The organism is Rhizobium sp. SG741 (assembly GCF_012275435.1).
GTDB classification, from domain to species: domain Bacteria; phylum Pseudomonadota; class Alphaproteobacteria; order Rhizobiales; family Rhizobiaceae; genus Rhizobium; species Rhizobium lusitanum.
Map to the genome: position 1 here is coordinate 170713 of NZ_JAAZQP010000003.1, position 53553 is coordinate 224265.

Sequence of the window (53553 nt, forward strand, 5' to 3'; positions counted from 1 at the left end):
CAGGTGGCAAGCACATCCTCTTCGGGATCGCGGCTCCAGAGCGAATATTCACTCTGCACGGCGGCGATCGGATGCACCGCATGGGCGCGGCGGATGGTGGCGGCACTGGCCTCGGAAAGGCCGAGCGCCCGCACCTTGCCTGCTCTCACCAACTCCGCCATGGCGCCGACCGTGTCTTCGATCGGAACGTTCGGATCGACGCGATGCTGGTAGAAGAGATCAATGACATCGGTGCCGAGCCGCTTCAGGGAGGCTTCGGCAACCTCCTTAATATGCTCGGGACGGCTGTCGACGCCGACCATGGCGGTGAGGCCGGATTTCTGAGGGTCGAGCTTGAAGCCGAATTTTGTGGCGATGACCACGCGGTCGCGAACGGGTTTCAACGCACGGCCGAGCAGCTCTTCATTGGTGAAGGGGCCATAGGTTTCGGCGGTATCGAAAAAGGTCACGCCGAGATCGACGGCGCGATGCAGCGTTTTGACGGATTCGTTGTCATCAGTCGCGCCATAGGCGAAGCTCATGCCCATGCAGCCGAGCCCGACGGCGGAAACGGTGAGATCCTTGCCAAGCCTGCGGGTTTTCATAATTGCGTTCCTTTTGAACCTTGTTGGATCGGCGGCGGCCATCAAGGCCGGCCGACGGGTTCAAACTATGTCCCGGCATAGTGAATGAAAATCCATGCAAATTCTCATAGGCTGTTCTATAATTTAGATCAATGAACAGAACCCAGCTCTCCCAACTGGCGGTTTTTGCCGCCGTCGCCGCCCATCGCAGCTTCCGCGCCGCCGGCAAGGAATTGTCGATCGCGCCGTCTGCGGTCAGCCATGCCGTCTCACGCCTCGAGGAAAGCCTCGGCGTGCGGCTGCTGGCGCGCACCACCCGCAGCGTATTGCCGACCGAGGAGGGCGAGGCGCTGCTGCAACGGCTGGCGCCGGCGCTGGAGGAAATCGATATCGCGCTGGAGGATACGCTGGCCACCCGTGGTCGGCCCGCCGGCACTCTCCGCATCACCGCGCCGCGCTTTGCCTCTGACCTGCTGATGGCGCCGCGGCTCGGCGATTTCCTCAATACCTATCCGGATATTACCCTGGAGATCGCCAACGAGGACGGCTTCAGCGACATCGTCAAGGAGGGCTTCGATGCCGGCATTCGGCTGGAGGAGAGCATCGAGGGGGACATGATCGCGGTCAAGGTCTCGCCTGATATCCGGACCGTCATCGCCGGCTCGCCGGCCTATTTCGAGAAGAATCCGAAGCCGCTGCATCCGCGCGATCTCGTCCATCACCGCTGCATCAAGCGGCGTTTCACCGACGGCTCGATCTACCGTTGGGAATTCGAGAAGGACGGGCGAGAGCTGATCGTTGCCGTCGACGGTCCCTTGATCGTGATCGAGGACCGGCTCGCGGTTCTGGCGGCGGTCAATGGCGCGGGCCTCTCCTATCTGTTCGATATACGCGTGAAGCAGGAACTGGCGGACGGCAGCCTTATCCGCGTGCTCGAGGATTGGTGCCCGCCCTATCCCGGCTTCTGCATTTACTATCCGAGCCGCCGCCAGATGCGCCCGGCGCTGAGAGCCTTCATCGATTTCTTCAAATACACCGGATGACGCAGAAGGAAGCGGCCGGATGGTCCGGCCGCTTTTCGGGTGTCGCAATTCAGGCGGCTGCCTTCTGATTAACGCTGCTGTTTGCAAGCTTGGTCAGGGTCTTGTCGGTGTTGGTTTCCTGCTGCAGCGTCTGGTCGAGCAGGCCGACAGCCTCCTTGAGACCCAGCGTTTGCGCCCAGGTCTTCAGTGAGCCGTAGCGGGCCATTTCATAATGTTCCACGGCTTGTGCAGAGGAGATGAGGCCGGCATCGAGGGCGTGTGTTCCCTTGAATTCCTCGATGATCTCTTCGCCTTCGGCAAGTATGCCCTCGATTGCGTCGCAGGTCTTGCCTTTGGCGCGTTTGCCCATCAGCTCGAAAATCTGCTCCAGGCGCTCGACCTGCCCTTCAGTTTCCTCAAGGTGCTTTTCAAAGCCTGCCTTCAATTCGGGGGATTGAGCCGCGCGCGCCATCTTCGGCAGCGCCTTCAGGATCTTCCGTTCGGCGTAGTAGATGTCCTGCAGTGTGTCGTAAAAAAGGTCTTCCAGCGTCTTATCCTTGGACATGGTTTCCATCCTTGTTTTTGGGGTGGGAGTCACTGACGGTGACCCTCTTACAAGGGAGCGGCAGCGCTAATGTTCCGAAGAAATTCGGGTGGCGAAGTTTTAAAAAAGACGGAATGTTGAATCGACGACAGGGAATAGGGGGTGTTGCCGATGAAAAAGCCGGGGTCGATGAAGGGTTTGGAAGAGCTTGGCCGCGTCAGACTGTCAAAGAACTTCTTCTTCCGCGATTTCCTGCATTCGGAGATCGCGGATTTCTATCGCATCCCCAACATCCCCGAGGATCCGAATCTGGCGATCGAGGCGGGTCGAAGGCTGTGCGAGGAATTGCTGGAGCCGCTGGAGACGACCTTCGGCCGTCTGCATATCCGTTCCGGCTATCGTTCGCCTGATGTCAATGCCTTCGGCAACAGGAATGGGCTCAATTGCTCCACCAATGCCCATACCGCCGCACATCATATCTGGGACATGCGCGATCTCGATGGCTGCATGGGTGCGGCCGTCTGCATTGTCGTGCCCTGGCTGATCGACCATCACAGTCACGAGGGCGATTGGCAGAAACTTGCCTGGTGGATCCACGACCACCTGCCTTACGCTTCGCTGTGCTTCTTCCCGAAGCTTTGGGCCTTCAACATCCAGTGGCATGAGCGGCCGATGCGGACCATCCAGAGCTATGTCAGCCCGCGCGGCATGCTCACCAAGCCGGGCATGGCGAACTGGGAGGGTGATCATTCCGCCCTTTACGAGGGCTTTCCGAAGCTCAGATGTTGATGCGGTACCGGATATGCCCGTCGCTCTCGACATAGGTGTCGTAAAGTTTGCGGGCGGTCGCGTTGGTTTCGTCCGTGTGCCAGTAGAGGCGCGCCCAGCCGTTTTTCTTGCAGAGCGCGACGAGGTCGTCCAGCAGTGCCCGGCCGACACCGCGACCCCTGGCGCTTTCATCGACGAACAGATCTTCGAGGTAGCAGTCCGGTGCGCGCACCCATGTGCCCTCATGCGTGATGCAGAGCGTGAAACCCTTTACCTCGCCGTCAACCTCGGCCACGCGCATGAAGATTGCCGACGCCGGATCGAAGACCCGGCGCCATGTCGCATCGGTGATATCAGCAGCAATGGTGACGCCGTAGAAGGCGAGATAGCCATCCCAGAGCGCCCGCCAGCGCGCTTCGTCCTCGGGTCTGGCGTCACGGATCGTCACGGTCATCTGTTGGCCCTTGCTTAGGCGCCGGCTTCGTCGAGCAGGCGCATGGCTTCATCGGAAAGGGAGAGTTTCGCCGAATTGATTAGCGCGTCGAGCTGCCCGAGGCTAGTGGCGCTGGCGATCGGAGCGGTCACGCCGCGCTTGCGCAAGAGCCAGGCAAGCGCGACCTCGGCCGGCTTCGAGCCGGTTTCGGCGGAAACCTTGTCGAGCGCCGCGAGAATGCGAAAACCCTTGTCGTCGAGATAGGCTGCCACGCGATTTTCGCGCGCCCGTCCCTCCGTATCCGCCTTGGTGCGGTATTTGCCGGTCAGGAAGCCGGCTGCGAGGCTGAAATAGGTGATGACGCCGATCTCTTCCTTCACGCAAAGATCCGCCAGCGCCCCCTCGAAGCTGTCGCGTGCATAGAGGTTATATTCCGGCTGCAGCACGTCATAGCGCGGCAGGCCGGCCTTGGCGGCGGCATCGAGCGATGCCTGCAATTGCTTCGCATCGAGGTTGGAGCAGCCGACATGGCGGATCTTGCCCTGCTCCTTTAGCTTGGCATAGGCGGCAAGCGATTCCTCGTGCGGCGTTTCCGGATCCGGCCAGTGCGACAGGTAGAGGTCGATATAGTCGGTCTGCAGCCGCTTCAGCGAGGCATCGACGGCTTCGACGATATAGTCGCCCTTGAGACCCTTCTTGCCCGGACCCATGTCCGAGCCCACCTTGGTGACGATGATGGCCTTGTCGCGGGCGACGCGACCCTGCTTCAGCCATTTGCCGATGATCTCCTCGGAATCGCCGCCCTTGTTGCCGGGAACCCAGCGCGAATAGACATCAGCCGTGTCGATCGTGTTGAAGCCGGCGTTGAAGAAGGCGTCGAGCAGTGCGTAGGAGGTCTTCTCATCGGCTGTCCAGCCAAAGACATTGCCGCCGAAAACGATGGGGGCAACAAAAAGATCGGTTCGTCCAAGCTTGCGCAGGTCCATGATATCTCTCCAAATCACTTGAGCGGGAAGCCGGCGTCAGAGGCGCCGGAGGGGAAGGACAAGGAAGGCTACCGCCGCAAGCCGTGAAATTCCACTAACGATTTCTTTATTCTGGCGTTGAGCGCCGATAGTGGCTGGGCGGCAGCGTGTTGTATTTCGACCAGACACGCCGCATGTGTCTTGGTGAGGCGAAGCCGGACTTCTCCGCCACGCGCTCCATGTCGAGCCGCGAATTGGCGAGCACGTCGCGCGCCAGCGTGACGCGCATCAGGTTGACATAGCCGGTGACCGACAGGCCGGCATGCTCTTGGAACAGCCGGGAAATATGCCGTGCGCTCATCGCGCCGATGCCGGCGAGTTCTGAGAGCGACCAGCTATGGGCGGGATCGGCCATGATTGCATCCTGAACGCGGTGGATGGCGGGATGCACATGGTTTCTGCCGCTGAGCCAAGGCGAAAGCTGCGGTTCGGCACCGGTTCTTCGCATGTAGACGACCATATGACGGGCGATCGTCAAAGCGGTCATCGGCGAGGTCAGCTTGGAGGTGAGGTGCAGCATCAGGTCTGTGCCTGTCGTGATGCCAGCGCTGGAATAACGTTCCCGGTCTTCGACATAGAGTCGGTTGTCGAGAACCCTAGCGGTCGGGGCATATTGTCGGACTTCATCGATACAGCCGGCATGCGTCGTGCATGCGTAGCCGTCCATCAGGCCGGCACGGGCCGCAATGACGGCGCCCGAGCAGATGGTGACGAGGACAATGCCGGGGCGGATTGCAGCTTTCAGCCATGCGGCAAGCGTGTCGATTTCCCGCTCGATGTCTTCGGCATCATCAGCCGGCGTGACGCTGCCGGATATGATGACATAGGCGTCGTCGGGAATGTGATCTGGCAGGAGTTCGAGATCGGCAAGCGTCAACCCGACCGAGGTCGTTTGCGAGGGGCGGGCGGCGATGAAACGATAGTCGAACCGGATATCGTCCTGTTCGATGTTGGCGCGGCGCAGCACCTCCATCGGCCCGGCCACATCCATCAGCAGCGTATAGGGCGGCAGAAGGACGTAGACGGGAATGTTCCGGCGATGGAGGCGTCCGTCGCTATGGCTCATGCAGCGCTCCGGATCGGGGCATCGACAAGTGCTTCTTCGACCGTTGCTATGCGGGCGAAGCGGCCTGACAGCACCAGTTCGCTGCGCTTCTTGATATCGTTGACACTGAAGACCGTGCCCGAAGCATGCGTCATCGGGAAGGTCAGCGTCGCCTCAGTCACGTAGTCGACTTCGTAGCCGAGATCGGATGCATGCCGGGTCGTCGTCTCGCAGCACTGTTCGGTGCGGATGCCCGAGACGATGAGCTTGCGGATACCGTTTTCCACCAGCCAGACATCCAGGCCGGAGCCGACGAGTGCCGAGTGGCGAGGTTTGTGAAATATTGCATCGGCTTCCAGCGAGACCTCATCGAGCGTGCGCACATAGCCGCTTTTCAGGCTGAAATGCGGATCGTCGTCGACATGGAAGATTTGGACGACGGGAATGCCCCTGGCCTTGGCCCCATCGATCAGTGCCTGCAGGCGGCTGGTGAAGGTGGGCAGGTCGTCTGTTTGCCAGTAGGGACGCTGGCGAAACGATTCCTGAACATCGATAACCAGCAATGCGGTGCCGGGATGGGACATTTTCGTATCTCCTATGGTTGAAAGGATAGCCGAAACTAGGCGCCAGTCAAAAGGTCCGAAAGCCACCTTTCTGACAGAAAGAGGACAAATTCGGACATGTCTTTATACAGTTCGGCGAGATGTCTGCGAACAATGATCGTCCCCAAGCCGTTGCGCCATCTGAAACGGCCGAATAAGGTTGCTCTTGGTTTTGCCCAGAGCGGAATGGTCTCGTTTCGCTCTCCACCCGCCGTATTGACAAGGGATCCCGCCGGAAGGCCGTGTTGCGACCATCGCTGCGGCCGTTCGCTTCGGGATGATGCTCCAGGAGGAAGATCATGTTGCGTTTCGGAATTCTATCGACGGCAAAAATTGGCCGCGAACTGGTGGTGCCGGCCATTCAGGATGCGGAAAATTGCGTTGTCACCGCCATCGCCAGCCGCGACCTGGCGCGCGCCCGGCAGATGGCCGACCGCTTCTCCGTGCCGCACGCCTTCGGTTCCTATGAGGAAATGCTCGCCTCCGACACCATCGATGCCGTCTATATTCCCTTGCCGACGTCGCAGCACGTCGAATGGACGATCAAGGCCGCCGATGCCGGCAAGCATGTACTTTGTGAAAAGCCGATCGCGCTCAAGGCGGATGAAATCGACAGCCTCATCGTGGCCCGCGACCGCAACAAGGTGCTGGTGACAGAGGCCTATATGGTCACCTATGCACCGGTATGGCGGAAGGTCCGCTCGCTGCTGGCCGATGGCGCCATCGGCCGCCTGCGCCATATCCAGGGCGCCTTCACCTATTTCAATCGTGATGCCGGCAACATGCGCAATATTCCGTCGCTCGGCGGCGGCGGCCTGCCCGATATCGGCGTCTACCCGACCATCAGCACCCGTTTCGTCACCGGCCGCGAACCCCTGCGCATCCAGGCAGTGACCGAGCGCGACCCGGAATTCGGCACCGACATCTATTCCAGCGTCAAAGCCGATTTCGGCGATTTCGAAATGAGCTTCTACATCTCGACGCAGATGGCCAATCGCCAGGTCATGGTCTTCCACGGCACGGAAGGCTTCATCGAGGTGAAATCGCCCTTCAACGCCGATCGCTACGGCGCCGAAGAGCTGGAGCTGACCAATCGCAGCCACACGGAATCGCAGATATTCCGTTTCCCCGACAGCCGCCAATACAAGCGCGAGGCGGAAGCCTTCGCTTCGGCGGCACTCGGTGAGGGGGCGGAGGTCGTATCGCTGGAAAGCTCGAAGCTCAATCAGAAGGTCATCGATGCCATCTACCGCGCCAGCGAAAAGGATGGCTGGGAGCCGGTCTGAACCGGCTTCTCAGGGATTTTGCCGGTGGCGGAAGACAAAGCGTGAATAGCCGAAGAAGCTGAACGCGGTCGCCGCCGCCGATGCCAGCGTCAACGCGATGATCGGGCGCAAGCTCGGCTCGGCCACCAGCAGCGAGCTGAACAGAGTATAGTTCAGCAATGCCGAGGTCAGGCCGACCGAGCCATAGCGGAAGCCTTCGGCCGCAAGCGAACGGTCGGAGCGGCCGAAGGTGAAATTGCGGTTGAGAAACCACGTGGCAAGCAGCGCGCTCGGTATCGATATCGCCCGGCCGATGAAAGGGCCGAAGGGCGTGAACCAGAGCAGCAGGTGAAGCACGCCCGCATCGACCACAAAGCCGACGCCGCCAGCGATCAGGAAGCGAAAAAGCTTCTTCATGCGGCCTTTGCCCTTTTCTTCCGGCTCACCGGCTTTTCGAGTTCCGCCATGTAGACCGGCCTGTCGTCGCCGATCTGGCGGGATGATGGCTTGGCCAAGCTCATATAGTGGATGCGCAGCTGTTCTGCGCGGGCACGGGCGACGGAATCGAGTATCAGTCCGGCCGTGAACAGCATGAAGGAAATCATCATCAGCGCCACGGAGAGCACCCAGGTCGGCATGCGCGTCACGAAGCCGGTCTCGAAATACTCGACGAGGACCGGGATCGAGAAGCCGATGCTCAGTTCCATGGAAATGACGCCGAGAATGCCGAAGAAGACGAAAGGCCGCGTTTCCTTCATCAGCATCGCGAACATCCAGAGGATCTTCCAGCCGTCGCGGAAGGTGGAGAGTTTCGAGTGCGAGCCTTCCGGCCGCCGACCGTAATCGAGTTCCAGCTCGCTGACGGGCAGCTTCAGCCGCGAGGCATGAACCGACATCTCCGTCTCGATCTCGAAACCGCCCGACACGGCGGGGAAGCTCTTCACGAAACGGCGGGAGAAGGCGCGATAGCCGGAGAAGATGTCGGTGAAATCCGCGCCGAAAATCGTACGGTACAGCCAGTTGAAGATGCGGTTGCCGAAGGCGTGGCCCTGGCGACCGGCGTCGTTGTGAACGTTGCGGCGAGTGCCGACGACCATGTCGGCGCCTTCCGTCAGCAGCGTGCGGATGAGCTCTTCGGCGTCTTCGGGCGCATAGGTGCCGTCGCCGTCGGCCATGACATAGATATCGGCGTCGATGTCGGCGAACATGCGCCGCACGACGTGCCCTTTGCCTTGCCGCCGTTCGCGCACCACGGTCGCGCCAGCGAGCATGGCATGCAGCGCCGTGCCATCGGTCGAGTTGTTGTCGTAGACATAGATGCCGGCGTCCGGCAACGCCCTGCGAAAACCGCGAACGACATCGCCGATCGTGGCGGCTTCGTTGTAGCAGGGCAGAAGAACGGCGATGTTCAACTTCTCATTCCACATGGTCTTGGCCGGTTCCTACGCGTGATTTCAAGTTGAGGCCCGATGGACGATCCGGACGAGAGCTTATCCCGTTGGCTGTTAATAAGACCCTATGGTTGCGAAGGAAAAATGGCGGGAATGCCGCCCTTGCCGGGAACATTGTCGTGATGGATGCCGCCGCGTGCACGCGCTTTACTTTTTCTTGATCCACAGCGATTAGCGTGCAGCCTCGAATATCCTTCAAATACAGGGTTCATCGACATGGCACAGACGCTGGCAATGCCGCCCGAAGCAGCCGCGGTGGCAGAAAGGAAAGCATTGCTGCGCAAGTCGCATCCTGTCCTTGTGCCACTGATCTACGCCATCGTCATCATCCTCGCCCAGCTGGTCATTCATCGCCACCTCACGGACTATGTCGGCCCCGACAATGACGATGTCATGCGTCTTGTCGAAGTGCGAGATTTCCTGGGTGGTCAGGGCTGGTTCGACATGATGCAATACCGCCTCGGTCTCGACGGCGGAACGTTGATGCATTGGTCGCGCTTCATCGATCTGCCGATCGCCAGCCTCATCCTCTTCTTCCGGCTGTTCTTCTCGCCGGAAGGCGCGGAGGCGGCGGCGCTGACCGTCTGGCCGCTCATGCTCGTGCTGCCGCTGATGGCCTTCATGGGCCTCGCGGGCCGCCGCATCGGCGGCGTCGAAGGCATGCATTTTTCGCTGATCCTGACATCGTTGTTTGTTCTGACCTCAGGCCGTTTCGTGCCGGGATCCATCGATCACGACAATGTTCAGCTCGGCCTCGTCGCCCTTGCGGTCGCCATGCTGGCCGACGAAAGCTACAAGCCCCGCAATTTCGCCATCGCTGCTGTCGCCCTTGCCATCCAGCTCGGTATTGGTGCGGAGACGACGCCCTTCGTGGCGGTCGCCTGCGTGGCGGTCGCCTGTTTGTGGGCCTGGGACGGCGCGGTCTTTGCGCCCGCCGCCCGGGCTTTTGCCCTGACGCTGACGATTGCCGTCAGCGGCGCTTTCTTCTCGCTGGTGCCGCCGCGCCTCTATTCGATGGTCACCTGCGACAATCTCTCGCTCGGCTTTTATGGCATCATCAGCGTCGGCTGCGTCGGGCTCCTCCTGTCCGCACTCTTCGCCAGCCGTCTGTCCCGGCCGTGGCGCATGGCCGTGCTGGCGGCCAATGGTGCAGCGGTCTTAGCCACGACCGTCGCGATCGCTCCGCAATGCCTGCGCAATCCGCTTGCCGATCTGGACCCGATGCTGGTGGAACTCTGGCTGAGCAAGGTGACCGAGGCGCAGTCGATCTTCTCGATCGCTCGCACAACACCGGACGGGCTCGGTGCGTTCTACGCGACGGGCTTCCTGGCGATGCTTGTCTGCGCGTTCCGCATTATGCGCGGTGAACGCGCCCGTTTGCATGCGATCCTGATGGCCTTGGTCGCCGTCAATTGGGCGATCACGCTCGTGCAGGTTCGTGGCGCGGAATTTTCCAATCTGCTTGCCATTCCACCGCTGGCATTGCTGCTCGCCGATCTGCGCCGTATCTCGGCGGCCGATACCGAGGATGTCGGCGCTGCCTTCTTCTATGTGGTGACGGCCTTGATTTCTGCGCCGGCCGTATGGGCCGTCGGCGGCGCGCTTGCAGATAAAGGCATCGTCAACAGCTTTACCGTCGCCCCACCCGCCAAGGCCAAAGAGACGTCGAACTGCGCGTCAAAGGAAGCTCTGGCGCCGATTGCCAACCTTCCGCCGGGGGTCATAGCTGCGGCATCCAACATGGGTGCACCGCTGCTGCGCTTCACGCCGCATCGCACCTTGTCCGGCCCATATCATCGTGATCCGGATGGGATGCTGGCCGAACTGCATATCGGCCTTGCGGAGCCGCAGCAGGCGGAAGCGCTTCTGCGCGACGCGCATGTGACGCTGGTCGCATTCTGCAAGGGCGATCCGCAGGTGGAGACGCTGTCCGAACTGAAACCTCGGGGACTCTATGCTCAGCTGGGCGCGGGCCATGTGCCCGCTTATCTCGAGCCCATTCCCACACCGACCAAATCGGATGTGCAGTTCTTCCGGTTCAAGCCGCAGGAGCGATCCTAGGCGCGGCGGCCGTGCTCCATCATATCGGTGGTAATGAGATAGCCGATGAAGCCGAGATTGTAGCCGCCCAGCGCGACGAACAGCGTCGTCAGCGGCGGCACAACGATGGAGACGGCGACGGCTGCCATGAAGGCGATACTCACCAGCGCCACACCCAGCATCGCAGCGATCGTCGAGCGCTGCAGGCCGGCGGCAATTCCGATGATCGTGGCGGTCACGAATATCATCGCTCCATATCCTCTTTACCAAAAATCACTTTGCACAGAATTACGCACGGATGGCTAAGAAAGGCTTTGTCGACAGGGTTAACGTTTGATGAAGCAATAAGCTCCGCGTGTCCTGTGGGACGCGCAAAGGACACAGGAGCACTTTAAATCTGCGCATAATCCTTTCCTTCAATCGATTCCGATTGAAGGCGTTACGCACAAGGCTCCGCATTTTTCGCGACATCGGTTAGAAAAAGCCCATGAGCAGCTTTTTTGAGAGTGATTCGCCGTCGAACCTGACGGAATATTCCGTCTCGGAATTGTCCGGGTCGATCAAGCGCACGGTCGAGAATGCGTTCGACCAGGTGCGCGTGCGCGGGGAAATCTCCGGCTATCGCGGGCCGCATTCCTCGGGCCATGCCTATTTCTCGCTGAAGGATGACAGGTCCCGCATCGACGCGGTAATCTGGAAAGGCACATTCTCGAAGCTGAAATTCCGTCCTGAAGAGGGGATGGAGGTCATCGCGACGGGCAAGGTGACGACTTTTCCCGGTTCGTCGAAATATCAGATCGTTATCGAGACGCTGGAGCCGGCCGGCGCTGGTGCGCTGATGGCGCTGCTGGAGGAGCGCAAGCGCAAGCTTGGCGCCGAAGGCCTTTTCGATCCCGAGCGCAAGCGCCGCCTTCCCTTCATGCCCCGCGTGATCGGTGTCGTCACCTCGCCGACCGGCGCCGTCATCCGCGACATCCTGCATCGCATTTCCGATCGCTTTCCCGTGCATGTGCTGGTCTGGCCGGTGAAGGTGCAGGGCGAGGGGTCCGGCGACGAGGTGGCAAACGCCATTCGCGGCTTCAATGAATTCGCCCCCAATGGCCCGATCCCGCGGCCCGACGTGCTGATCGTCGCGCGCGGCGGCGGCAGTCTGGAGGATCTCTGGAGTTTCAACGACGAGGTTGTCGTTCGCGCCGCCGCCGCCAGCGAGATCCCGCTGATCTCCGCCGTCGGTCACGAGACCGACTGGACGCTGATCGATTATGCCGCCGACGTGCGTGCGCCGACGCCGACGGGAGCGGCGGAAATGGCCGTGCCGGTCAAGGCCGAACTGGAGGCGCAGCTCGCAAGTCTTTCCGCCCGTCTGCAGGGCGGTGTCACCAGGCAGATGGACCAGCGGCGGCAGGCGGTGCGTGCGCTCCTGCGCGCTTTGCCTTCGCTCGACCAGCTTCTCGCCTTGCCGCGTCGCCGCTTCGATGAGGCGGCCGCCGGCCTGGGCCGTGGGCTGGAGCTGAATACTTTGAATAAGCGCCGTTCCTTCGAGCGCATGGCCTCGCAGCTGCGGCCGGATATCCTGTCGAACCGGATTGCCGAGCGCCGCCAGCAGCTCAACGAGCGCATGACCCGCGCCGAACGCACCATCGAGCGAATGATCGACCGTTCTCGCGCTCGTATAGACAGGGCCGATGCCGTCTTCGCCACGTTGCCGTCGCGCCTGGAAGCGCAAACCGGCCGGGCCCGCGATCGCCTCGGCAATCTCGTCCGCCACGCCGACACGGCGATACGGCAGCAGTTGACGCGCGCGCGCAGCGAACTCGTCGCGCAGGAGCGGATTCTGCAGTCGCTGTCCTACAAGAACGTCCTGAAACGCGGCTATGCCGTGGTGCGCGACGAAGACGACCGGCCGGTTTCTCTTGCCGCCGCGCTTACGGCTGGCGCCGCCATCTCGATCGAATTCGCCGATGGCCGCGTCGGCGCGGTCACGAGCGATGGTGAGACAACACCGTCAGCCGGTACGCCGCCATCGAAGAAGCGAAGCACAAAGGCAGCCGATCCCGCCGCTCCGCCGAAGCAGGGAAGTCTTTTTTGATGCGTATCCTGCTGGTCTTGGCCCATCCGCTGGAGGATAGCTTTGCCGCTGCGGTGGCAAGGGTTGCGGAGGAGACGCTTGCCGCCGGAGGGCATCAGGTCGATCTGCTCGATCTCTATCGTGAGGGCTTCGACCCGCGCCTGTCCGAAGCCGAGCGGCGCGGCTATTTCGACCAGCCCTATGATGCATCGGGCGTCGACACCATCGTCGCGCGGCTGCGCGCGGCCGAGGGCCTCATACTGGTCTTCCCGCAATGGTGGTTCAATTTTCCGGCCATTCTCAAGGGCTTCTTCGATCGCGCTTTTGCGCCCGGCATCGCTTTCACGCACGATCCCGCCGGCGGCCGCATCGTGCCGAAGCTCACCAATATCCGCCTGTTCTGGGCGCTGACGACGACCGGTTCGCCCTGGTGGATCGTCCACCTCTACATGGGCAATCCGGTGCGGCGTCTGCTGAAGCGCGGCATTGCCGCCTTCTGTGCCAAGCGGCTGAATTTCCGCATGCTGGCGCTGCACGACATGGACCGTGTCAGCGAAGCCGGACGCAAGGCTCATCTTGCCCGCGTCAGGGCGGCTCTTGCCGCCCTTTAGCTCTGTCCCTGCCTACGCCCACTCGCCCTTGCGCATGACCGGCATGCGCGAACCGTCCGGCTTGATACCGTCGATGTCGACCTTGTCGGAGCCGATCATCCAGTCGATGTGGATGAGGCTGGAATTGCCGCCCTGCGCCTTGATCTGCTCCTGGCTCAGCGACGCTCCGTCGACGAAGCACTTCGAATAGCATTGGCCGAGCGCGATGTGGCACGACGCGTTTTCATCGAAGAGCGTGTTGTAGAACAGGATGCCGCTGGCCGAGATCGGCGAGGAATGCGGCACCAGCGCCACTTCACCGAGCCGGCGGGCACCCTCGTCGGTGTCGAGCACCTTGTTCAGCACTTCTTCCCCACGCGTCGCCTTGGCCTCGACGATGCGACCTTCTTCGAAACGGACCTGGATATTGTCGATCAGTGTGCCCTGGTGCGACAGCGGCTTGGTCGACGAGACATGACCCTCGACGCGCAGCGCATGCGGCGTGGTGAAGACCTCTTCCGTCGGAATGTTCGGGTTGCAGGTGATGCCGTTCTTGGCGGTCGAGGCGCCGCCATGCCATTCATGGCCGTCGGCGAGACCGACCGTCAGGTCGGTGCCCGGACCCTGGAAATGCAGGGCGGCGAAGCGCTGGCCGTTCATCCATTCGGAGCGCTTGCGCAGACTGGCATTGTGCTCTGCCCAGGCGGCGATCGGGTCGGCGACGTCGACGCGCGAGGCGGCGAAGATCGCCTTGGCGAGCTTGGCGACGGCGATCGCTTCCGGGTCGTTGGGGAATACCAGCTTTGCCCATGAGGAGTTCGGGTAGGCGACGATGTTCCAGTTGGTATCGAAATTCGAGATCTTCTCCAGCGCCGGCTTATAGGCAGCCGAATTGGCACGGCTGGCGCGTGCCACCTTCGCCGGATCCTGGTTGGAGAGCAGCATCGGATTGTCGCCGGCAATGGCAAGGCGCGCGGTGTTATTGGAAAAGGCCTTTGCCATACCTTCGTAAAGCCAGTTCGCCGCACGGTCGAAGCTTGCATCCTGGCCGTATTCGTAGCGGGCAAGCGTGGTTTCCTCATCCGAATAGAAGGTGGAGACGAGTCCCGCGCCGGCCTTGTAGGCCTCGCGCGTGATCAGCCGCACCAGCGGCATCGCGGCGACTGGCGCGGTGATCAGCAGATCCTGGCCAGACTGCAGCTGCAACCCGACCTTTACGGCCACTTTCGCAAGCTTCTCCAGCTTGGCGTGATCGACGGGATGGTTGTTGGGGGAGTCGGGCGTCATGGCAAAACCTGCGTGTTTGATCGGAAGGATGGTCCCCAGACTTAGACCGCTTTGCGGCGAAAATGAAGGCGGTTTGTCAGTCCGCGGTGCCGATCAGGCAATCAGCGATGCCGCCTTGGCCTTCAAAACGGCCAATACATCCTGCGGGCTGAGCCGTAATTGCAGGCCGCGTTGGCCGCCGTTGACATAGACATGGGCCTCCGTCATTGCCTGGGCCTCGATGGCGGTCGGCACGAGCTTTTTCTGGCCAAAGGGGCTGATGCCGCCGACGTGGTAACCCGTCAGACGCTCGGCATCCGCAGGCTTCATCATGCTCGCCGATTTGCCGCCGAAGACAGCAGCGAGCTTCTTCATGCTGACTTCGTGGTCTGAGGGCACGACGGCACAGACCGGCTTGCCGTCCACCTCGGCCATCAAGGTCTTCAGCACGCGATGCGGCTCCTCGCCAAGCGCTTCCGCCGCCTGCATGCCGACGCGTTCGGCATTCGGATCGTAGTCGTAGGTATGCACGGTGAAGGCGACCTTCGCCTGGGTCAGCACTTGCGTCGCGCGGGTGGTCTTTGACATGGCCTTGCCTCTAGGCGGTCTTGCCGAAGACAGCCGCATAAATCTCTGGCTTGAATCCAACAAGCAGTTTTCCTTCCGCCTCAAGCACGGGCCGCTTGATCATGGAAGGTTGCGCCAGCATCAGCGAAATGGCCTTGTCCTTCGTCAGGTCCGCGCGGTCTGCGTCCGGCAGAGCCTTGAAGGTCGTGCCGGCGCGATTGAGGACGACTTCCCACCCGGCTTCGCTCGTCCAGCGCTCGAGATGATCCCTGTCTATGCCGATGGCCTTGTAGTCGTGGAAATCATAGGCGATGCCGTGGCTCTCGAGCCATGTCCGCGCCTTCTTCATCGTGTCGCAGTTCTTGATGCCGTAAATGGTGATCGTCATGGCGAATCCGTCTCTTGCTGTCGGATAGCGCATAGCACGCAAGCGAAGGCGGGGAAAAGCCGGCCAGATGGAGCAGCGGTTCGCCTGGCCGTTGCGATCACAGCTGATTTTCCTGTAAATATGCATCATGCATATTTATGGCGGTGGAATAGGGTATGGCGACGGATAGGGAAATATCGCGGCTGGAAAACATCTTCGGCGCCATGAGCCTGGCTCTGGTGGACAAGATGGAAAAGGCCTTCGCCGACGAAACCGGCCTTGGGCCGAGCGCCATCGCGGCCATCGTCCAGATCGGCACCGAGCCGGGCCTGACGATCGAGACGCTGCGCAGGCTGATTGCGCTCTCCCATTCCGCGACCGTTCGCCTTGTCGATCAACTCGTGACATCGGATCTCGTGCTCAGGGCCGGCGGCGTCGAAGGCGACAAGCGCGCCCGATCATTGCAACTGACGGAGAGCGGGCGGACGCTGTTTGACAAGAGCCTCGCCGCCCGCCGCGCCGTCATTCACCGGGCGTTCAAAACGCTGGAGCCTGAGGAGACCGAACAACTCGGTCGCCTGGCGGAAAAACTGCTGCCGGCTTTGGTCGATCTCGGGGACGATCAGGATGTGGTCTGCCGCGTCTGCGACCAGGGAGTCTGCGACCAGGACAGGTGCCCTATCACCGTCATGACGTAACGGTCGAACGGCGACCTTGACATCTTGCTCATATATATGCAGTATGCATGCATATATATGAGGCGGCGTCGTTTTCGACGCTGCCTTCGATGCTCTGAACATCGCCTGCATCAATTCGATCGGAGGCATGATCGTGACAGGAAATCGCACAATCTTCGGCATAGCGGTCCGCGCCGGCCGCGCGGCCATGGCCATCACTCTGGATCAAGTTCGTCGCTTCGGCGCGCTTCTCAGGGAGGCGGCTGCCATCGCCTTCGCCATACGGTGCAAGGTGATCGACGGCCGCTAGTCTTCGAGCGTGCCCGGCTTGCGGGCGACCGCGCTCGGCCTGTCGCAGCCGATCTTCATCAGGTCGCCGCGCCGGCGCACCAGCCGGTCCGAGACGCGGGTGACGATGAGGCCGGCTTGTGGCGCACGGACGTCGATGGTCCCATCCGGCATGCCGGGCGCGGTGATGATCGTCGCCAGCAAATCGCCTTCTTCGACGCGTTCGCCGATGTTGTGATGGAAGAGCACCGTGCCTGCCTGCGGCGCGCGGATCATCTCGATATTGTCGAGCGGCACCGCCGGCCCGGTAAAGGCGGCGAGGTCAACGCTATCGTCGCGCACGGCCCCTCGGGCGGCCAGGAAGCGCCACAACCCTTCGGCATCCTGCTTTGCCATGTCCGGATAGACATCGCGCGTCCCGCGCAATTCGACTGTGACCGAAAGCTTGCCCGGCAACGGTACTTTCTTCTCTCCCGGCACTTCATATTTCCAGGCGAAGCTGACGGCCTCTTCGAAGGCCGAGCTTTCGCCGTCCGATAGCAGCACGGCATCCATATTCAAGGCGGCGGCGAGATCGGCCGCCTCGGGCCAGAAGGCCTCGTCGATATAGGCATATTGCAGCGATTCGTCGTCGCAATGGAGATCGATCACCAGATCGGCCCCGAGCGCCATATGGATCAGCTGGCGCTTCAGCCGGTCGACTGCCGGGTAACGGTCGAGATTGTCGATCAGCAGATCGCGGTCGCGCAACGAAATCAGCGGGAAATCGCGATTGAAGTTGGTGCGCGATCCGAGGTCGAAGCGTCCCTGCATCTCGCCGAAATGCGATTGCGCAGCACCGATCGGATTGGCGTGCGGCACCACGACGATGTCGCTAAGTATCGCCCCTTCCAACCCCGCTCGTCGCAGCCGTTCACAGAGGAAATGCAGGAGCGCCGTCCCAGGCAGCTCGCCGGCGTGGAGCGCGGCCTGGATGTAGATCCTCGGCGCGTCGGCTTTGCTGCCGGCGAAATGCAGGACTGGCAGCCGCCAGGCAATCCCCGGAGTATCGCCCTCGATGACAATTTCGGTGACGTTCATGGGCGGGCCTCCTGCTGGTTATGATCTCAGACCCATACCAAGCCGTTGCCCCGTCCTGCAACCGTTGTTGCTTCGGAGCGTCATTGAGGCGGATTGCCCCGATGCCTGTCAGGAACGGTGATTCCGGCGCAGGCCGAGGCTTAGAAGAAGGCTGAGCAGCACGGCGCCGACACCGAAGGAAAAAGGCGCGGCATAGCCGAGATGGTCGGCGAGCAGGCCTGCGATCGGGCCCGTCGTGCCGAGTGAGACGTCGAGGAAGATGGAATAAAGACCAAGTGCGACACCACGATTTTGTGGTGGAATCCGCTCCATGGCCTCGTTGCCGAGTGCCGGAAAGACCGGTGCGAAGCCGGCGCCGGCAAGGGCCGCGCCGATGATGGCGATGGTGGGCGAGGGCGCAAGGGCGAGTGCTGCGAGGCCGATCATCTCAACGACAAGCGAGATACGCGTAAGCGGCAGGCCGCCAAACCGGGCAACGGCTTGCGCCAGGCCAAGCCGGACGCCCATGAAAGCGAGGCCGAAGGCGCTGAGCGCGAAGGAGGCGCCCTCCCAGCCGCGGCTGTGGAAGAACAGCGCGACGAAGGCCATGACCACGCCGAAGCCGCTGGAGGCCAGCGCCAGCGCCACGCCGAAGGGCGCGATACGGCTCAGCACCTGGCCGGTGCCGATGCCCTTTTCCTTGACGCCGGGTACGGGCGGTCGTGTTTGTGCCAGCATGAACCCGGCAACGGCGAGAACGATCGTCACGATGCCTATGGCGAAGAAGCCATATTGCCCCTGCAGCCAGGCGCCGAAGGGTGCTGCCAGCGCAATGCCGCCATAGGTGGCGATGCCGTTCCAGGAGATGATGCGCACGGTTTCGCGCGATCCCATCAGACCGATCGCCCAGGTGATCGCCGCCGTGCTGACCCAGCTTTCGCCGATGCCGAGCGCCAGGCGTCCCGCGAGCAGGAGGGCGAGGCTCGCCGCCGGAACATGGACGGTCAATGCGGAGGCGAGCGTCAGGATACCGGAAAGCCCATAGGCGAGAAAACCGAGCAGGACCGAACGGCGCGGCCCGTACTGATCGCACAGCCGCCCCACCTGCGCGCGGCTGACGATGGTTGCCACATATTGCGTGCTGATGGCGATGCCGGCCCAGACGACGCCGAAACCGAGGCCGCTATCGACATAGGTCGGGAGTACCGCAAGCGGCAGGCCAATGGCCAGGTAGCCGAAGAATGTCAGCGCGACGATGGAAACGAGAGCCAGGGTCGAGTTGAACCGGATGGTCTGGGAAGCAGTGTTCACGGGATATCGCCTGCGGGCACCGGCAAGCGCGGTGTCCATGCTGTTTGCCACGAAAAATCGGGATTCGTATCGGATAGAGATGGCGGCGATAGCCGACCGGCCATGCGGCGCCAAGAACAATCGGTAGCAGGCGAGGGCCGCCCCGGTCAATGGAATTGCTGCTTTGCAGCAAAAGCCATTGACGGGATGATGCGATTGTGCGTGGGGCTTAGAAGGTTCCTCGCCACGGGAGCGGGGCCGTGGTCAACCCCGCTCGAAAGGGCTCACATCGTCAATACGACGCTCGCCGTCGTGCGTCCGGCCTCAAGGTCCGCATGCGCTCGGGCCGCGTCCTTCAGTTCGTACTCGGCGCCGATCGGATTGATCAGCCCGGCCTGCAGGTATTCCATCAGGGCCTTGGTGCCCTGTCGGTAGAGCTCGGGATCGTTGGCATAGGTCAGCACACTCGGACGCGACAGGCCGATGGCGCGCGGCGCGGTCAATTCCTCTATCTCGATCGGCGGGATGGGTCCGGCAGCCTGGCCGAGGCTCGCAACCATCCCGAAGGGGCGCACGGCGGCAAGCGTCTGCGACAGCATGGCACCGCCTATACCGTCGATAGCGAGATGCACGCCACGACGATCGGCGATGCGGCGGGTCTCCTCCACCCAGTCTTCGGCGGTGTGCAGGAGAACGGTGTCCGCGCCGGCCTCATAGGCAAAACCGGCCTTGGCTTCGGAACCGACCGTGGCGATGACGTTGGCGCCAAGCCGCTTGGCGAGACGCGTAACCAGCTGGCCGACGCCACCGGCCCCCGCATGCACGAGAACCCATTCGCCCGCTTTCAGCGGATAGACCTTCTGCAGCAGCATGTGGGCGGTGAGCCCGCGCAGCATCGTGCTGCCGGCAACCCGCTCGCTGACGCCATCGGGCAGTTTCACCAGCCGCGATGCCGATAGCGTGCGCATCTCGGCATAGCTCCCGAGCGGATGGCCGATATAGGCGACGCGATCCCCAACTTTCAGCTCTTCGACACCGGGGCCGATCGCGTCGACGACGCCCGCGCCCTCGAAGCCGAGGGCGCTCTGGCCGGGTGGCAGCGGATAGAGCCCGGAACGGATGTAGATGTCGACGAAATTGACGCCTGAGATGCTTTGACGGATCCGGGCCTGTCCGGAGCCTGGCTCGGTAATGGGAAGATCAACGGCTTTCATGGTCTCGGGGCCGCCGGGGCCGGTGATGACAATCGCTAGGGGCATTGGGAAGTCTCCTTTCAGGAAATCTTTGACCACAAACATCGGCCTGAATAAATTCGGTATGAGCTCACCATATCTGTGCAATAATGCACCGATGATCGACTGGCAGGACCTTCTTCATTTCGCCGCCCTGGCGCGAACGGGCTCGCTCTCGGCGGCGTCGCGCGAGTTGGGTGTGGATCACGCAACCGTCGGCCGGCGCATTGCCGCACTGGAGCGCTCGCTGGATCTGCGCCTGATCGACCGGCGGCCGCGCACGTCGCCGCTGACGGCCGATGGCCGCGCTATCGCCGAACTGGTGGCCGGCATGGAGGACAATGTCGAGGCGATCAGGCGCTATTCGAAAAGCGCTGTCGCCGGGCTTTCCGCCGCGGTCAAGATCAGTGCGCCGCCATCGATCGCCGCTCATCTTCTGGCCCCGAAAGCAGCCGTCTTTCGTGCCGAGCATCCGGATATTACATTGACCATTGCCGGTGTTACACGCCGCGCCGCCCTCAATTACGGCGAGGCCGATATCGCCGTGCGCATGACGCGGCCGGAGGAGAGCGATCTGCTTGTCCGGCGTATCGGCGTGATGCGATTCGGCCTCTATGCCATCCCGGCTGTGGCGCAAATGCCTGAGGAGGATTGGTCTTTCATCGGCTACGACGCGGCGATGGAGCACCTGACGCAGCAGACCTGGCTGCGCAGCCTGCTGGCCGGCCGCCCGATCGTGTTTCGTGCCACAGATGTTTTCGGTCAGCTCGAGGCTGCCCGTGCCGGTCTAGGTGTCGTGGCGCTCCCTGCGTTTCTGGGGGATGCCGAAGCGGGGCTGATGCGCTTGCCTGTGGCCACTCCTTCACCGACGCGGGATCTCTGGCTCGTGACCTATCCGGATCTGCGTCGCTCGCTGGCCATTCGCGCCGTCATGGATTTTGTCACCGAAGTGATCGGCAGAAGCTGTCCCTTGCGCGATGGCACCGAAGCGGCGGTGTAAGCCGAAGGTTTGCCAGCTTATTTTCCTGTTGCAGCTTGGCGGCGAATCTCTATCCATAAACAGATGAGCCATCCCTATGGTCGGTGATCGATGACGAAGCTGAGCAGCTGGTTCGTGGTGGACAGGGCGGATCTGGTTGCGGGCATATCGGTTGCCGGCCTGATGTTGCCGGAAGCCGTTGCCTACGCCGGCATCGCCGGCCTGCCGCCGCATCGGGCCATTCTTGCCGGCATCGCCGGATGTCTCGTCTATGCCGTGTTCGGCCGCAGCCGCTTCGCCATCGTCTCTCCGACATCCTCCTCCGCCGCCATTCTTGCCGCGACGCTGGCGGTCATGCCGGGTGACGCCACGGTCAAGGCCGGTTTGGCCACGGTCGCCGTCGCGCTCGCCGGCGCTCTGTTTGTCGTCGCTTCGGTCTTGCGCCTCGGCGGCATCACCGGCTTCATTTCCCGACCGGTGCTGCGCGGCTTCGCGCTGGGTCTCGCGATCACCATCATCCTGCACCAGCTGCCCATCCTCGTGGGCGTGCCCGTGCAGGGCTCGAACATCTTTATCTACGCGGCAGCCCTGTTCGGCGCGGTTCTGCAGTGGAATCCGATCAGCGTCGCCGTCGGCATCGTGGCGCTTGCGGCATTGCTGCTGCTCAAGCGATTGCCGGGTGTTCCCGGCGCCTTCCTCGTGCTCGGCGCCGGCATTCTCGCTTCATACCTGTTCGGTCTGGAGGCGCATGGCGTCAAGCTGGTCGGTGCAATCGAGATCCTGCCGCAATGGCCGTCGCTGCCGGATGCCGGCTGGATGGCCTATTCGCGGCTGGTGCAGTTTACAGTGCCCCTCGTGCTCATCCTCTTTGCCGAATCCTGGGGCACCATGCGGGCGCTGGCGCTGCGCTATGGCGAGACGCTGGAGGTCAATCGCGAACTCGGCGCGCTCGGCGCCGCCAATATCGCCAGCGCCCTCGTCCAGGGCATGCCCGTCGGCGCCGGTTTTTCCGCCGGTTTCGCCAGCGAGGCGGCCGGCGCGAAGACACGCGCAACCACTGTTTTCGCCGCCATCGGCCTTGCCATTCTGATTGCCTGCGCCGGGCCGCTGGTGGCGCTTCTGCCCGAGCCGGTGCTGGCGGCAGTGGTGATTGCAGCCCTCACGCATGCGCTCGATCCCAGCCCGATCCTGCATCTGCGGCGGCTGCATCGCGATTTCTACGTCGCGATCGGCGCTGCTGCGGGTGTGCTGATTTTTGGTGTCCTCAACGGCATGCTGCTGGCAATCGCACTCTCGCTTGCCGCGATGATGCATCGACTGGCCTCGCCCTATGTCGCCCGACTGGGGCGCCTCGGCAGCAGTCACAACTTCGTCGATATCAGCCGGCACGGCGATGCGTCCGAGATGCCGGGCATTGTCATCTGGCGACCAGGCGAGACGCTGTTTTTCGGCAATGCCGACACGATCTTCGGCGAGATCCTGTCGCGCAGCCGCAGCGAGGCGGGATTGCGGGCCGTCGTTCTCAGCCTTGAAGAGAGCTTCGATCTGGACAGCACGGGGATGGATGCCTTGATGGAGTTCGATGGCGCCATGCGCCGCGCCGGCATCCGCGTGCAATTCGCTCGTGCGCATGATCGGGTGCGCGATCTCATGGCGGCAGCCGGCATAGCCGATCTTGAGAGCCGCTGCAGCTTCAGCGTCGAGGATGCGGTGGCGGCGGTGATGGCGGATGACAATCAGCCGAAGGTTTGAACGGGCTGTTCAGTCGCGCAAAGTCCAATAGCAAAGATGCTCGTGGATTGATTCACCCTGTAGGCTGTTGATGAGGACGAAGTCTTTGGCTGTCCAGGTCACAGGTTCTTCGAGCACAATGTCGGGAACTGAATGGCCCTGATAGAGCAGCGTCATATGCGGCTCGACGGGCTTTTCCTTGATGGGCGCAATGCCGGTAAGCCGCATGGCATCGACCAATTCCTGATAGATCGCCTTGAGTTCGGCGTTTCCATTCTCGTTCCATAGAACAAGCGGGCGATTATCGCCATTGCCGAAACTGACAGCCCGGTCGAAGACTACTGAACAGGACGGCTTCCTAACTTTAGAGGCGGCTTCCATCGCCGCAAACACCGTCTCTTCGGGCAAGTAGCGAAAAGAGCCGATAGTATAGAGCGTCACATGGAGGAGATTGGCTTTTCGCGGCTTCGCGAAAAACCGGTACCGTCGATGGAAATTGCCTGCAAGCTTGTGACTCTTTGCGGCGATCTCCGGATCGGGAAGGATTGCAAAATAGAGTTCGCTGATTGGCCTTTGATCGATTGGCGGTAGTGTCCGGCTGGACGAACCGCCGCTGAGATAGAGCGAGAGCTGGTCTTTGTTCTTCATGGGATTGCGTCAAAGCCACGCGGCTTTGCCTCCTCCTATTCTGGTGATCCGCACATCATAGGGACGCATGGCAGCTATATCAAGAACAAAAAGAGAACATACTTGATGAATCGGGGCGAGTAAACTGGCTGAAGGCGATCCGCCGAATCTCAATTTTAGAAATGCCATCGAATAAAATGCCCGCCTGATTTGTTCACTCTCCGCCAGGGGTATTTGTGCCGTCTTCAAAAGGAACGATCTCACATGTTGACGAAAGCCATCTTCTCGATCGCCTTGCTCGCTCTCGTCGGTCTCGGTGTTTCCTCTTGTTCCACCTCGGACCAGCATGGCTCCGGTGGCAACATGACGATGAATCCTCCTCCGGCCGGCGGCGGATACTGATACGCCAGGATGCGAGGTAGGATTGGGGCGCCGTCATCGCGGCGGCGCCGTTTTCCTCAACGGGCAAAATGTCGGCAATATCGGCCCTGCACAAGAATCGGGTTGAATTTCACGGCTCGTGGCACGATTTTCATGACAAGTGGAAACACGGAGCGTCCGTCATGAACGAGACAAGGCAAGACTATCTGATCTTCGAAACCGCCGGCGGTTTCTGCGGTATCGCCTGGAGCGATATCGGCGTCATACGCTTCCAATTGCCGACGAAGGATGCCGGGGCGACCGAACGCCTGCTTCGGCGTCGCCTGCCGAATGCGCATCCCGGCACGCCGACGCCTGAAGTCGCGGAGGTCGTCGCCAAGGTGAAACGGTATTTTGCGGGCGAAGAGATCGATTTTTCCGGCGTCGCCCTCGATCTCGGCGAACAGGATGCCTTTTTCAAGCAGATCTACGATGCCGCCCGGCAGGTCACCTGGGGCCATACCACTACCTATGGGACGCTGGCGAAACAGCTTGGCGTCGGGCCGGAAGCCGCCCGCGACGTCGGCCAGGCGATGGCAAAGAATCCGGTCGCGCTGATCATCCCCTGCCATCGCGTTCTGGCGGCAGGCGGCAAGATCGGCGGCTTTTCGGCGCCCGGCGGCTCCAACGCCAAGGCCCGGATGCTGGAGCTGGAAGGCGTCCAGCTCGCGCCGCCGAAACCTGTGCAGCAATCACTGGGGTTCTAGGCAGCGGCACTGGGAGGAGGGGGGCTTCCTCCCCAGGCTTTAGATACCTGGCGGGCGCGGGAAAACAGCAGCGTCTCCTTGTCGTTGAAGCGTACAGGCGTCGGATCGCTATATCCCGCCTCGCGAGGTCGCAAAGGCCCTGCCGAAGGTTCGCGAAAGGTTTCAAACACCTGGTTGCGACCATGTGACCGATGCCGAGAACTGGTCGCGCGCGCTAATTTCTTCGAGCAGCGCGCGACCGAATATGTGCTCTAACGCTTTGTTATTATCGTGCTTTGGAACTAATGACGCGCGAAACTGTTCATATATAACTTTGACGCGACGCTGACGTCGTCCCGGCCGGCTGGGTAAGCGGCGCTCTTGAGGAATAGCCCATCATGAAGATTTCGTCCGCATTTCGTTCAGTCGCAGTTGCCACCATTGCCGCCGCGGGAATTAGCTTTGCCAGCGCCGCGCATGCCGACAGCGGTACGATCCGTTTTGCCGTCTATAAGGCTGCCTTCTTCGTCGGTGGTTCCGGAGGCGAGGGCACGCTGACCTTCCATGGTCGCCGCTATCCCGTCTCGATTGGCGGTATCTCGGGCGGCCTCGCCTTCGGGGCCTCCAAGACCTATTTCCAAGGCACCGTTACCCATATTCGTCGCGCCCAGGATGTGTCGGGGATCTACGGTGCAGCGGGCGGCGGCGGCGCAGTCGGCAAAGGCGCCCAGATGATCGTCATGACCAATGACAAGGGCGCCCAACTCGAACTCACAGGCAGGCAGGTTGGCCTGCAGGTCAATGCCGATATCAGCGGTCTGAGCATCACGGTGAAGTAAGGGCGCCACACCGTTCATCATTCCTTGGATGGGCCCGATTTGCTGAATTTGGCGATTGGGCACTTCCGGGAAAGGTGCCCAGAGAGTGCCCTTCGCCGTCTATTCTCACTCGATTGTTCTTACTGATCGTTACGCATTGAATTACAAGCGCAAAGCTTCTGCATACGACGAAGAACCGTCTCTCCGATCCGTCAGAAATTTCTGCTCTCGAATTCAAAGGAGAGTTTAGTCGATTCAGAAACTGCTTGGTTTCAGCGACTATCGATATCGATCGGTCGATTTTTCGAAATCTCCGGCAAGCGCGGTCTCGTCAGCCTCAAGGACATCACGACCTAAGTCCGGAGAATGACGTGCTCGACCGGACGGCGGAGCGATCTGGGCAACTCCGGACCGTACCCGAATCTCATCACGAGATCCGGCCGACGATCGCCGATGCCGAGATAGGTGGCAAATTGCCCCCGCACGGCGGGAACCTCGACCGGTTGATTGATGAAGGCATGCCGGAGTTGGAGAGCCGTCGCCTGAAGGGCGAAACGTTGACTGCATCGTCCGGCTTCTGCCCAGTAGGCGGGTTCGTTCTTGTCAGAGACGAACACGGCAACACCGGCCGAGCTTCTGAGCTGGCTCTCATAATTCCGGTTTTCAGCCTCCTTCGTGAACACCAGATTGAGGATCAAACGGCCGATCCAATCCGGCAGGACTGGATTGCCGGAGGATTTCGAAAACAAGCCGTCTCGCGTCGAAAGGGCTGAGCCATAGCTGAATCGAATCCACGATTTCAATTCTTCTACGAACGCGACATCGTCCATCTGCGCACTGTTGCCCGCGACCAGATAGGAGAGGATCTCCTCACGCTGCTTCCGCTCCGTGAAAAGCAGCATCCGCACGCCTTGACCGTTTCCTGCGGCTTCCAAGAGCCGGAGATGTTCGGGCGGGACCGAGCGCCCATCATAGACAGTGCGCGTCGATTGACGATGCGGAATAGCGTCGAATAGGTCTGTCCGTTCGGGCGGCGCAGCCTCCAAGTCGACCCGAATTCCGCGCTCATCGGGATCGTAGCGCGGAACCGCCCGAAGTCCGAAGGCGCGGGCAGCTTGGACCATGTTCTCGACGGCGCAGCCGAGGCTGGCGAACACATGATGATCGTCGGGATCGACAGCGGGCAAGCGACGCCGGGAATCGGGCAGCACGAGGATCGAGCGATCCGAGAGCCGAAATTGCCAAGGCTGCGTGTTATGGCTGTTTGCCGCCAAGGTGGCATAACGGACAAGCTCTCGTTGGGCCGATGACGGCGGCAGATCGGTACTATCGCTGTGCCGCCACGTGGCGTTGACAGCTTCCTGATAGCCGGAAAGGTCACGGGCATTCATCACAAACGCCGTTGCCCCACCAATTGCGATAAGTCCCCCTCCGGCGGCAAGCGCGGTCAAGAAGGCACGACGGCCTTGATAAATCTCAGACATGATAGTTGGGTATCACGGAGGGGCTCGGCAGACTTTGATCTGAATCAGGTCTTCAGCATTGACGCCTTTCGCTGCCGGAGGGCCAGAGTTGCGCGAGGACTGCCGACTGCTATTGCAGCGACAACATAGCCATTAGCACGCTGCTTTATCCCAGTTTACTCCGCAGCACTCCCCCTCATTCCCACTCGATCGTGCCCGGCGGCTTCGATGTTACGTCATAAACGACGCGGTTGATGCCGCGGACTTCGTTGATGATGCGGGTCGCGGCGCGACCGAGGAATTCCATGTCGTAGTGATAGAAATCCGCGGTCATGCCGTCGACGGAGGTCACGGCGCGCAGCGCGCAGACGAACTCGTAGGTGCGGCCGTCGCCCATGACGCCGACGGTCTGGACCGGCAGCAGCACGGCGAAAGCCTGCCAGATGGCGTCATAGAGGCCGGCCTTGCGGATTTCGTCGAGATAGATCGCGTCGGCTTCGCGCAGGATCTCCAGCTTCTCGCGGGTGATGCCGCCGGGGCAGCGGATGGCAAGGCCCGGGCCGGGGAAGGGGTGACGGCCGATGAAGCTATCGGGCAGGCCGAGTTCCTTGCCGAGCGCGCGCACCTCATCCTTGAAGAGTTCGCGCAGCGGCTCGACGAGCTGCATCTTCATGCGCTCCGGCAGGCCGCCGACATTGTGGTGCGACTTGATGGTGACGGACGGGCCGCCGGTGAAGGAAACGCTTTCGATTACGTCCGGATAGAGCGTGCCCTGGCCGAGGAAATCGGCGCCGCCGAGCTTCTTGGCCTCTTCTTCGAAGGTCTCGATGAAGAGCCGGCCGATGATCTTGCGCTTGGTCTCGGGGTCGCTGACGCCCTCCAGTTCGCCGATGAAGCGGTCGGAGGCATCGACATGGAGCAGATGCAGATTGTAGTGCTCGCGGAACATGGCGACGACGCCGGCGGCCTCGTCCTTGCGCATCAGGCCGTGGTCGACGAGGATACAGGTGAGCTGGTCGCCGACTGCTTCATGAATCAGCAGTGCTGCGACGGAAGAATCGACGCCGCCTGACAAGGCGCAGATGACTCGCTTGTCGCCGACCTGATCGCGGATTGCCTGCACGGCCTTGGCGCGATAGGCCGACATCGACCAGTCGCCCTTGAGGCCGGCGATGTTGTGAATGAAATTGCCGATCAGCTTGGCGCCGTCGGGCGTATGAACGACTTCCGGATGGAACTGCACGCCATAATATTTGCGCTTCTCGTCGGCGATGAAGGCATAGGGTGCGTTCGAGGAGGTGGCGACCACTTCGAAGCCTTCTGGCAACGCGGTGACGCGGTCGCCATGGCTCATCCAGACCTGATGACGCGAGCCGGAGGACCAGAGGCCCTCGAACAGCGCACAATCCTCGTTGACGTCGAGGAAGGCGCGGCCGAATTCGCGGTGATGGCCGCTCTCGACCTTGCCGCCGAGCTGCATGCACATGGTCTGCTGGCCGTAGCAGATGCCGAATACCGGAATGCCGCTGTCGAAGATGATCTGCGGCGCCCGCGGTGAGCCCTCGTCCACGGTCGAGGCCGGGCTGCCGGACAGGATCACGGCCTTCGGCTGCAGCCGCTTGAAACTGGCTTCGGCGGATTGGAAGGGGACGATTTCGCAGTAGACGCCCGCTTCGCGCACGCGCCGTGCGATGAGCTGCGTCACCTGGCTGCCAAAATCGACGATGAGAACGGTGTCTGGATGTGCTGTCTGGGTCATGGCGAGCCTTTAATGAAAAGCGCTTTCGCTGGCAATCGGGCAAATCATGCCGGAGCCGATTTTATTGTCCCGATTGTCCTCACATAGGGCGGTTTTGATCCGTTAAAACCAGAATACGCCGTCTTCCAATGCGGTAAACAGGCCGTCGACGGCATAGGACAGTTTACGGTCGATGACGTGCAGATATTCCGTCCAGTCGGAAATGCGCTGCAATTCGATTTGCCCATCGGAAATGCCGCGCAGCCCGATCAGCGGACGGCCGTAGATCTGGCAGGCGCGCAGCACCGCGAAGGTTTCCATGTCCACCATGTCGGTGCCGATGCGCTCGTAGGCATCCGTGCCCGACACGATGTTGCCGCCGGTGGAAAGGCTCGCTTCGGCAATAGCGGGAATGCGCAACGGCAGTTCGAGCGTGGCAGGCAGGTCGAGGAACGGCGTGCGACCCTTCTCGAAGCCGAGCGGCGAGGCATCCATGTCGCGGTAGGAGACGGAGCTGACCTGATAGACTTCGGTCTGCTCTAGCCTGGCGGAGCCGGCCGAGCCGAGCGAAACCACGAGATCGGGCAGGTCGTCCTGGGCTTCGAGCTGGGCAAATGCGCGGGTGAGCGCGATCCCTGCCTCGACGGGGCCGACGCCGGTCATCAGCGGATCGATGCGCGAGCGCAGAAAGGGCCCGTATTCCGCCTCGGCCGCCATGACGAACAGGATCGATTTGCCCGAAACGCGCTTCAATTCGAATTTCATCCGCTAATTCCCTCTCTGCCACGGATGACCATCATCGTTCCGGTCATCGAGGCAATCAGCTTGGCCGGCCCGTCGCCAATCGCATAGCCGCGTCCGTCGGCCACGATGATCGTCGTGCCCGGCTTGGTGACATCGCCGCGAAACAGGAAACGCTCGCCGCGTCCCGGCGACATCAGGTTGATCTTGAATTCGATTGTCAAAATAGATGCGGAGGGATCGATGACGCTATAGGCCGCAAATCCGCAGGCGGAATCCAGCGCGGCGGCGATGATGCCTGCATGCAGGATGCCGTGCTGTTGCGTCAGCTTGACGTCGAACGGCAGCTCGATCTCGACCGCGCCATGTTCGACGCGTGTCAGTTCCGCGCCGATGGTCGCCATCGCGGCCTGCCGCTCGAAGCTGGTTCTAATGCGGGCCCGAAAATCGCCGCTGTCTGCCTCTGTCATACCATCCCCTCTTCGCGGGTGCGAAATTGGCATGGAGAGGCGGCGAGAACAAGGGTCATGCTTTGGAAAAGCAAAGCCTCTGCCGCTTCTGCGGCCGACATCCAATTTCCTCAATGGCAGCATCATGCTATCCGAAACCAGAGAATACATGGCGAGGGGCATCGATGACGACGATCCTGCAATCGGTGGCGGCCTACGAGACCTGGATGCGGGCGCAGCTTGGCGACGATCTGGTCGGGTCCGGCCTGGCAAAGAAGCACAAGCTCATGAAGAGAGACAGCTTCTCATTCCTGCGCGGAACCTACTGGCGCTGGGCCGAAACCATCCTCCAGATCTGCCCCGATCTCGCGAGTGCGCCACAGATATTGGCGATCGGTGACACGCATCTCGAGAATTTCGGCACATGGCGTGACGAGGAGGGGCGGCTGATATGGGGCGCCAACGATTTCGACGAGGCCGCGGTCATGCCTTACGCGCTCGATCTCGTGCGCCTGGCGACCAGCGCGATTCTGGCGCGGGGCAACGATGGTCCGACGCCGCGCGCCATCGCCGATGCCATTCTTGGAGGCTATCGCCGCGGTTTGCGGCAGCCGTCTCCCGTCATCCTGGAGCGCGATTACAAACGGCTGCGCAATGAGGTGTTGCTGTCGAATGCCGAGCGCAGGGCTTTCTGGGAGAAGTATCGCAGCCTGCCACCGGCGAAAGACCCGGTGCCGGAGCCCTATCTGAAGGCGCTGCGCAGGGCATTGCCGGATCCGATGACAGAATTCGAGGCAAAGCCGCGCACGGCCGGCACCGGCAGTCTGGGCCGTCCGCGTTTCGTCGCCTATGTCGAATGGCGCGGCGGTCCTGTCCTGCGCGAAGTCAAGGCGCTGCTACAGTCTGGCTGGTCGCTCAAGCATAACCCCTCGGACAAGACGATCCATACGGGTGTTATCGCTGCGGGACGGGCGCGCTCGCCCGATCCACGTTACCAGGTGAGCGGAAAGCTTCTGGTCCGCCGTCTATCACCCAACAGCCGCAAGATCGAAGTCGACGGAGACATGCAGGTGCTGCTGGCGCCTGATATGCTGGATCTCATGGGCTTCGAAATCGCCAACTGCCACGCCGACGATGCCTCGCACGTGCCAGGCATTGTCGCCGATCTCGATAAGCGGGGCACCGATTGGCTGCGAGCGGCGGCAAGGGCCGTCGCTGTCGCTGTCAGTGCGGAACAGGCCGAATTCGCCAGGAAGGGATAGGCCGGCAGCCTGTCGGCCTAGAGAATCCCAGGAAAAGTGCGAAGCGGTTTTCCGTCCGGGATTGCGCAAAAACAATAGCATGGAGCGGTTGGGCGATTCCGCGAAACGCGTAACCGCTCTAGTGGCCGGCCGCTTCGAGGATCAGGCGGGCGATCGTATCCGGGTGAGAGATCAGCGCAAGATGGCTTGCCTTCACCTCGATGGTCTTGGCGCCCATGCGCTTGGCCATGAAGCGTTCGAGGTCGGGATTGATCGTCCGGTCTTCGGTGGAGACCGCATACCAGCTCGGCTTCGAATGCCATGCGGCCTGGGTCGTCTTGCCGGTAAGGAGTTCCTTGTGGAACGGCTCCTGGACGGCATAGAGGACCTTGGCCTTGGCTTCGGGCAAATCGCCGGCGAAGTCGCGCAGGAAGGCTTCTTCGCTCAGGCGGCCCTCGTCGCCGTCAAAGACGATGCCGGCCGATGCCGGCGGCGTCGGATAGGTCTTGGCAAGCGCCGTGTAATCCTCGCCGGCATCGGGCGCACGGGCCGCGACGTAGACCAGCGAGGAGACCTTCGGGTGCATGCCTGCCTCGGTGACGATCATGCCGGAGAATGAATGACCGACAAGCACAGTCGGGCCGTCCTGGCGATCGAGAACGCGCTGGGCCGAGGCAACGGCCTCGGGCAATGTGGTCAGCGGGTTCTGCACCGCTGTGCAGTTCAGCCCCTTTGCCTGCAGCCGCGCGATGACCTCCGACCAGCAGGAGCCGTCTGCAAAGAGCCCATGCACCAACACGACATTACGCGCCTTTTGCGGGGCTGAGGTCGCCGAACCGCCAGCAACGTTGGTGGCGGCCATACCGCTGCTGGAAACGAGAGAGGCGGCGGCGCCGGCAACAAGTGCTGCCGAGAAATTCCGTCTGGTTATCATCATGGTCCTGATCCTTTGCATTGAAGGGGGTGAAGTCGGCAGCGGAAGGCCTTCCGGCCGAGGCTCGGGCGACGGGTCGCTCGCGAGTCATTGTCGTTGAAAAGAGCATTCCGCCGAAGCGCTCGGACAAAATCTGCTCTGCTTGCATTCTGGTCTGGCATTCTGGCCGCCCTGCGTATGCGGGAGGACGTTTCATGAGGGATTTTGTATTCCCACTGCTCTGGATGGTCAATCATTGAATGCGTAACAGTTGCGTGATAGTCATTCTGCATGCAAGGCAGCAGAGCAATAGCGATATTGCATACGAGATGGGGCAAATGCCAGGAGATCGGGAATGACCAATGGGTTCGAGGATTCCGCTGACAACCGCGAATTGCTGTCGGACCGTATCCGCAACGCCCTGGCCGATGAGATCGCGACCGGAAGGCTCGAGGCCGGCGCGGCACTCGACGAGCAGCATCTTGCCGATCGCTTTGGTGCTTCGCGCACACCGGTTCGCGAGGCATTGAGGCAATTGGCGGTGAGCGGCCTGGTCGAGGTGCGGCCGCGGCGCGGCGTCGTCGTCGCCCGCATGACACCGGAGCGCATCATGGAGATGTTCGAGACGGTGGCGGAGATCGAGGCCATGTGTGTGCGGCTTGCCACCTATCGCATGACGCCTTTGGAGCGCAGCCACCTGATCGAGCTGCACGATGCCTCCGAAACGATCGTGAAGAAGGGCGATTTCGATGCCTATGACGCCTTCAACCGCGCCTTTCACGAGGCGATCTACCACGCGACGCATAACAGCTTTCTGGCGGAACAGGCGATTGCCATACGCAGTCGCTTGACCGCCTTCCGCCGCGCTCAATTGCAGCAGGACGAGCGCCTCGATCGATCACGAGCGGAGCACGAAGCCATCATGCAGGCAATTGCTGAGGGTGACGGCGATATGGCGTCGCGGCGCATGCGGGCGCACATGCTGAATGCTGCGACGGCGCTGCGCCGCTTCATCGAAGCCAGCAAACCGGTCTGAGCCGTGGCGAAATCAGCCGCGGGCGATGCGGACGATATGCTGATCCCAGGCGACATCGCTATGCTCATCCAGGAACTCGCCCTCATAGGAGGACACGGCAAATCCATGGCTGGCCGGCGCAATGCCCGCCGCATCAGGCACGCTTTCGACCTTCAGCACCTTGCCCGTCTTCGCATCGAGCGTCACCGATGTCCCCTCGACCGGCGACGTCACGCCCACGAGGTTCTCGGCGCGATTGACGGCGATGGCGCCGACATAGTTGCCGAGCGCGCGGGTCGTTTCGTCGGGCAGGGAGACGAAGGTTAGGTCCTCACCCCTGGCGAAATGGCCGACGAGCGGCGGCAGGTCGTTGCGATGGCCTTCATACTGACAGGCGAACCAGACCCGGCCGCTTGCATCGATATCGACATGCCGGGTGGAGACCTGGGCATATTGCGGCGGCAGGACATGTTTCTCGATCAGCCGGCCGCTCGCTGCATCGATCAGCGTCAGCGACGGCTCCATATGGTCGAGACTGAGCTTGGTGCGGCCGAAATCCGGATGCGTCTCGATGCCGCCATTGGCAACGATCAGGAACCTGCCGTCATCTGAGACGGTCATGTCGTGCGGGCCGACGCCATAGGTCTCGTACTCGCCGATGCGGACAAAGCGGTTGCGGGCATCATAAAGCCCGATGATACCGCGATTGTCGTCGAAGTCGTTCTCGCTCGCATAAAGCAGCTGGCCATCGGGCGAAAACGTGCCGTGCCCGTAGAAATGCCGGCCTTCCCTTGCGCTGATGACGATCGGCTCGGCCTTATTCCAGGGATCGAAGATCATCGCAAAGGTGCCCGGCCGGCGGGCGAATGCGACGGTCTTGCCCGTCGCCTTCGAGAAGGCCATGCCATGGGCGCGAGCGGGCAGGGCCACCTGATCGATGATCCGGCCCTTCTCGGTCACCGTCGCCACGGCAAAGGAGCCGTCGGCGGCGCGGATGCCCGACGCATAAACCGCATCGGCCCGCTCCAGGGCCATCAGGGCGCCGGGCTTGAGCGCTGCGAGGAATGTCAGCCCCGCACCTCTAACGAAAGCTCTCCGGTCGATCAGCCCACTGCGCATCGCCCTTAATCTCCGTCGGCGAAGGAGAAGCCGGCCGAAAGGCCGATGGCGCCGCCATACTCGTCGCTAAAGGCGGTGGTGAGATCGCGGCTGGCGGAGAGCAGCTTGTCAATCTTGGCGCGCTCCGCATCGCTGCCAAGCGCTGTATCGATGTTGGGATTGATCGTCGGCGCGGTCGCCGCAAGCTCGTTCAGCAGCCTGTCGATCTTGGCGGCGGCGTCGCGCTTGTCCGCTGGCAGCAGGCTTGCCATATCGGCCTTTTCCCAGAGCGCCTTCAAACCCTCGACATTGCCGGTGAACGACGTCCAGGTGTTGGCGGAGCGCCAGTAGATCGCCATCTTTGGCCGCGCAGAGGCGGGATCGCCCTTGTAGAAGCTCTCCAGCCGCTGGTCGCGGACGTTGGCCGCACCATGCACGAGGATGCCGAGCAGCGCCGTGACCGCTTCCTTGTTGTCCATGAAATCATCGCTGGATTTGCCCGGATACTTCCAGGATTTCTGCACGCCATCGGGTGCATCCCATTCGTCGGCGATTTCCTTGGCCGTGTTTTCGATATTGCCGGCGACGGCCGCGCCATAGCGGCAGCGGAAGCCCTGCTTCTGGCTGGCGAGGACGTCCGAACCGGTGCCGTAGAGCACATATTCCAGGGCCGTCATGCTCATCAGCGCCACGCTCTTGCCGGCAACGGCCTCGACCGTCGCGTCCTTCTCGTCCGCCTTGGCGATCAACGCCTGCACCTGCTTGAGGCCAACACCCTTGCGGTCTGGATAGAACAGGATGTGCTCGAAACGGTTCTTGTCGATGATCGGGCCGGTATCGACGATTTCGATGCGCGACCAGCTCTTCACGGTGTCGCCGAAGGCCGATTGGGCGCTGGCGAGCGTGGCGGCAGTGGGATCGGCGCAAAGCGCCTTCATCGCCACGGTCAGCTTCGAGGCCGAGTCATGCATGACGCGATAGCCGGGGCGAATGACATCGTCCACTGCCTTCCGCAGGGTTGCAGGCACGGCCGCTTCGTTCAGGCCGGCGCCATTGGCCGTCGCGTCCTGCGCATGGACTGATAACGCCGAGACGGTGAAGAGAAGGCTAGCTGCGAGACGTTTCCAGTGGCGCATCAAAGAGACTCCAGAAAGTTGATGAGGGCTTGCCGATCGTCCGTCGAAAGGTCGGCGAATGCGTTGCGGGCTTTTTCCGCCTCTCCTCCATGCCAGAGGATGGCTTCGGTCAAGGTGCGGGCGCGGCCGTCATGCAGATAGGCCTGCTGGCCGCTCACCGTTTGGGTGAGGCCTATACCCCAGAGTGGCGGGGTGCGCCAATCGCGGCCGGAGGCCACACCCACCTGCTGGCCGTCGGAAAGGCCTTCGCCCATGTCATGCAGCAGGAAATCGGAATAGGGCCAGATCAGCTGGAATGCCTGCGGTGAGTCCTTGCCATCGCTGCCCTTGATGTCGTCGCGGGTGACGAACTTCGGCGTGTGGCAGGCGGCACAGCCGGAACGATAGAACATCTCCTTGCCGTGCAGCACATCGGGAAAGCTCGCCTTGCGGCGGGCGGGCACGGCAAGATTTTCGGAATAGAAGGTGACGAGGGCAAGGATCGGATCCGGTGCTTCGGTATCGCCCAGGCGCTTCTGCACGCCGTTCGGCATGGCAAGGCAGCGCGGTTCCTTGGACGTGCAATCGCCGTAGGGATTCGGCCGGTCCGGCGTGGAAATGCCGATATCGGCCGAGAAGGCGTCCGCCACCTGGTCGCGCACCGTGGCATTCTGGGCCTTCCAGCCGAAGCGCCCGAGCGCCATCTGGCCAGTGCGGTGGTCGCGGACGATGGCGGGGCGACCGCGAATGCCCGTGCCGTTCTTGCCGTCCGGATCAGCATTGGCAAGGATATCGGCTTCCGGAATGGCCTCGATCAAGCCCAAGCCGATCATCGGCGGCGCGATGCGAGGAGAGAGGGTCGTCGTCGGATCCAGCGGTCCATAGGCCAGATCGGTCACGCCGTAATGTGGCTTGCGCAACGTCACTGTCTCGCCGCCCGCGAGCGTCACTGTCTCTTCCACATAGCTCACCGTCACCTTGCCTTCGGCGGCAAGGCCGGGCACGGCTAGATCCTGCAGTTGTTTGCCATAGGTCGAATCCGGAAAGTTGAGCGCGCGGAAATCCTTGGCGGCCTGCTCCTCTTCCGGCGTGGCGGCAGACCGCGCCAGGCGCAGGACCATCGAGGTCGCGGCGGCTCCGGTGGCCTCCGGCGGATGGCCGCGACCGTCGCGGATGTGGCAGCTTTGGCAGGAGCGGGCATTGAACAGCGGCCCGAGACCGTCGGAAGCCTGTGTGGAGGAGGGGGCCGAGACCCAGAGCTTGCGAAAGAGGGCGTTGCCCAAGTGGAAGTTCTCGCCGCGCTCCAGCCCGAGATTGGCCGAGGGCTGCGAGAAGATATCGCGATGGACGGGATCGATCGATGTAGCCGCCCCGCCCTGCATCGCCTCATAGGCCTCGGCCTTCGAAAAATCCGTGGTCGCGCGCGTGACGTCGCGCACCCGGTTCAGCTGCTCGGCGGAAAGATCGCCGCGGGTCGTCGGAAAGTCGAGGATGCCGGCAACGGCCAGGGTGATCGAAAAAACCAAAAAACCCGCAGCGAGGGCGGGCAAAAGGGCGCGGTTGGCCGGGATGTTTGTCATGGGTGTCAGGGCGGCAGCGTCTTGTCGCGCCGCCGCCCTCCTTTATTACTTCTTGAAGACGGAGTTAGGATTGTCCAGGCTGTCCGAACCTTCAAGCTTGATCGTGCCGAGATCGAGAGCGGCAATGACGCGCTGGATGCTCTTCGTCTGGTCGAGCAGGCCATCGATGGCCTTCTGCACGGTGGCATTGCCTTCCTTGTTGCCTTCGCCGATCATCTGGTCGTATTTCTCGACCGTCTCGCCGCGATGCACCAGCGCCTTCATGGCTGCAAGGGTAGCGTTGAGCTTCCCCTCGGTCTCCTTGTCGAGCGCTGCGTCCTTGGCCTTGACCAGATCGTGCAGCGACGGACCTTTCAGCTTGGTGCCGTCGACACGGGTATAGTTGCCGGTATAGGCCGAGGCGATGCCGATGGCGTCGCCATTGTGCTCGTTATAGGTATTGTCGGAGAAGCAATCCTGCTCCTCTTCCGGATCGTGAAGCAGCAGGCCGAGCTTCATGCGCTCGCCGGCAAGTTCACCGTAGGAGAGTGAGCCCATGCCGGTCAGGATGGTGGTAAGGCCAGCCTTCGGATCGGCTTCGACATGCTTGGTGGCTTCGCCGTCCGGTGCCCACTTGGCCGTCATGTCTTGAAGGTCCGAGACAAGAAGCGTCGAAACGGATCTCAGATATTCCGCGCGGCGGTCGCAATTGCCGTGCGTGCAATTCTTCAAGTCGTAATCGGTGGCGGGGCGTTCGCCGGCGCCCGGTCCGGTGCCGTGCAGGTCCTGGCCCCAGAGCAGGAACTCGATGGCATGGTAGCCGGTCGCGACGTTAGCCTCGACACCGCCAGCCTGATGCAGCGTGCCCGACAGGAATTCCGGGGTCAGATGCGAAGCATCGACATCCTTGCCGTTGATCTTGATCGTCTTGTTGGCAATGACGTTGGCGACATAGAGTGCGTTCTCATCGCTTTCCGTGCCGTAAGAAGCGTCGACGTAGTCGATCAGCCCCTCGTCCAGCGGCCAGGAATTCACCTTGCCTTCCCAATCGTCGACGATCGAGTTGCCGAAGCGATAGACTTCCGTCTGGGCATAGGGAACGCGGGCCTTGATCCAGGCGGCGCGCGCCGCCTTCAGCGTCTTGTCGCTGGGGTCGGCAAGCAACGCGTTGATCGCCTTGTCGAGCGCCTGTGCCGTCGTCAGGGAGTCCTGATATTTGGCATGCGCCACCTCCGCATAATGCTTGAGGACGGCAGCCGGCTCGGGAGCGGCTGCAAGGGCGGGAAGGCCGGATACGGCAGTTGCGGCAACGGCCACCGCGAGCACGGCGCCAAAATTGATCTTCAGTTTCATATTCCTCTCCTACGACAGCGGGGGGCACTGTCAAAACTTGGCATTTTGTCTCATGTATGAAAAACAAACTTGTGTCAAATACTCTAGTTTAGAACGATTTTAAGACAGGAAATTATTGGTTAAGGCCGCACGAATGGAATGGATTTGCTTGAAAAAGCGGCAGATGCAGGTCAAAAAACAGGCATGTGGATTTCAGTTGAGTCTCGAAGATCTTTCATGCATCACCATTTCAAGCATTTCCTTCACCGTCATGAGCCGAAAGGCCATTGGCAGGGGCATCTGAAGTCGGGTGTAGGCGCCATCACAGGCATGACCGCTGTTGGCGCTCTGGCGATTGCGACCGGCATTCCCTTGCTAATCGCACCCTTCGGCGCGACGGCTGTGCTGATCTTCGGCCAACCGAAGAGCCCACTGGCGCAGCCTGCCAATGTGCTCGGTGGCTATCTGCTGGCCGCCATTGTCGGCAGCCTCGCCATGGCGCTGCTGCCGGGCCTTTGGTGGGCAGCCGCCATCGCTGTCGGTCTTGCTATCGCCGCGATGCTTATTTTAAGGGTGACGCATCCGCCGGCCGGCGCCGTGCCGCTGGTGGCATTCGGATCGCATCTGTCGGCGTGGACACTGTTCACCGTTGTCGGCCTTGGCGGCCTGCTGCTCATCGCCATTGCCGTGCTGCATCACCTCATCCCGCCCCGGCAGCAATATCCGCTGCGGGCGGATTGATTTCACCTCATGCTTTCCGCTGCAGACGGCAGAAGAAGAAGCCGTCCGTATCGGTCGATGCTGGTGTCAGCGTAATGGTCTTGCCATCGGATGAGCGCGGCCGCGGCGCATCTTTGCCGAACAGCTTTTCCCAGGAGCTCAACGCCTCCACGACGTCGAAATCCGGGTTCTGGCTGGCGAAACGGTTGACCTGCACTTCGTTTTCCTCGGGCAGCACAGAGCAGGTGACATAGAGCAGCGAGCCGCCGGGGCGGACGAATTCGCCGGCCTGGGCCAGCGCTTCCTGCTGTTGGCTGGTACGCTCGTCGAGGTTTTTCTGCGTCAGCCGCCACTTCGTGTCGGGCCTTCGGCGCCAGGTGCCCGTGCCGGTGCAGGGCGCATCGACCAGAACCTTGTCGAATTTGCCGCGCAGCGGCAACAAACCGTTGCGCTCGTCATGGACCTGGACATTGCGGGTTCCGGCCCGCTTCAAGCGCTCGATGATCGGCGCCAATCGCCGCCGGTCGGAATCATAGGCGTGGACCTGACCCTTGTTGTGCATGGCAGCCGACATGGCGAGCGTCTTGCCGCCGCCGCCCGCACAATAGTCGAGCACCTGGTCGCCCTCTTCAGGCAGAACGAGATCGGCGACGATCTGTGAGCCCTCGTCCTGCACTTCGAACCAGCCCTTCTGGAAGGAAAGCTCGGCGGTGACGTTCGGCAACCGGGATGCACCTTCGCCGGCGGGAATACGGATGCCGAAACGGGCGAGCTTCGATGCCTGCGCGCCTGCGCGATCGAGCGCCTTCACCACCTTGGCGCGGTCCGCCTTCAGCGCGTTGGCGCGAAGGTCGAGCGTCGGGCGTTCAGAGAGGGCGTGCGCTTCGGAGAGCCAGTCTTCGCCGAAGGCGCGCTCAAAGGAAGGTTCGACCCATTCGGGGATATCGCCCTGGATGTGCCGGGGCGCATCTTCGAGCTTGCGGGCGGCAAAGGCAGCCAGCGCCTCGGCGCTCGGGGCCTCGGGGGCGAATTTGTCACCGTCGAGTTCGGCAGCCAGCGCCTCGGGCGTCAGGCCCCATTGGCGAAAGAGCACGGCATGGGCAAGTGCCGAAGGGCTGTCGTCGCCCATGAGCCAGGCATGGGAAAGCCGCATGCGTAGCGCGTCGTAGACGATATTGCCGATCGCGGCCCGATCGCCGGAGCCCGCAAAACGATGAGCGAGCCCCCAATCCTTCAGGGCGTCGGCCACCGGTCGCTTGCGCGTTTCGATATCGGCAAGAACCTCGATGGCCCCCTGCAATCGGCCGCCCAGACGCATTTACTACTCTCCTGCTTGCGCATGGTCCCGAAACTCGGTGGAGCTGTCGGGAAATGGCATGCGCTGCCAAAATGTCGCTGACGTCTCATCAATCCGCACGAATAGCGCACATGGCGGCGGATTATTGAGACGTCCCAACCGCGTGGTAGCCGCGATTGACGGAGAGAGCAAGCGTTGTGCCGAAATGCCCTATGCTTCCGGCCTGATCGCCGATTACTTCGAGGCGACGACTTCGTAGCAGACGCTGGCGGTGCCGGAGGCGACCATGCCGATATCCTGGGCCGCGGCGCGGGAAAGGTCGAGGACGCGGCCGCGAATGAACGGCCCGCGGTCGTTGATGCGAACGACGACGCTACGACCATTGTGCTTGTTGATGACCCTCAGACGCGTGCCGAAAGCAAGCGAGCGATGGGCGGCAGTAAGGTTTCTGGAACTCATACGTTCCCCGGACGCAGTTTTGGAGCTTCCTCCGTACCATGAGGCGCCTCCGCATCCATTCGAAGCTAATGCCGGTGTCGAAAGAAGAGCAAAGGAGGCGGATATAGTTGCGGCGATTGCCAAAGAACGTCTGATGTTCGTCAAACCGAATTTTCCCTCAAGCTGTTGAACTTGCGCCTTGCGTAGGCGGCGGGGCTTAAATCCGGCCAAAAATGGCGAAAAAGTGCCTGGTTTGATCACGGAATATTACAATATGTAACATTCGTGATGCAAAGCGAACTACATGACTAATAGTTGGATTTATCGATTTGTGGAAAAAATCTAATAAAATCAGTTGAAAATGGAACAATTATTCTTGTCGGCATACGGCGGCGCATAAGTTCACGAAAATCGGAAAAATAATTTTCCGGCCTTGCCACAATTGCTGCCGCATTTGGGCCAATTTAGAGGTCGTTAACCATAATTGTGGAGTAAATTGAACTAGGAGAGGCGGACAAGTAGGAATTTTCGTGCGATTCCTCTTGATTGAAAGACGGGTTTTCCTAGCCGCGCCACCGCCCCGATGACCAGAGCTCCGCAAGCGACATGCGGTATTCGGGAAAGCGAAAGGCAAAACCGAGGGCGCGTAGTTTCGCGTTCGAGACGCGCTTGTTCTCGCCATAGAAGGACCGCGCCATCGGCGTGAGCTCGGCCGTTTCGAAAGGCTGTTCCGGGGGCGGTTCGACACCCATGAGACGGGCGGCTTCGGCGACTATATCCTGTGGCGGCGCGGGCTCGTCGTCCGTGACATTATATATACCGCCGAGCCTGCGGTCCGACAGGAACCGCGCGCAGGCGCCGATGTCTTCGACGCGGATACGGTTGAAAACCTGATTTGCCTTGATCAGCCGCCGCGCCGTGCCCTTTTCCAGATTGCTGAAGGCGTTGCGACCCGGGCCGTAAATGCCGGAAAGCCTGAGCACCGCAACGGGCAAGTCGAGCCTTACGCCGACGCGAAGCCAGCCGTCTTCCGCCTCGACACGCTCCACGGAGCGATCCGCGATCGGATGCAGCGGGGTCTCTTCGCTGATCCAGGCGCCCTTGTGGTCGCCATAGACGCCGACAGTCGACAGATAGCAGATCCATTCCAGCTTCGGCATCAGCGCACGCAAATTGAGCTGCGCCAGTCGCAGCAGAGGATCCCCCGCCTTGCCGGGCGCGATCGATTGCACCAGATGCGTTGCGGATTTCATCGCCTCACGGAGAGCCGGATCGAGCGTCTCGCCGTCGAAGACAAAGGCTTCGATGCCTTCCGCGGCCAATAGCTCCGCCTTGTCGGCCGAACGGGTGGTGCCCGTGATGCGAATGCCGGAGCCCGCGAAAGCCTTGGCGATGGCCGTCCCCGAGTAGCCACAGCCGAAAATCACCACATGCATCATATCGCCCCCGCTATTTTCCATTCCGCGCGAACCTCTTCGTCCGGCTCGTCATCCCTTTCTGCCGCAAACGCGCGAAATTCGCCAGCCGTCATCAGCCGCGACAGCGCCCAGACGGCCATGCCGCGCACGACGGACGAGGGGTCCTTAGTCAGATCGCGGCATAGCTCGATCAAAGCGCGTTCGCCGGAATTGCCGGCGGCGATGAGCACATTGCGGACAAAGCGGTCGCGGCCGATGCGCTTGACCGGCGAGCCGCTGAAGAAGGAGCGAAAGGCCGCATCATCCAATGTCAGCAGAAAGGCGATCGACGGCTCCTTCAGCTCTTCGCGTGCAACCAGCTTCATCTCGGAGGCAGCGCTTGCGAACTTGTTCCAGGGACAGGCGGCAAGACAGTCGTCGCAGCCATAGATACGGTTGCCGATCATCGGCCGGATCTGCGGATCGATCGGTCCCTTGTGTTCGATGGTGAGGTAGGAAATGCAGCGGCGCGCATCGAGTTGATAGGGCGCAGGAAAGGCGGCGGTCGGACAGACATCGAGACAGGCGCGGCAGGAGCCGCAATGATCGATTTCCGGCTCGTCCGGCTCCAGATCGGCCGTGGTGAACATCGATCCGAGAAACAGCCAGGAGCCGTGTGTGCGGCTGACGAGATTGGTGTGCTTGCCTTGCCAGCCGAGTCCTGCTGCGGCCGCCAGCGGCTTTTCCATGACCGGCGCGGTATCGACGAAGACTTTTACGTCCTCCTTGGAGCGCGCGGCAAAGCGGGTGGCAATCTCCTTCAGTCGCCCCTTGATGACATCGTGATAATCACGGTTGCGGGCATAGACGGAGATTGCTGCCTTGTCGGTCTTCTCCAGAATGCTGCGCGGATCTTCGTCCGGACCGTAATTGAGGCCGAAGACGGCTATGGAGCGAGTCTCACGCCAGAGGACGCGCGGATCGCCGCGCCGATCGCGCGTCTCCTCCATCCAGCTCATGGTGCCGTGATGGCCCTGTTCCAGGAACTGGCCGAGCCTGACGGCTGCTTCGGGGATGGCGTCCGGTCGCGTGATGCGGCAGAGGTCAAAGCCTTGGGCGCCTGCCTCTTCGCGCAGAAAGGCGGTCAGTACGCGCCGTCGCTTGCCGGCTTTTTCCGCTTCGCGATCCTCGGGCATATCTAGCCCTCGTTAGAAATCCAGGTCGGCGTAGTGCGAAACCGGAGTTACACCGCGTACGCGCTCCGCCAGAATCGGTCGGAAGGACGGACGCGACTTCAGCCGCTGATACCATTCCTTGGCGACCGGCGATTCCGTCCAGTCGATCTCGCCGAGATAGTCGAGCACGGAAATCGAGGCGGCGGCTGCCAGATCGGCATAGCTCAGCCGCTCGCCGGCGAGCCACTGCCTGGAGCCCGCAAGCCAGGAAAGATACTTCATATGCTGGCGGATATTGCCGCGCGCCATGCGCATCACCTTGGAATCGGGTGCGCCGCCGCCCTGGTCCGCGGTCATCTGCAGCTTGAAGACGCGCTCGCGCGTCAGAGGCCGCGTCACGTCCTGTTCCATCTTCTGCATGAACCATTCCGTCAGCCGGCGAATCTCGGCGCGCTGGAACGGATCCTCGGCCAGAAGGCGGCGATCCCGCTTCAGGACGCCGTGCGTCTCGTCGAGATATTCGGAAATGACAGTCGCGCCACAGAGCGCCCGCATGCTGTCATCGACATAGACGGGCAGGGTTCCCGCGGGATTGAGCGCCAGGAAGTCGCGGCGCTTTTCCCATGTCTGCTCCTCTATCAGCTCCGTCTGATAGCCATATTCGGTCAGGATCAGACGGACGAACCGTGAAGAAGATGACATTGGGTGATGATACAGCGTCGGCATTGATACTCGGGTGTTTCCAATTGGTGCTACGGAGTTTTTGGGTCGCGATCCTGCGGCCCTAGTCATTTGTCATGGGTTGAAGCTATAGGAGCTTGGCCTAGTTTGCACAAGCGAATCGGGCCGCCCTGCCGTTTGACAAAGGACACGATATGGCTGAACAAATTATTATCGCGCTGGTTTTGGGTCTTGTGGAGGGGCTTACGGAGTTCATTCCCGTCTCCTCCACCGGCCACCTGATCTTGCTCGGACACTTCCTCGGCTTCAAGGAAGCCGCCACATTCGACGTTCTGATCCAGCTCGGTGCGATTCTCGCCATCCTGCTTGTCTATTTCAATCGCCTCGTTCAAATCGCCAAGGCGCTGCCTGTGAGCGTCAAGGCCCGCCATTTCGTGCTGGCTGTTCTGTTCGGCTTCCTGCCGGCTGCCGTCATCGGCGCGCTCGCGCATGACTTCATCAAGACCGTTCTGTTTGATTCACCGCAGCTTATCTGTATCTCGCTGATCCTCGGCGGCATTGTGCTGCTCGTCATCGACAAGATCCAGTTCAAGCCCAAATATACCAGCGCCTATGAGTTCTCCTGGCCGATGGCGATCAAGATCGGCTTCTTCCAGTGCCTGGCAATGATTCCGGGAACGTCGCGTTCGGGCTCCACCATCGTCGGCGCCCTGTTGCTCGGGGCCGACAAGCGATCGGCCGCAGAATTTTCCTTCTTCCTCGCCATGCCCACCATGGCGGGCGCCTTTGCGCTGGATCTTTGGAAGAGCCGGCATGATCTCAGCACGGACCAGGGTCTGCTGATCGTCATCGGTTTCGTCACCGCCTTCATATCGGCGCTGCTCGTCGTGCGGGCGTTGCTCGACTTCGTCTCACGCCGCGGCTACGCCCCCTTTGCATGGTGGCGCATTGCCGTCGGCACCCTCGGCCTGATCGGACTTTACACGATCGGCTAATACGGACGGTTTGACGTCGCAATCCTGGAGAAAGATGGGGGCCGGTGAGAACCGGCCTTTTTCATGCTCGATCAGTTCGACGAGGAAGCGCCGATGGAGCCTGTCGTGCAGGGATCGACGCCATAGGCCGGCGCACATTCGCCCTTCACTGAGGCGATGCTGCCGCGGGCCATGAAGGATCCGGCGAGAATCACCAATGCCGCGCACGCAAACAAAAGCGCGATAGACTTACCCATCGAAGAATGCCTTTCCGCAGAAGTGTGAAGCGCCCCTCAGACCAGCTCACTGTCCAAGCCTGAGACGCGCGGTTGTGTTAGTCAGTGGAATGAGCAATAGCAATAAATGTTCATATTAAATTTGACGTTAATGCTACTATTTCCACACTGCGTCTTTTGAGCAACGCTGAGCTGTGAATGACGGTGCTCTGCCAGCCTGCTGGAGCAGGTTTCTGCCGTTAAGGAGCAATAAAAAACGCCGCTCGGCAAAGCCGGGCGGCGCGTGAATTTCGTGGAATGGCCGAATCGTTAGGCTGCTTTGCCCGAGCCGGTGAACTGACCCTGCGGACGATAGCGGACCAGATAGGACGGCAGCACGGAGATGAGCAGCGTCGGCAGCAGGCCGATGTCCTTCAGCGTCCGTCCTTCCGCCTCGGCCTGCTTGGAAACGACATTGTCGCTCTTCAGCAGCGTGACCTGGTCTGGCGTGATCGGCGGCGTGATGAGCGGCACCAGCGACGCGATCGAGCCCATCAGCGAGGCGACAGCGAACGGGATCGAGACGAGCGTCTTCTTCCGGTTGATGACGGACAGCGTGGTCTCGAGACACTCGCGGAAGGTAAGCACTTCCGGGCCGCCCAGTTCGTAGGTCGTGCCGGCCTTCAGCTTGCCGTCGACGCTGCGCGCAACGGCCTCGGCGACATCTTCGACATAAACAGGCTGGAATTTGGTCTCGCCGCCGCCGATCAGCGGGAGGAAGGGTGCCGTGCGCGACATATCGGCGAACTTGTTGAAGAAGCCATCTTCAGGTCCGAAGACGATCGAAGGCCGCATGATCACTGCATCCGGCTTGATCGACAGGATGGCTGCCTCGGCGCGGGCCTTGGTGCGGGCATAGGCCGAAGCGGAATTGGCATTGGCGCCGAGCGCGGAAATATGCGTCAGCGAAGCGCCGACGCCGCGTGCGGCCTCAGCGATGGCCTTGGCGCCGAATTCCTGCACGGCGTCGAAGGTGTTGCGGCCGCTTTCGGCCAGGATACCGACGCAGTTGACGACATGCTGCGCGCCTTCGACGGCGCGGTCGATGGAATTGCGATAGCGCACATTGGCCTGGACGATCGAAATCTGGCCGAGATTACCGGCCGGCACCAGGAAACCGGCAAGGTCGGGACGGCGTACGGCGACGCGGATGCGATAGCCACGCTTGGCAAGCGTGCGCACCACATGCCGCCCGATGAAGCCTGATCCTCCGAACACGGTAACGAGCGGCGGGAGGTCGGACAGGGTCATGGCAGGCTCCTCGAAAGGCTTTGATTGGGCTGATCTGATTTCGTCTTAACCGATCGGAGCGCCGAGGTGAAGTGCTATCGCGCTGCATCGCAGCGTCACATTTCGAAGGGGTCAAATCCCTTCGACGACGACCATTTCCGCATCCGCTACTTCATGGCGGATTTTGGCGGCCGCCTGGTATTCCGGCGAGTTGTAGCAATCGACGGCATGCTGCAGCGACGGAAATTCGATGACGACGTTGCGGCCGCGGGCCTGCCCCTCAAGCGGGGTGAATGCACCACCACGGGCAAGGAAATTCGCGCCGTATTTCTCGAAAGCCGGCTTGGCGCCGGCGACGTAGTCCTTGTAGCGCTCGAGGTCGCGAACATCGACGCGTGCAATCCAGTATCCCTTTGCCATATTTGCCTCCCTGTTTCCCGTAATGATCTAGAGTGCGGCGTCGATCTCGGCGAGGATGGCCCGGGCCGCCTCCTTGGGATCGGCTGCCTTGACGATGGGCCGGGCGACGACGAGATGGCTCGAGCCGGCCTTGATGGCGGCGGCCGGCGTCATCACACGCTTCTGGTCGCCCTTGTCGCTACCATCAGGCCGGATGCCGGGAGTTACCAGCGCCATGTCCGGGCCGATGATCTTGCGCACGGCGGCTGCCTCCTCGGCCGAACAGACGATGCCGCCCATGCCGGCGAGACGCGCCTGCTCGGCGCGGCGCAGCACCAGCGTATGCGGATCATATTCATAGCCGGCGGCAATCAGATCCTCTTCGTCCATCGACGTCAGCACGGTGACGCCGAGCAGGCAAAGATCCGATCCCTTGGCTGCGGCGACGGCCGCTTTCATTGCCTTTGGATAGGCATGCAGCGTCAGCATCGACATGCCCATCTTGACGATGTTCTCGACGCCGGAGGCCACTGTGTTGTCGATGTCGAGCAGCTTCATATCGAGGAAGATCCTCTTGCCGTCGGCGGCGAGATCGCGCGCGAATTCCAGGCCGCCGGCAAAGGCGAGCTGATAGCCGATCTTGTAGTAGAGGATATCGTCGCCGAGGGCGCCGACCACTTTTTCGGCCTCCTGAAGATTTGGGACATCCAGTCCAACGATCAAGCGGTCGCGTGCGGTCATCTCAAGCCCATCCCATCCAATCTTCCATGGGTGTCCAGTCGCATGAGACGACACGCTTCGCAAGATCGAAACAGAAAAGATTGCCGCCGCCGGGAGGCTGATCGGCCTGTCGCGCGATCGGCTTTCCTTCCAGATGGCATCTCAGCAGCGTGCCGACGCCGCCATGCCCGACGAAGGCGATCGGCACCTGCGGATCATGCCGCGAAAGTACGGCATCGACATTGGAGACGATCCTTGCCTGCGCATCGATGGCGCGCTCCCAGCCTTTGAAGCTCTCGTGCGGATGGGCAAAGAACCAGTCCGCCGCCTTCTCGAATTCCGGTGGGGTCAGGAAGCCCGTGGCGCTGCGGTCGTTTTCATGCATGGTCTCGATGATTTCGACTGATGCACCGCTTGTGGCCGCGAGAATTTCGGCTGTTTCTATCGCCTTGCGTTCGCCGCTGGAGACGATCAGGCCAAGCCTGTGCGCCCAGGGGTGCGTCGCCGCCAAGCGTGCTCTTGCCGCGCCGATCTCGGAAAGTCCCCATTGCGGCACGGGAATGTCCGGGTCGATGCGCACCTGGGGGTGCGTGACATAGAGGGCGTACATAGGATTGCCTCAACCGCGGCTGTAGATCCAGAGCTGGGCCGGCGGAATATTGCGGACGATGAAGTCGAAGTGGCGGATGTGATAGCGATCCGGCCTGGCGATGATCGGCGAGACCGGCCCATAGGAGATCTGCACGACGGGACGGCCAGGCGGCATGCGGTCCAGCAGGCTCTCCAGCAGCGCGACACGCGCCTGCATCGGGAAATTAAGGAGCGGAATGCCTGACACGACGGAATCGAACGTCTGGCCGCGCAGGACGCCGAGCGTCTTGTCTAGATCGAAGGCATCGCCATTGATGAAATGGACGCCGGGATAGAGCTTGACGAGGTGATTGTAGAAGTCGGTGGAATATTCGATGGCGACGAGGTTCTGGGGCTCAACGTCGCGCGCCAGGATTGCCTTGGTGATGGCTCCCGTACCTGGGCCTAATTCCAGCACCGGCAGCCCGGATTGCGTGTTGATGATGCTCGCCATCTTACGGGCGGTGATCGAGGACGTCGGGGCGATCGAACCCACGGTCTTCGGCCCCTGCATCATGCCCTTGAAGAAACGGATCTCCTCGTCGAATTTCTTGCCCAGCCGTTCCTTGAGACGCAACGCCATGCTCTCCCCCACCAGATGTTATGGTCGCGACTTACATACCGCTTATCGCGAATCTTGCAATGCGATGACGCAATAACAAGAGAAAATGTCGCAATCCACAAAGGAAAAAATAAAAGCACCCTTTGCGTCTGAGAAACGCATGAAAGGGCGCTTTGGTTTCGTCAGACGCGCATCGGCATCAGAACATACAGCGCGTCGTCGCCGGCCGTATCGCGAATGAGGGTCGGCGAGCCGGCGTCGGCAAGCAGGAATACCGCCGATTCGCCCGAGAGCTGCGCCGTGATATCGAGCAGATATTTGGCGTTGAAGCCGATTTCCATCGGATCCATCTCGTAGCCGACAGCCACTTCTTCCGTCGCACTTCCCGAATCCGGATTGTTGACCGTCAGCAGCAGCTGACCGTCGGACAGCGCCAGCTTCACCGCGCGGCCGCGCTCCGAAGAAATGGTCGACACACGATCGACGGCCTGGGCGAAGGACTGGCAATCGACCCGCATTTCCTTGTCGTTGTTGGTCGGTATGACCCGCTGGTAATCGGGGAAGGTGCCGTCGATCAGCTTCGATGTCATGACGATGGACCCGATCGTGAGGCGGATCTTGGCGTCGGAGACCTCGACGGTCACGATCGCATCCGGCGTGTCCACCAGCTTCTGCAACTCGCCGACCGTCTTGCGCGGGATGATGATGCCAGGCATGCCTTCGGAGCCCGAAGGGGCGGTGACATCGGCGCGGGCAAGGCGATGGCCATCGGTGGCGACGGCCCTCAGCTTCAGGTCGCCATCGCTTTCGATCGTGTGGAAAAAGATGCCGTTCAGGTAATAGCGGGTCTCTTCGGTGGAGATCGCGAACTGCGTCCGGTCGATCAGCATCTTCAGATCCGCCGCCTTCAGCTTGAAGGAATGGCTGAAGCTGCCGGCGGTGAGATCCGGAAAATCGGATTCCGGCAGGCATTGCAGCGAGAATTTCGACCGGCCGGAGGCAACCGTCATGGAGCTGCCGTCGGGGTTGGTGGCGAGAAGCACTTCCGATCCGTCGGACAGCTTGCGCACGATATCGTAGAGCAGGTGCGCCGGCACGGTGGTGGCACCTGCCTGCTCGACATTGGCGGGCGTCGCCTCGGTGATTTCGAGATCGAGGTCCGTCGCCTTCATGTCGAGGCTTGCACCCTCGGCCTTCAGCAGCACGTTGGACAGGATCGGGATCGTATTGCGACGCTCGACCACGCGATGCACGTGGTTCAGCGACTTCAGGAGGTTCGACCGCTCAATTGTAATACGCATGGATGCTACCGCTTTCGACCGTGACTTTCCGGGCGGCCCGAAGCGCCCGAATGACATGTTTTCGGACAAGGCCCGAAAGATTGGACGGGCAAAATGGCAGACTTCAGCATGCGAATGCAAGAGGCATGGGGCGTTTGTCGCGTGCCAATTGAACATTTGGCCGACAATGCTCACAGGATTTGCACCGCTCTTGCCGTCGGGCCGAGCCTCGCCCATAAAGGCGATGAATCCGAGGCGAATTCAGGACAGGCATGAACGAAGACCATTCAAGCGGCGGGGCGCGCAGTTTCCGCCTGCATAATACCACGGTTCCAGCCCGTCCTCTCGAACCGGCGCTCTACCTTGTCGCCACGCCGATCGGCAATCTCGGCGATATCACGTTGAGGGCGCTGGAGACGCTGGCGGGCGCCGATGTTCTGGCCTGCGAGGATACCCGCGTCACCCGCGTCCTGCTCGATCGCTACGGCATCCAGAACAGGCCTTATGCCTATCATGAGCACAATGCCGATGAAGCAGGGCCGCGTCTGCTGCAGGCGCTGGAGGCCGGCCGTTCAGTGGCGCTGGTCTCCGACGCCGGCACACCGCTCGTCTCCGATCCCGGCTATAGGCTGGCCCGGCAAGCCATCGAGGCGGGATACAAGGTCGTTCCGATTCCTGGCGCCTCGGCGCCGCTGGCGGCTCTCGTCGGCTCCGGCCTGCCCAACGATGCCTTCTTTTTTGCCGGCTTTCTGCCAGCGAAAGACAAGGGCAAGAGGGACCGGCTGGCGGAGCTTGCGGGCATCCCCGCGACCCTCATCTTCTTTGAATCGCCGCATCGTATCGCCGCCACGCTTGCCGCCGCCGCCGATGTGCTCGGGGCCGAACGCCCAGCCGCCGTCTGCCGGGAGCTCACCAAGACCTTCGAGGAATTCCGCCGCGGGTCGCTCGCCGACCTCGCCGCCTTTTACGATAAGGTCGACAACGTGAAGGGCGAAATCGTCTGGCTCGTCGGCCCGCCGGCGGAAAGCGTGACGGCCGAGGCTGATGTCGATGCCATCCTTGCCGACCTCGCGGGGACAATGCCGACGGCGAAGGCCGCAGCGGAAGCCGCCCGGCTGACCGGCCTGCCGCGCAAGGAGCTTTATCAACGGCTTCTCGACATGAAGGGGCCGCATGGGTGAGCCGGACGAAAGGCTGAAACGGCGAAAAGCCTGGCGCCGCGGCCATGTGGCCGAATATCTGGCGGCGGTCTTTCTGCTCTTCAAAGGTTATCGCATCCTGGCCGTCCGTCATCGCACCAAGCTCGGAGAGATAGACATCGTGGCCCGCAAGGGCGATCTCGCCGTCTTCGTCGAGGTCAAGTCCAGGCGAGGCGCGCAGGAGGCGATCGACGCCGTTTCCTTCTCTTCGCAAAAGCGCATCCGCGCCGCCAGCGACCTCTGGCTGGCGCGGCAACCGGATTTCGCCCGTCTGTCGCAACGCTACGACATCGTCGCCATGCTGCCCGGACGCTGGCCGCGGCATTTTCCGGATGCCTTTTGAGGACAGCGTTACAGGAACGTCACAAAATCAGCCTATTGGCGGGCGAAACGCGTTCGCGATCTTTTCGCCGGCGCTCTTCATCTCGTTTCGACAGGCTTTCCCATGATCCGCAGCACCGTTTCCGCTTTCTCCGTTCCTTCGCAAGAGGAACGCAAAAGCTTCATCTCGCTCGAAAAGACGCCGGCCGTTCACGCTGCTGTCCTGGCATCGCTTGCCTGCATGAATACAGTGCGGATCGGCGGCGCCACGGCGAAGACTGGCGCTTTGTCCTTCCCCTTCACGGTCGCGGCCTGGAACCTCGAACGTTGCCTTTTTCCGGAGGAAGCCGCGGCCAAGCTGCGGACGACTGAAGCGCCGCTGGTGCTGCTTTCGGAGATGGACTACGGCATGGCCCGCACCGAGCAGCGTGACCCGACCGCCGTCATCGCCGGCGAACTTGCCATGAACTACGCCTACGGCGTAGAATTCCTGGAACTCAGTCTCGGCTCGGAAATCGAGCGTTCCTACTGCCGTGACGACTTCAACGAAAAGGGCTTTCACGGCAATGCTTTGATGGCTTCCGTTGCCCTCACGGATGCTTTCCTCTTCCGGTTGCCGGGTGAAGCCGTCTGGTTCAATGACGACAACGAGCAGCCGCGTGTCGGCGATCGCTGCGCCGTCGGCGCGATCGTCGGAACCGAGGCCGGCCCTTTCGTCGCCGTTTCGGTCCATCTCGAAAGTGTGGCAACTGCTGCCTATCGCGAGCGGCAGACGGCGGCGCTGATCGACGCTGTCGAGGCCTTTGCGCCCGGCCTTCCGATCCTGATCGGCGGCGATCTCAACACCGGCAATCACACCGGCGGCGACTTCTCGACCGATACTCTCTTCGCCATGGCGGAGAGCCGCGGCTTCGAATGCCATGGCGGCCCGCTCGATCAGACAAGCACGCGCCCAAGCCTTATCACCCGCTTTCCCGATCGCGCCATGAAGCTCGACTGGTTCCTGAGCCGGGGCCTGAAGATCAGCGAAAGCCATCTCGTTTCCTCGCTGAACGAGGACGGCAAGCCGCTTTCCGATCATGACATGATCGTCTGCACCATCGAGGGTTTTGTCGCCTGATCGTTGCAACCGTTAAAATGCGAGGTTTTTCCTGAACCGCGCCGTTACCTCTTCCATGCCATGAAGGTCGTGACGCGCATGGAATTGGGGGATTGCATGGTCTTGAAATTGATGTTGGCAAGCATGGCCGCATTCGCGGTTCGTGCCGCTCCGGTGGTGGCATTGCCACAATCGAAGAACTTCGTGGCCGGTTCTGCCGGTGAGATGGAAATGATACCGGCGCCGATCGAACCGTCCTGGATTGTGGCCGGCGCGCCGGTCGCCCGCATTGCCGAGCATTCGCGCGGGCAGGACGATGCCGCGCTGACGGCGCTGTGGGATTGTACGGCGGGCGAGTTTCGCTGGTACTTCGGCTGGGACGAAACGGTGATGATCCTCGAAGGCGAGGTGCATATCACCACGGAGGACGGCGTCGAACGCACGCTCAATGCCGGAGACGTCGCCTATTTTGCCGGCGGCACATGGGCGACGTGGCGCATCGATCGCTATCTGCGCAAGGTGGCCTTCTGCCGCAAGCCGTTCCCGAAGCCGTTGACCATGGCCTATCGCCTGCGCAATCTCGTCAGGCAGGGCGGCACCCAGGGTCTTGCAGCCTGAGCGCGGCGAGCCTCTGCGGAAGCTCTTGAATAGCCGTTGCGTTTGAAGGCGGGCCGACCTACATCTGTCCGCGAATTCGAGCGAGGGCTGACTATGGCGAAGATTAGGAATGTCGCGGTCCAGATGGACCATGTCCGGGGCATCAACATTGCGGGCGATTCGACCTTCGCCATGAGCCTCGAGGCCCAGAACCGCGGCTACAAACTTTTCCATTATACGCCGGAACAGCTGAGCATGCGCGACGGCAAGGTCTATGCTTCCGTCGAGCCGATGATCCTGCGTGACGTCAAGGGCGATCATTTCGAGCTTGGCGAGCCGGAACGTGTCGATCTCTCAACCATGGATGTGGTGTTGCTTCGCCAGGATCCGCCCTTCGACATGGCCTACATCACCTCGACGCATCTCTTGGAGCGCATCCATCCGAAGACCCTCGTCGTCAACGATCCCGCCT

Annotated in this window: 59 protein-coding genes (2 of these 59 cut by a window edge); 22 read left to right on the forward strand and 37 right to left on the reverse strand. The window is 61.6% G+C overall.

Annotation, left to right across the window (positions count from 1 at the left end; all coding sequences use genetic code 11):
- Positions 1-584 carry the 5' portion of an aldo/keto reductase gene (locus tag FHT29_RS09235; RefSeq protein ID WP_047556339.1) on the reverse strand. The gene continues 412 nt to the left of window position 1, outside the view, so the window shows 584 of its 996 coding nt (coding positions 1-584); its start codon is at positions 582-584; the stop codon falls past the left edge of the window.
- A 131-nt stretch (positions 585-715) separates the two neighbouring features.
- Between FHT29_RS09235 and FHT29_RS09240 the strand changes: the two genes are divergently transcribed.
- A complete protein-coding gene (locus FHT29_RS09240; RefSeq protein ID WP_037197190.1) occupies positions 716-1606 on the forward strand; it encodes a LysR family transcriptional regulator in 891 nt (296 codons plus the stop codon).
- Between the two features lie 49 nt (positions 1607-1655).
- On the opposite strand, the gene FHT29_RS09245 is transcribed toward FHT29_RS09240, so the two are convergent.
- Positions 1656-2150 (reverse strand): ferritin-like domain-containing protein, encoded by a 495-nt coding sequence (locus FHT29_RS09245; protein WP_037197192.1) that lies wholly within the window; start codon positions 2148-2150, stop codon positions 1656-1658.
- A 150-nt stretch (positions 2151-2300) separates the two neighbouring features.
- Here FHT29_RS09245 and FHT29_RS09250 point away from each other — a divergent pair, with 150 nt between their 5' ends.
- Positions 2301-2918, forward strand: coding sequence for a hypothetical protein (locus FHT29_RS09250; RefSeq protein ID WP_037197195.1), 618 nt, complete (start codon positions 2301-2303; stop codon positions 2916-2918).
- Here the strand turns inward: FHT29_RS09250 and FHT29_RS09255 are convergent.
- The 4 genes from FHT29_RS09255 to FHT29_RS09270 all read right to left on the reverse strand — a co-directional run bounded on the left by FHT29_RS09255 (position 2908) and on the right by FHT29_RS09270 (position 5984).
- Positions 2908-3351, reverse strand: a complete 444-nt coding sequence (locus tag FHT29_RS09255; RefSeq protein WP_047556337.1) for a GNAT family N-acetyltransferase — start codon at positions 3349-3351, stop codon at positions 2908-2910. The two genes, FHT29_RS09250 and FHT29_RS09255, sit on opposite strands and share 11 nt — an antisense overlap.
- A 14-nt stretch (positions 3352-3365) precedes the next feature.
- Positions 3366-4316, reverse strand: a complete 951-nt coding sequence (locus tag FHT29_RS09260; RefSeq protein WP_047556336.1) for an aldo/keto reductase — start codon at positions 4314-4316, stop codon at positions 3366-3368.
- A 106-nt stretch (positions 4317-4422) separates the two neighbouring features.
- Positions 4423-5421: a helix-turn-helix domain-containing protein gene (locus tag FHT29_RS09265; protein WP_047556334.1), complete on the reverse strand. Its 999-nt coding sequence runs from the start codon at positions 5419-5421 to the stop codon at positions 4423-4425.
- Positions 5418-5984: an isochorismatase family protein gene (locus tag FHT29_RS09270; RefSeq protein WP_047556332.1), complete on the reverse strand. Its 567-nt coding sequence runs from the start codon at positions 5982-5984 to the stop codon at positions 5418-5420. The genes FHT29_RS09265 and FHT29_RS09270 overlap by 4 nt, the downstream gene beginning before the upstream one ends.
- Before the next feature lie 317 nt (positions 5985-6301).
- Here FHT29_RS09270 and FHT29_RS09275 point away from each other — a divergent pair, with 317 nt between their 5' ends.
- The gene (locus tag FHT29_RS09275; protein ID WP_047556330.1) at positions 6302-7288 is read left to right on the forward strand and encodes a Gfo/Idh/MocA family oxidoreductase; all 987 of its coding nucleotides are present in this window, start codon (positions 6302-6304) and stop codon (positions 7286-7288) included.
- Between the two features lie 9 nt (positions 7289-7297).
- Here FHT29_RS09275 and FHT29_RS09280 read toward each other — a convergent pair whose 3' ends face one another.
- Together FHT29_RS09280 and FHT29_RS09285 are read right to left on the reverse strand one after the other, a co-directional pair.
- Positions 7298-7684, reverse strand: coding sequence for a GtrA family protein (locus tag FHT29_RS09280; RefSeq protein ID WP_047556329.1), 387 nt, complete (start codon positions 7682-7684; stop codon positions 7298-7300).
- Entirely contained in the window at positions 7681-8694 is a 1014-nt protein-coding gene (locus tag FHT29_RS09285) for a glycosyltransferase (protein WP_037197205.1), read from the reverse strand. Before FHT29_RS09285 ends, FHT29_RS09280 begins: the two co-directional genes overlap by 4 nt.
- Before the next feature lie 240 nt (positions 8695-8934).
- On the opposite strand from FHT29_RS09285, the gene FHT29_RS09290 reads away from it, so the two are divergent.
- Positions 8935-10779 (forward strand): hypothetical protein, encoded by a 1845-nt coding sequence (locus FHT29_RS09290; protein WP_047556328.1) that lies wholly within the window; start codon positions 8935-8937, stop codon positions 10777-10779.
- Here the strand turns inward: FHT29_RS09290 and FHT29_RS09295 are convergent.
- A complete protein-coding gene (locus FHT29_RS09295) occupies positions 10776-11006 on the reverse strand; it encodes a hypothetical protein (protein WP_037197208.1) in 231 nt (76 codons plus the stop codon). The two genes, FHT29_RS09290 and FHT29_RS09295, sit on opposite strands and share 4 nt — an antisense overlap.
- 239 nt (positions 11007-11245) lie before the next feature.
- On the opposite strand from FHT29_RS09295, the gene xseA reads away from it, so the two are divergent.
- Together xseA and FHT29_RS09305 are read left to right on the forward strand one after the other, a co-directional pair.
- The gene (xseA, locus tag FHT29_RS09300; protein WP_168599610.1) at positions 11246-12847 is read left to right on the forward strand and encodes an exodeoxyribonuclease VII large subunit; all 1602 of its coding nucleotides are present in this window, start codon (positions 11246-11248) and stop codon (positions 12845-12847) included.
- A complete protein-coding gene (locus FHT29_RS09305) occupies positions 12847-13437 on the forward strand; it encodes an NAD(P)H-dependent oxidoreductase (RefSeq protein WP_047556326.1) in 591 nt (196 codons plus the stop codon). Before xseA ends, FHT29_RS09305 begins: the two co-directional genes overlap by 1 nt.
- A 12-nt stretch (positions 13438-13449) precedes the next feature.
- On the opposite strand, the gene FHT29_RS09310 is transcribed toward FHT29_RS09305, so the two are convergent.
- The 3 genes from FHT29_RS09310 to FHT29_RS09320 all read right to left on the reverse strand — a co-directional run bounded on the left by FHT29_RS09310 (position 13450) and on the right by FHT29_RS09320 (position 15637).
- Entirely contained in the window at positions 13450-14703 is a 1254-nt protein-coding gene (locus FHT29_RS09310) for an aminopeptidase (protein ID WP_047556325.1), read from the reverse strand.
- Positions 14704-14796: 93 nt separating this feature from the next.
- Positions 14797-15270, reverse strand: coding sequence for a Cys-tRNA(Pro) deacylase (gene ybaK / locus FHT29_RS09315; protein WP_047556323.1), 474 nt, complete (start codon positions 15268-15270; stop codon positions 14797-14799).
- A gap of 10 nt (positions 15271-15280) precedes the next feature.
- On the reverse strand, positions 15281-15637 hold the full coding sequence (locus FHT29_RS09320) for an ArsC family reductase (protein WP_047556420.1): 357 nt from the start codon (positions 15635-15637) through the stop codon (positions 15281-15283).
- 155 nt (positions 15638-15792) lie between these two features.
- Here FHT29_RS09320 and FHT29_RS09325 point away from each other — a divergent pair, with 155 nt between their 5' ends.
- Together FHT29_RS09325 and FHT29_RS09330 are read left to right on the forward strand one after the other, a co-directional pair.
- Positions 15793-16314 (forward strand): MarR family transcriptional regulator, encoded by a 522-nt coding sequence (locus tag FHT29_RS09325; RefSeq protein WP_047556322.1) that lies wholly within the window; start codon positions 15793-15795, stop codon positions 16312-16314.
- Positions 16315-16447: 133 nt separating this feature from the next.
- The gene (locus FHT29_RS09330) at positions 16448-16603 is read left to right on the forward strand and encodes a hypothetical protein (protein ID WP_162693711.1); all 156 of its coding nucleotides are present in this window, start codon (positions 16448-16450) and stop codon (positions 16601-16603) included.
- Here the strand turns inward: FHT29_RS09330 and FHT29_RS09335 are convergent.
- The 3 genes from FHT29_RS09335 to FHT29_RS09345 all read right to left on the reverse strand — a co-directional run bounded on the left by FHT29_RS09335 (position 16600) and on the right by FHT29_RS09345 (position 20189).
- The gene (locus tag FHT29_RS09335) at positions 16600-17661 is read right to left on the reverse strand and encodes a succinylglutamate desuccinylase/aspartoacylase family protein (protein ID WP_047556321.1); all 1062 of its coding nucleotides are present in this window, start codon (positions 17659-17661) and stop codon (positions 16600-16602) included. The genes FHT29_RS09330 and FHT29_RS09335 overlap by 4 nt on opposite strands.
- A 108-nt stretch (positions 17662-17769) precedes the next feature.
- Positions 17770-18951, reverse strand: coding sequence for an MFS transporter (locus FHT29_RS09340; RefSeq protein ID WP_047556417.1), 1182 nt, complete (start codon positions 18949-18951; stop codon positions 17770-17772).
- Positions 18952-19214: 263 nt separating this feature from the next.
- Positions 19215-20189: a quinone oxidoreductase gene (locus FHT29_RS09345; protein WP_047556319.1), complete on the reverse strand. Its 975-nt coding sequence runs from the start codon at positions 20187-20189 to the stop codon at positions 19215-19217.
- Between the two features lie 58 nt (positions 20190-20247).
- Here FHT29_RS09345 and FHT29_RS09350 point away from each other — a divergent pair, with 58 nt between their 5' ends.
- Positions 20248-21162, forward strand: a complete 915-nt coding sequence (locus FHT29_RS09350) for a LysR family transcriptional regulator (RefSeq protein ID WP_246703016.1) — start codon at positions 20248-20250, stop codon at positions 21160-21162.
- 90 nt (positions 21163-21252) lie between these two features.
- Entirely contained in the window at positions 21253-22893 is a 1641-nt protein-coding gene (locus tag FHT29_RS09355; RefSeq protein ID WP_080760510.1) for a SulP family inorganic anion transporter, read from the forward strand.
- Between the two features lie 9 nt (positions 22894-22902).
- Here FHT29_RS09355 and FHT29_RS09360 read toward each other — a convergent pair whose 3' ends face one another.
- Positions 22903-23520: a 2'-5' RNA ligase family protein gene (locus tag FHT29_RS09360; RefSeq protein WP_047556317.1), complete on the reverse strand. Its 618-nt coding sequence runs from the start codon at positions 23518-23520 to the stop codon at positions 22903-22905.
- A 243-nt stretch (positions 23521-23763) separates the two neighbouring features.
- Here FHT29_RS09360 and FHT29_RS09365 point away from each other — a divergent pair, with 243 nt between their 5' ends.
- The 3 genes from FHT29_RS09365 (at position 23764) to FHT29_RS09375 (ending at position 25444) form a co-directional block, all read left to right on the forward strand.
- The gene (locus FHT29_RS09365; RefSeq protein ID WP_156143646.1) at positions 23764-23901 is read left to right on the forward strand and encodes a hypothetical protein; all 138 of its coding nucleotides are present in this window, start codon (positions 23764-23766) and stop codon (positions 23899-23901) included.
- A 161-nt stretch (positions 23902-24062) separates the two neighbouring features.
- Entirely contained in the window at positions 24063-24626 is a 564-nt protein-coding gene (locus FHT29_RS09370; RefSeq protein ID WP_047556315.1) for a methylated-DNA--[protein]-cysteine S-methyltransferase, read from the forward strand.
- 377 nt (positions 24627-25003) lie between these two features.
- The gene (locus FHT29_RS09375) at positions 25004-25444 is read left to right on the forward strand and encodes a hypothetical protein (protein WP_047556314.1); all 441 of its coding nucleotides are present in this window, start codon (positions 25004-25006) and stop codon (positions 25442-25444) included.
- 332 nt (positions 25445-25776) lie between these two features.
- On the opposite strand, the gene FHT29_RS09380 is transcribed toward FHT29_RS09375, so the two are convergent.
- The 4 genes from FHT29_RS09380 to FHT29_RS09395 form a co-directional block, all read right to left on the reverse strand.
- Positions 25777-26907 carry a nitroreductase family protein gene (locus tag FHT29_RS09380; protein ID WP_037197222.1) on the reverse strand — a complete coding sequence of 377 codons (1131 nt, stop codon included), beginning with the start codon at positions 26905-26907 and terminating at the stop codon, positions 25777-25779.
- A gap of 175 nt (positions 26908-27082) precedes the next feature.
- Positions 27083-28645: a glutamine-hydrolyzing GMP synthase gene (gene guaA / locus FHT29_RS09385; RefSeq protein ID WP_047556313.1), complete on the reverse strand. Its 1563-nt coding sequence runs from the start codon at positions 28643-28645 to the stop codon at positions 27083-27085.
- Between the two features lie 102 nt (positions 28646-28747).
- A complete protein-coding gene (locus FHT29_RS09390; RefSeq protein WP_037197293.1) occupies positions 28748-29389 on the reverse strand; it encodes a 5'-methylthioadenosine/S-adenosylhomocysteine nucleosidase in 642 nt (213 codons plus the stop codon).
- Entirely contained in the window at positions 29386-29835 is a 450-nt protein-coding gene (locus tag FHT29_RS09395) for a PaaI family thioesterase (RefSeq protein WP_037197294.1), read from the reverse strand. The genes FHT29_RS09390 and FHT29_RS09395 overlap by 4 nt, the downstream gene beginning before the upstream one ends.
- Before the next feature lie 164 nt (positions 29836-29999).
- Here FHT29_RS09395 and FHT29_RS09400 point away from each other — a divergent pair, with 164 nt between their 5' ends.
- Positions 30000-31076 carry a DUF2252 family protein gene (locus FHT29_RS09400; RefSeq protein WP_047556312.1) on the forward strand — a complete coding sequence of 359 codons (1077 nt, stop codon included), beginning with the start codon at positions 30000-30002 and terminating at the stop codon, positions 31074-31076.
- Between the two features lie 118 nt (positions 31077-31194).
- Here FHT29_RS09400 and FHT29_RS09405 read toward each other — a convergent pair whose 3' ends face one another.
- Positions 31195-31992, reverse strand: coding sequence for an alpha/beta hydrolase (locus FHT29_RS09405; protein ID WP_047556412.1), 798 nt, complete (start codon positions 31990-31992; stop codon positions 31195-31197).
- A gap of 331 nt (positions 31993-32323) precedes the next feature.
- On the opposite strand from FHT29_RS09405, the gene FHT29_RS09410 reads away from it, so the two are divergent.
- Complete coding sequence (locus FHT29_RS09410) at positions 32324-33004, forward strand: GntR family transcriptional regulator (RefSeq protein WP_047556309.1); 681 nt, start codon at positions 32324-32326, stop codon at positions 33002-33004.
- Between the two features lie 12 nt (positions 33005-33016).
- Here the strand turns inward: FHT29_RS09410 and FHT29_RS09415 are convergent, their stop codons facing one another.
- The 4 genes from FHT29_RS09415 to FHT29_RS09430 are packed head-to-tail and all read right to left on the reverse strand — an operon-like array spanning position 33017 to position 38108.
- On the reverse strand, positions 33017-34102 hold the full coding sequence (locus tag FHT29_RS09415; protein ID WP_047556308.1) for a DUF1513 domain-containing protein: 1086 nt from the start codon (positions 34100-34102) through the stop codon (positions 33017-33019).
- A 5-nt stretch (positions 34103-34107) separates the two neighbouring features.
- Positions 34108-35217 (reverse strand): imelysin family protein, encoded by a 1110-nt coding sequence (locus tag FHT29_RS09420; protein WP_047556307.1) that lies wholly within the window; start codon positions 35215-35217, stop codon positions 34108-34110.
- Entirely contained in the window at positions 35217-36776 is a 1560-nt protein-coding gene (locus tag FHT29_RS09425) for a di-heme oxidoredictase family protein (RefSeq protein WP_047556305.1), read from the reverse strand. Before FHT29_RS09425 ends, FHT29_RS09420 begins: the two co-directional genes overlap by 1 nt.
- Before the next feature lie 45 nt (positions 36777-36821).
- Complete coding sequence (locus tag FHT29_RS09430; RefSeq protein WP_037197303.1) at positions 36822-38108, reverse strand: imelysin family protein; 1287 nt, start codon at positions 38106-38108, stop codon at positions 36822-36824.
- 216 nt (positions 38109-38324) lie between these two features.
- Between FHT29_RS09430 and FHT29_RS09435 the strand changes: the two genes are divergently transcribed.
- On the forward strand, positions 38325-38828 hold the full coding sequence (locus tag FHT29_RS09435; RefSeq protein WP_168599611.1) for an HPP family protein: 504 nt from the start codon (positions 38325-38327) through the stop codon (positions 38826-38828).
- 7 nt (positions 38829-38835) lie between these two features.
- Here the strand turns inward: FHT29_RS09435 and FHT29_RS09440 are convergent, their stop codons facing one another.
- From FHT29_RS09440 to FHT29_RS09460, 5 genes are all read right to left on the reverse strand, one after another.
- Positions 38836-40125 carry an RsmB/NOP family class I SAM-dependent RNA methyltransferase gene (locus tag FHT29_RS09440; RefSeq protein WP_168599612.1) on the reverse strand — a complete coding sequence of 430 codons (1290 nt, stop codon included), beginning with the start codon at positions 40123-40125 and terminating at the stop codon, positions 38836-38838.
- Positions 40126-40338: 213 nt separating this feature from the next.
- Positions 40339-40707 carry a septal ring lytic transglycosylase RlpA family protein gene (locus FHT29_RS09445; RefSeq protein WP_037197308.1) on the reverse strand — a complete coding sequence of 123 codons (369 nt, stop codon included), beginning with the start codon at positions 40705-40707 and terminating at the stop codon, positions 40339-40341.
- A gap of 398 nt (positions 40708-41105) precedes the next feature.
- Positions 41106-41978 carry an SDR family oxidoreductase gene (locus tag FHT29_RS09450; protein WP_168599685.1) on the reverse strand — a complete coding sequence of 291 codons (873 nt, stop codon included), beginning with the start codon at positions 41976-41978 and terminating at the stop codon, positions 41106-41108.
- Complete coding sequence (gene queG / locus FHT29_RS09455) at positions 41978-43135, reverse strand: tRNA epoxyqueuosine(34) reductase QueG (protein ID WP_168599613.1); 1158 nt, start codon at positions 43133-43135, stop codon at positions 41978-41980. The genes FHT29_RS09450 and queG overlap by 1 nt, the downstream gene beginning before the upstream one ends.
- 12 nt (positions 43136-43147) lie before the next feature.
- Positions 43148-43840: a glutathione S-transferase family protein gene (locus FHT29_RS09460; protein ID WP_037197311.1), complete on the reverse strand. Its 693-nt coding sequence runs from the start codon at positions 43838-43840 to the stop codon at positions 43148-43150.
- 149 nt (positions 43841-43989) lie between these two features.
- Here FHT29_RS09460 and FHT29_RS09465 point away from each other — a divergent pair, with 149 nt between their 5' ends.
- Positions 43990-44790: an undecaprenyl-diphosphate phosphatase gene (locus tag FHT29_RS09465; RefSeq protein ID WP_037197312.1), complete on the forward strand. Its 801-nt coding sequence runs from the start codon at positions 43990-43992 to the stop codon at positions 44788-44790.
- Positions 44791-44861: 71 nt separating this feature from the next.
- Here the strand turns inward: FHT29_RS09465 and FHT29_RS09470 are convergent, their stop codons facing one another.
- The 7 genes from FHT29_RS09470 to dnaN all read right to left on the reverse strand — a co-directional run bounded on the left by FHT29_RS09470 (position 44862) and on the right by dnaN (position 49886).
- Entirely contained in the window at positions 44862-45026 is a 165-nt protein-coding gene (locus FHT29_RS09470; protein ID WP_037197313.1) for a hypothetical protein, read from the reverse strand.
- A 288-nt stretch (positions 45027-45314) separates the two neighbouring features.
- A complete protein-coding gene (locus FHT29_RS09475) occupies positions 45315-46295 on the reverse strand; it encodes a complex I NDUFA9 subunit family protein (RefSeq protein WP_047641106.1) in 981 nt (326 codons plus the stop codon).
- 111 nt (positions 46296-46406) lie between these two features.
- Positions 46407-46694 (reverse strand): DUF1330 domain-containing protein, encoded by a 288-nt coding sequence (locus tag FHT29_RS09480; RefSeq protein WP_037197315.1) that lies wholly within the window; start codon positions 46692-46694, stop codon positions 46407-46409.
- A 27-nt stretch (positions 46695-46721) separates the two neighbouring features.
- On the reverse strand, positions 46722-47414 hold the full coding sequence (pyrF, locus tag FHT29_RS09485; RefSeq protein WP_047556294.1) for an orotidine-5'-phosphate decarboxylase: 693 nt from the start codon (positions 47412-47414) through the stop codon (positions 46722-46724).
- Position 47415: 1 nt separating this feature from the next.
- Positions 47416-48003, reverse strand: a complete 588-nt coding sequence (locus FHT29_RS09490) for a histidine phosphatase family protein (protein WP_168599614.1) — start codon at positions 48001-48003, stop codon at positions 47416-47418.
- A gap of 9 nt (positions 48004-48012) precedes the next feature.
- Positions 48013-48606, reverse strand: a complete 594-nt coding sequence (gene pmtA / locus FHT29_RS09495; protein WP_037197318.1) for a phospholipid N-methyltransferase PmtA — start codon at positions 48604-48606, stop codon at positions 48013-48015.
- Between the two features lie 161 nt (positions 48607-48767).
- Entirely contained in the window at positions 48768-49886 is a 1119-nt protein-coding gene (gene dnaN / locus FHT29_RS09500) for a DNA polymerase III subunit beta (RefSeq protein WP_037197359.1), read from the reverse strand.
- A gap of 251 nt (positions 49887-50137) precedes the next feature.
- On the opposite strand from dnaN, the gene rsmI reads away from it, so the two are divergent.
- The 5 genes from rsmI to gshB all read left to right on the forward strand — a co-directional run.
- Positions 50138-51046 carry a 16S rRNA (cytidine(1402)-2'-O)-methyltransferase gene (gene rsmI / locus FHT29_RS09505; protein ID WP_037197319.1) on the forward strand — a complete coding sequence of 303 codons (909 nt, stop codon included), beginning with the start codon at positions 50138-50140 and terminating at the stop codon, positions 51044-51046.
- On the forward strand, positions 51039-51407 hold the full coding sequence (locus FHT29_RS09510; RefSeq protein WP_168599615.1) for a YraN family protein: 369 nt from the start codon (positions 51039-51041) through the stop codon (positions 51405-51407). The genes rsmI and FHT29_RS09510 overlap by 8 nt, the downstream gene beginning before the upstream one ends.
- A gap of 102 nt (positions 51408-51509) precedes the next feature.
- Positions 51510-52505, forward strand: a complete 996-nt coding sequence (locus tag FHT29_RS09515; protein WP_168599616.1) for an endonuclease/exonuclease/phosphatase family protein — start codon at positions 51510-51512, stop codon at positions 52503-52505.
- Positions 52506-52601: 96 nt separating this feature from the next.
- Entirely contained in the window at positions 52602-53102 is a 501-nt protein-coding gene (locus FHT29_RS09520) for a cupin domain-containing protein (protein WP_210255418.1), read from the forward strand.
- Between the two features lie 93 nt (positions 53103-53195).
- Positions 53196-53553 carry the start of a glutathione synthase gene (gene gshB / locus FHT29_RS09525; protein ID WP_047556282.1) on the forward strand. The gene runs 590 nt beyond the window's last position, so the window shows 358 of its 948 coding nt (coding positions 1-358); it begins with the start codon at positions 53196-53198; its stop codon lies off the right edge, out of view.

What these genes read in the sequence shown, in the direction of transcription:
- FHT29_RS09440 (WP_168599612.1), bottom strand. Translation starts at nt 40,125, where the DNA reads ATGCGTCTGGGCGGCCGATTGCAGGGGGCCATCGAGGTTCTTGCCGAT.
- FHT29_RS09450 (WP_168599685.1), bottom strand. Translation starts at nt 41,978, where the DNA reads ATGCATGTGGTGATTTTCGGCTGTGGCTACTCGGGGACGGCCATCGCC.
- FHT29_RS09425 (WP_047556305.1), bottom strand. Translation starts at nt 36,776, where the DNA reads ATGACAAACATCCCGGCCAACCGCGCCCTTTTGCCCGCCCTCGCTGCG.
- FHT29_RS09370 (WP_047556315.1), top strand. Translation starts at nt 24,063, where the DNA reads ATGAACGAGACAAGGCAAGACTATCTGATCTTCGAAACCGCCGGCGGT.
- FHT29_RS09510 (WP_168599615.1), top strand. Translation starts at nt 51,039, where the DNA reads ATGGGTGAGCCGGACGAAAGGCTGAAACGGCGAAAAGCCTGGCGCCGC.
- FHT29_RS09325 (WP_047556322.1), top strand. Translation starts at nt 15,793, where the DNA reads ATGGCGACGGATAGGGAAATATCGCGGCTGGAAAACATCTTCGGCGCC.
- FHT29_RS09350 (WP_246703016.1), top strand. Translation starts at nt 20,248, where the DNA reads ATGAGCTCACCATATCTGTGCAATAATGCACCGATGATCGACTGGCAG.
- FHT29_RS09400 (WP_047556312.1), top strand. Translation starts at nt 30,000, where the DNA reads ATGACGACGATCCTGCAATCGGTGGCGGCCTACGAGACCTGGATGCGG.
- FHT29_RS09320 (WP_047556420.1), bottom strand. Translation starts at nt 15,637, where the DNA reads ATGACGATCACCATTTACGGCATCAAGAACTGCGACACGATGAAGAAG.
- FHT29_RS09285 (WP_037197205.1), bottom strand. Translation starts at nt 8,694, where the DNA reads ATGTGGAATGAGAAGTTGAACATCGCCGTTCTTCTGCCCTGCTACAAC.
- FHT29_RS09310 (WP_047556325.1), bottom strand. Translation starts at nt 14,703, where the DNA reads ATGACGCCCGACTCCCCCAACAACCATCCCGTCGATCACGCCAAGCTG.
- FHT29_RS09360 (WP_047556317.1), bottom strand. Translation starts at nt 23,520, where the DNA reads ATGAAGAACAAAGACCAGCTCTCGCTCTATCTCAGCGGCGGTTCGTCC.
- FHT29_RS09380 (WP_037197222.1), bottom strand. Translation starts at nt 26,907, where the DNA reads ATGTCTGAGATTTATCAAGGCCGTCGTGCCTTCTTGACCGCGCTTGCC.
- FHT29_RS09520 (WP_210255418.1), top strand. Translation starts at nt 52,602, where the DNA reads ATGGTCTTGAAATTGATGTTGGCAAGCATGGCCGCATTCGCGGTTCGT.
- FHT29_RS09240 (WP_037197190.1), top strand. Translation starts at nt 716, where the DNA reads ATGAACAGAACCCAGCTCTCCCAACTGGCGGTTTTTGCCGCCGTCGCC.
- FHT29_RS09255 (WP_047556337.1), bottom strand. Translation starts at nt 3,351, where the DNA reads ATGACCGTGACGATCCGTGACGCCAGACCCGAGGACGAAGCGCGCTGG.
- FHT29_RS09480 (WP_037197315.1), bottom strand. Translation starts at nt 46,694, where the DNA reads ATGGCAAAGGGATACTGGATTGCACGCGTCGATGTTCGCGACCTCGAG.
- xseA (WP_168599610.1), top strand. Translation starts at nt 11,246, where the DNA reads ATGAGCAGCTTTTTTGAGAGTGATTCGCCGTCGAACCTGACGGAATAT.
- FHT29_RS09405 (WP_047556412.1), bottom strand. Translation starts at nt 31,992, where the DNA reads ATGATGATAACCAGACGGAATTTCTCGGCAGCACTTGTTGCCGGCGCC.
- FHT29_RS09415 (WP_047556308.1), bottom strand. Translation starts at nt 34,102, where the DNA reads ATGCGCAGTGGGCTGATCGACCGGAGAGCTTTCGTTAGAGGTGCGGGG.
- FHT29_RS09460 (WP_037197311.1), bottom strand. Translation starts at nt 43,840, where the DNA reads ATGCCGACGCTGTATCATCACCCAATGTCATCTTCTTCACGGTTCGTC.
- FHT29_RS09275 (WP_047556330.1), top strand. Translation starts at nt 6,302, where the DNA reads ATGTTGCGTTTCGGAATTCTATCGACGGCAAAAATTGGCCGCGAACTG.
- queG (WP_168599613.1), bottom strand. Translation starts at nt 43,135, where the DNA reads ATGCCCGAGGATCGCGAAGCGGAAAAAGCCGGCAAGCGACGGCGCGTA.
- rsmI (WP_037197319.1), top strand. Translation starts at nt 50,138, where the DNA reads ATGAACGAAGACCATTCAAGCGGCGGGGCGCGCAGTTTCCGCCTGCAT.
- FHT29_RS09420 (WP_047556307.1), bottom strand. Translation starts at nt 35,217, where the DNA reads ATGCGCCACTGGAAACGTCTCGCAGCTAGCCTTCTCTTCACCGTCTCG.
- FHT29_RS09475 (WP_047641106.1), bottom strand. Translation starts at nt 46,295, where the DNA reads ATGACCCTGTCCGACCTCCCGCCGCTCGTTACCGTGTTCGGAGGATCA.
- FHT29_RS09290 (WP_047556328.1), top strand. Translation starts at nt 8,935, where the DNA reads ATGGCACAGACGCTGGCAATGCCGCCCGAAGCAGCCGCGGTGGCAGAA.
- FHT29_RS09265 (WP_047556334.1), bottom strand. Translation starts at nt 5,421, where the DNA reads ATGAGCCATAGCGACGGACGCCTCCATCGCCGGAACATTCCCGTCTAC.
- pmtA (WP_037197318.1), bottom strand. Translation starts at nt 48,606, where the DNA reads ATGGCGTTGCGTCTCAAGGAACGGCTGGGCAAGAAATTCGACGAGGAG.
- FHT29_RS09435 (WP_168599611.1), top strand. Translation starts at nt 38,325, where the DNA reads ATGCATCACCATTTCAAGCATTTCCTTCACCGTCATGAGCCGAAAGGC.
- FHT29_RS09245 (WP_037197192.1), bottom strand. Translation starts at nt 2,150, where the DNA reads ATGTCCAAGGATAAGACGCTGGAAGACCTTTTTTACGACACACTGCAG.
- ybaK (WP_047556323.1), bottom strand. Translation starts at nt 15,270, where the DNA reads ATGTCAAAGACCACCCGCGCGACGCAAGTGCTGACCCAGGCGAAGGTC.
- FHT29_RS09470 (WP_037197313.1), bottom strand. Translation starts at nt 45,026, where the DNA reads ATGGGTAAGTCTATCGCGCTTTTGTTTGCGTGCGCGGCATTGGTGATT.
- guaA (WP_047556313.1), bottom strand. Translation starts at nt 28,645, where the DNA reads ATGACCCAGACAGCACATCCAGACACCGTTCTCATCGTCGATTTTGGC.
- FHT29_RS09280 (WP_047556329.1), bottom strand. Translation starts at nt 7,684, where the DNA reads ATGAAGAAGCTTTTTCGCTTCCTGATCGCTGGCGGCGTCGGCTTTGTG.
- FHT29_RS09260 (WP_047556336.1), bottom strand. Translation starts at nt 4,316, where the DNA reads ATGGACCTGCGCAAGCTTGGACGAACCGATCTTTTTGTTGCCCCCATC.
- FHT29_RS09295 (WP_037197208.1), bottom strand. Translation starts at nt 11,006, where the DNA reads ATGATATTCGTGACCGCCACGATCATCGGAATTGCCGCCGGCCTGCAG.
- FHT29_RS09345 (WP_047556319.1), bottom strand. Translation starts at nt 20,189, where the DNA reads ATGCCCCTAGCGATTGTCATCACCGGCCCCGGCGGCCCCGAGACCATG.
- pyrF (WP_047556294.1), bottom strand. Translation starts at nt 47,414, where the DNA reads ATGACCGCACGCGACCGCTTGATCGTTGGACTGGATGTCCCAAATCTT.
- FHT29_RS09355 (WP_080760510.1), top strand. Translation starts at nt 21,253, where the DNA reads ATGACGAAGCTGAGCAGCTGGTTCGTGGTGGACAGGGCGGATCTGGTT.
- FHT29_RS09375 (WP_047556314.1), top strand. Translation starts at nt 25,004, where the DNA reads ATGAAGATTTCGTCCGCATTTCGTTCAGTCGCAGTTGCCACCATTGCC.
- FHT29_RS09305 (WP_047556326.1), top strand. Translation starts at nt 12,847, where the DNA reads ATGCGTATCCTGCTGGTCTTGGCCCATCCGCTGGAGGATAGCTTTGCC.
- FHT29_RS09270 (WP_047556332.1), bottom strand. Translation starts at nt 5,984, where the DNA reads ATGTCCCATCCCGGCACCGCATTGCTGGTTATCGATGTTCAGGAATCG.
- FHT29_RS09395 (WP_037197294.1), bottom strand. Translation starts at nt 29,835, where the DNA reads ATGACAGAGGCAGACAGCGGCGATTTTCGGGCCCGCATTAGAACCAGC.
- FHT29_RS09365 (WP_156143646.1), top strand. Translation starts at nt 23,764, where the DNA reads ATGTTGACGAAAGCCATCTTCTCGATCGCCTTGCTCGCTCTCGTCGGT.
- FHT29_RS09430 (WP_037197303.1), bottom strand. Translation starts at nt 38,108, where the DNA reads ATGAAACTGAAGATCAATTTTGGCGCCGTGCTCGCGGTGGCCGTTGCC.
- FHT29_RS09390 (WP_037197293.1), bottom strand. Translation starts at nt 29,389, where the DNA reads ATGAAATTCGAATTGAAGCGCGTTTCGGGCAAATCGATCCTGTTCGTC.
- FHT29_RS09515 (WP_168599616.1), top strand. Translation starts at nt 51,510, where the DNA reads ATGATCCGCAGCACCGTTTCCGCTTTCTCCGTTCCTTCGCAAGAGGAA.
- FHT29_RS09335 (WP_047556321.1), bottom strand. Translation starts at nt 17,661, where the DNA reads ATGAACGTCACCGAAATTGTCATCGAGGGCGATACTCCGGGGATTGCC.
- FHT29_RS09250 (WP_037197195.1), top strand. Translation starts at nt 2,301, where the DNA reads ATGAAAAAGCCGGGGTCGATGAAGGGTTTGGAAGAGCTTGGCCGCGTC.
- FHT29_RS09490 (WP_168599614.1), bottom strand. Translation starts at nt 48,003, where the DNA reads ATGTACGCCCTCTATGTCACGCACCCCCAGGTGCGCATCGACCCGGAC.
- FHT29_RS09410 (WP_047556309.1), top strand. Translation starts at nt 32,324, where the DNA reads ATGACCAATGGGTTCGAGGATTCCGCTGACAACCGCGAATTGCTGTCG.
- dnaN (WP_037197359.1), bottom strand. Translation starts at nt 49,886, where the DNA reads ATGCGTATTACAATTGAGCGGTCGAACCTCCTGAAGTCGCTGAACCAC.
- FHT29_RS09465 (WP_037197312.1), top strand. Translation starts at nt 43,990, where the DNA reads ATGGCTGAACAAATTATTATCGCGCTGGTTTTGGGTCTTGTGGAGGGG.